The sequence below is a fragment of the Edaphobacter lichenicola genome, assembly GCF_014201315.1.
Lineage (GTDB): Bacteria > Acidobacteriota > Terriglobia > Terriglobales > Acidobacteriaceae > Edaphobacter > Edaphobacter lichenicola_B.
Genome location: NZ_JACHDY010000003.1, coordinates 1 through 57,671 on the forward strand (window position 1 = coordinate 1; position 57,671 = coordinate 57,671).

The window sequence follows — 57,671 nt, forward strand, 5'->3', positions numbered from 1 at the left end:
AGAGAGTTTGCGCGGCTACAGTTACGTGTGGGATTCCCGATGGACGTACAGGGATTTTGCACTTTGCTCCTAACCAGAATTTAGACTGATTATTCCGTGCTCCTTTGCGATCGATTGCTTTACTCATGCGCAGGAATCGAACGTGACGCGAACGTCCACAGTTCGGGAGACAGTCTTGCGCTCAGAGGTTCAGTTGATCAACGAATTCCAAACTCGATTCGAGGCTTATCGTATGCATGAATACCGAAATTGTCTAAGCCGTGGGGAACGTCGCGACAAGTAGAACAATGGGGCTAAAAGCGTTATTTCGATCTCAAAAATCTGATTCAATAAAAGATCAGAGAGAAAAGAGGTGTCTGCCTGCTGCAATTTCTAAAGACTAGCGCCCGAACTCTGCTGTCGAGATCGTTGGTCAGTCTTATCAGTAGGGTCGCTGATGTGCTACGGTTTTGGGCAACTCCTCGGCGGACAAAGACAACGGTATCTTCGGCGAGTCTCCAGAGTACCGTCTGAGGTGTCAAAGGATTGCACGCTACCCACATGCGGACATCGGGATCAGAATCCTGTGAAAGCTTTTCAAGTAAATCTCGATTATTGGTATTTGCAGCCATCCACCGCAGCCAGTCGATTTCCTCGGCCCGCAACTCGCCGATTGTCCGAGGCTTTTGCCGCAGCCAGATGACAGCGTCCTCGGTGCAATAATGACCTTCATATTCGGCAATCAAATCCTCGCCAATCACATCGTTCAGCCAATCCGACATACGGTCTCCTTGCACTCTTCAGTCAACCTCTCACTACTGTTTCAGGTAAGCGATCAAGTTCCGCCGCTCTTCTGCCTTGGGAACGCTGAAGCTTATATTGTTGTCTGGCACCATCAAATCGGGATCGCTCAGCCACTTTTCCAGGGTCGCATCGTTCCAGGTCACATCAGAATTCTTCAAGCCCGCGGAGTAGGTAAATCCCGGGATGTTTCCGGCCCTTCTGCCATACACTCCGGCCAACCTCGGTCCCTCACGATCAACAGCCATCGCGTGACAGCCTGTGCAACGCTTCTCGAACACAGCCTTGCCTTGCACAGCATCGCCATGCCCAGCCAGAGCCGCCTCACTCCCACTCGCACTCTTGCCCAGCATCGATAGTGCCTGCACATCGGCCTTGGAAAGCTTCGCAGTCCAGTGCAGCAACTGATACTGCAGCGGAGGCATGTCCCCGCTCTTTGCCTTTTCGAAGATCTTCGCAGTCAAAACCTGCTGTTTATCCGCCGGCATCTGCTCCCAGTGTGAGAGGTCCATCTTTTTGCGCGCCTCAACGATGTCGCGCTCAATCAGCCACGATCCTGGAGCGATCCGCGCATACACTGGCCAGCGAGTCTCGCTCGAATGGCAGTCCGCACACTTCTTCATCAGTACCGTCTTCGCGTCTGTGGGCATAGTCGCGCCCTCCAGCAGCGTGCCGAGTCCTTTCGCCGGCTGGACACGCGGATTCCCAAACGGATGAACATAACCCAACGCCACTGCTGCGGCTACGATCAATGCCGCAGCAATCCACGGGCGCATTAGACAGTCTCCGCCAGTGTCGAATCGACGACAGCCAAATGACTACGTCCTCGAACCACCTTGATCTTGGTCACTCCAAGCACACTCTTCAACTTGCCCGCTGGAACCATCGTCGGCCCTGGATTCGGCGCCGCTCCCGGTGCAGGATGCGGAAACGCCGTGGCGAGCGCCTGCTCTCCATCCTTCGTGCCCCATCCCCACTTCTCATAGACCATCCACAAAGGAATATGGGCAAAGACCACGATCGGAGTCGAGTGACTCAACCCGGCCAGGTCAGACTTCAGCCACTTCAATTGATCCTCTCCCATATTCCCCATCGCATCTACTTGTACGCAGTTGTTCAGGCCTACAAAGTGGACGCCCTTGTGGTTGTAGCTGTACCAGCCATTGCCCACCGTGCCCTTGCCAAAACGGTCCTTGTACTGCGTACCATCGTCGATATAGTCGTGCTCCCCCGGTACATAGAACACCTCATTCTTGAAGTCTTTAATAACCTGCGACGCCGTATCAAACTCCGCTGCCTTCGAGTTCTGCGTGATGTCGCCGGTGTGAAGCATGAAATCCGGTGCCTTCATGCTCTCGGGCACAATATTGGCCCTGTCAATCGCCTTCTTCAGCGTTCCTGTCACGTCGGGGTTTGCGCCTTTATTGAATCCGATGTGGCAGTCACTAATCTGCACGAACGAAAAATCCTCTACCTTCACAACCCCAGTGCCACTCCCCTTCGTCGCCTGCGCCAGTAGCTTCGAAGTCGGCACTCCCCCAGCCATCGACCACAACAACCCCGTGCCAGCCCAGGCCATGCACCCAAGAAAATTGCGCCGGTCGATGCCGTCGCTCACCGGTTTCGCAGCGCCCTCGTTCTCCTGCACTACTTCGTCTTCCTTTGAACCGATTCATATCAATCTCCATCTGATTTTCAGTTGCCTGCACCGACCAAAAACTGGCGAGACGCGCTTTTATTCCGTCCTGCTAAAAAAATTGGCGAAGAATAATCCGGCGGAAATTTGGCTAACAAAGATGCTTATTCGCCTGTTTCGCCGAGGGACGGAGAATCTCGCACTCATTTCCAGAACGCTGTAAATGCATGGAATAAATTCGCATCATCTTAGTTTGAGGAGTGATACCAGACTTCTCTTCAGCCTGAGGTTCCGACATGCGTTTCGCTACCATTCTTGATGTTCCCCTCATGCTGATCCTCACACCATGATCACTGAAACCGTACACACCACCCGCTCCTCCATTCCCCAGCCATCCTGCGCGCCTGACTTTGCTATGATCCTCAAAGCTGCTGAGCCTGGTCGTCGTTGGGATCAATCCTGGTCTGGTTCCACCTGGACCGCAGTCCGTAACTCCAGTCAGGTTGAGGCATACCGCACCATGCTCTCTGAAACCAATCGTAGCGACACCTTTGAGCAACTTGCGCTCCCGCTCTTTCCGTCGCTCTACAACCACGCCTGCTGGCTCACTCATGATCAAGCCGAGGCCGAAGATCTCGTGCAAGAGACCTTCTCAAAGGCCCTCCGTGCCTTCGATTCATTCCAGCCAGGCACAAACTTCAAGGCCTGGGCCTTCCGCATCCTCCGCAACACCTTTCTCACCACGCGCACCGGCATCGCCGCCTCCCGCACTGTTTTCCTCGAAGACCATCCCGAAGCACTCAACACCCCCAACGCTGGCACCACTCCAGAAGACAATCTCATCCGTCTCGACAACCAGGCCGCCCTCCACATCGCACTCGAGCAGCTTCCGCCACAACTCCGCGAAGTTTTACTGCTCTGTGACGTTGAAGAGATTAAGTACAAAGACATCGCCCTCATCCTCGACGTCCCCATCGGCACGGTTATGTCACGCGTTTCGCGCGCCCGCAGCACACTCCGTCAACTCTTGCAGCGGCAATTTGGGGAATCCCTATGAATCAGACGCCTCAAATCACCGAACATCTCAACTCGTACACGCTCAACGCCTTCATCGACGGCGAACTGCCGCCCACCGAACGTCAAGGAATGGAGCAGCACCTAACCACTTGCCACGCTTGCACTCTGCGTGTCCTCTCCGCCACGCAACTCAAAGCCGCTACCGCACGTGCTGGCCACCGCTTCGCTCCACCGCCCGAAGCGCTCGGCCGCCTCGCCGCACAACTCCGTTCCCAATCGCGGTTGCAGACAAAGCCTCAGACACAAACAAACCCGCAGCCGCAAACGCCCGCTCGCCTCTACTCCATCCGTTCCGCAGCTTGGGCAGCCCTCGCCGCAGCCATCCTGCTGACGATCTCACTCCTTAGTTGGCGTCAGTTTCATCAAACCAATATCCTTGCGGCTGAACTCCTCGACCAGCACCTCGCCACCCTTTCCACCGCAGCCACCCCACAGGTCATCTCCACGGACCGTCACACCGTCAAACCCTGGTTCCAGGGCCGTCTCCCCTTCAGCTTCAATCTTCCCGATGTCGCAGCTCTTCCACCCGACACCAGCCTCAAAGGCGCAGACCTTACCTACCTTAACGGCCAGCCCGCGGCTCTGCTTCTCTTCACCATCCACAAACACGAGGTCTCCATCTTCCTTACGCAACGATCTACCAACCCAACCCTCTCCACTCTGTCGGGCGCCCGCGCAGGCTTCACCATCCACACCGCCGCCACACCAGATCTCCGCATCATCGCCGTCAGCGACGTCAACCCAGCCGACCTCGATAACCTCGTAACATCTCTCGTCCAGGCCCAGGCGTCCCTTCAGATATCGAAGTGACAAGCCACGGGACGGATAGGGTCTCATCACGAATCTCAAAGGGATCCGCTCTCGTGGGCACCAGCACCCTGCCATGGTCGGTAAACGGCCAGCACTAGGGACTGTAAGCCCTCCCCACAGTTGGAATAAAGTCTCTCTTTCTCAGTTATCCGTGATGGGAGAGCAGACCTGCCACGCCTCTGTGGTCCGGCCGCGCTCTGGCATTCTCACGCGAATCCAACTGGAGAGGTAAATTCAATGCTGAAAAGAGTCTTCACGCTCGCATTTCTATGTGGTGGGTTATGCAGTTCCGTCACCGGCTTCGCCAGCGAAGCCATAACAAATCATGACGATCGTCCGGCCTCTGCCCCATTGTCGGTGAACCCGGTTATCGAATGGAACAGGACGCTGCTGGTGATCGTGCGAACCGCCGGCGCCCAGTCGCCCACGATACACTCAACTCGCAGCTTCGCCATGCTGCATGCTGCCATCTTCGACGCCGTCAACAACATCGACAGAAACTTCGAGCCGTATGCGGTTCGTCACCCGCATGTCTCGCGAAGGGCTTCCGCCGAGGCAGCAGCCGACCAGGCAGCCCACGATGTTCTGATCTCGCTCTACCCCGCTTTTGCAACGACGCTTGATTCTGAGCTTCAGCAGGACCTGGCACAGATTCCGTATGGGCGCGATAAGGCCGACGGCATCGAGGAGGGCCAAGACGATGCCGCTGCAATCCTCGCGTTGCGAAGCAACGACGGATCGGCCGTAGTCCTTCCTCCTTTCGTGCAGAAAGACCAACCTGGAAGCTATCAACTGACGCCCCCCAACTTCGCGCCCGCGGATTTCGTCCAGTGGCCACAAGTCACTCCGTTTGCCCTGGCACGAGCCAACGAATTTCGCCCCGGTCCACCTCCTCAACTAACCAGCGAGGAGTACACCCTGTCCTTTAACGAAGTGAAAAGTCTTGGACTTATCACCAGCGCAACTCGCACCGCGGATCAGACCCAGATTGGGAAGTTCTGGAATGGCAACATTCAAGACTTCTGGAATGAGATCGCACAGACTGCAGCTTTGACGCGTCACCTCGATCTGGCACAGAGCGCGCACTTGTTTGCCCAATTGAATATCAGCCTCGCCGACACCACCATCGCCTTCTTTGACACAAAGTACACCTATGACTTCTGGCGGCCCGTCACTGCCATTCAAATGGCAGCTATCGACAACAATCCTGAGACCGAGCAGGATCCGGCGTGGATTCCGCTTTCGACGAAGACGGCTCCTGATCCCTCCTACCTGGGCGCACATAGCGCAATTAGTTTTGCGGCGGCCGAGGTACTACGGCTCTCCCTTGGCGATCAGATCACCCTTGATGTTACCTCCGTGTCCCTGGCGGGCACGACACGTCACTTCACCAGCTTTTCACAGGCTGCGGAGGAGGCAGGATTGAGTCGAATCTACGCCGGGCAGCACTTCCGCTTCGATCACCTCGCCGGCAAACGTTTAGGTCAGCAGGTGGCAAGGGCTGTTCTGTCCTCCGTCTCACTTCCAAGACGAGACCACGGATTTGATTGATAAATGCGAGTTCCGGTAGCGGAGATCACGATCCTACAAAGCAGAACTGAGTAAGTCGCGAAAGCCTCATCCAATAAGGATGGGGCTTTTGTACGCTGCAAACCCCAACCTCAGCCCGTTTCGACCGGCGTCATCAGATTTGTCCGTTGCAGTAAAAAGCGCCACCTAAAAAGCAGGGCGCTGAGGACCGTCGTCCACTGCGCTCTGGAGACCTGAGAGCTCAGTCTGGAACTCGCGTTCGGCGTGTCATCTGCCCTATTGCGAATACCATCCGCTGTTTCCGGTCACACTTACAGTTGGCGGCGCGCGTCGTCCGCTCCTTCTGCAAGTTGGAGCAATACCCGCACCAGTTCAGGGTTATTCAGTGGCTTTTGGCCGCGGAAGAGCCCGTCGTTGACAAAACTCATCACCGCCGCCTGGGCTCCGCCAAGCTTGGTCGAAGTGGGACGAATGATCGCAACCGGTCCGAACATGCTCAAGTTAGCTTGCAATGTATCTTCATTCAGCGATTCCGGATCTGTCTCCCCCTGGGTGTCCTGAAGGTTAGAGAACGTAACCGAGGAATTGTTCGTCTTATCGAAAACAGTCAACGGAGTGGCGTTGCCGGCTTTGTCCTGCCAGGTCTGGAAGTGCATGGTCTCGCTCGGACCGATGCTCAACAGGATTCGCAGAACTTCCAGATTGGTCACATGCGGAGCGAGCGCGGGATACAGACTGGTGTCGCCCTGCTCGATAAAACGCAAAGTGGAATCCTGCCGTGAAGGCAATCGCCTCGAGCAGATCCGGGAAGGAAGGCCGCCCGCCGCTCATTTGTCCGAACTTGGACTTCGGATCTCAAGGACCGCCATATTCGCTCCAACGTTGTTAGTCCCGGTCCGACCGACACCCCGGTTATCGATGGACAACCTGCGGAGGCTATTGCGCGGATGGTGTCCACCATCCCAATGGGTCGCATCGGGGGAACCCGATGAGATCGCCAAAGCTGCGTTGTTTTTAGCTTCGGATGACTCGAGTTTCGTCACGGGGATCGAACTGTTCGTTGATGGCGGTAGAGGCCAGGTCTGATCGAAAGCCTCTGTGCTGCCTCTCCTACTTGAGCGAACTGCATGAAGAGCTCGTAACAAAAACGTCCAAAGTTGATTCGGAAGAGAGGAAAACAATGAGCAATTCAAATGCGCAGAAGAATAAGGCGATCGTACTGAAAGCATTCGATACGCTATTCAATAAACGAGACTTCACGGCGGCAGAGCGGTTCTGGTCTCCCAATTACATTCAACACAGTGCCCATATCGAGTCGGGACGAGACGGACTCTTCAACCTCATCAAAGCCGCTCCGCCGTCGCTTAAGTATGAGCCCGGAGTCATTCTCGCTGAAGACGACCACGTCATCGTTCATGGCCGATTCTCCAACATCGGACTGCCGGTTAACTGGATCGCAGCGGACGTCGTTCGCTTGATGGATGGGATTTTGGTCGAACACTGGGATGTCATTCAGGACGAGGCTACCGAGGAACAGTCCAAAAGCGGGAATCCGATGTTCGGCGACTCATTCCCGAAGTAGACACGGGTGAATCGTCACTCAACAACCCTCCTCTCTGCGCAGCCAAGGCTTCTATGGACAACCTACTCGAATTCGCAATCGAAGCTCATGGAGGGCCCGAACGTTGGCGCCAGTTCAACGAGGTAAGAGCCACCGTCTCGATTACGGGCGCGCTCTGGCACCTCAAGGGCCAGGAGGACGTTCTCAAGAATGTTCAGGTGGTTGCTCAACTCCACCGACAACACTTGGTCACTCACCTCATCGGGAAAGACCGGCGAACGATATTCACCCCCGGCCAGGTCTCTCAATTGAGTCAGAATCAGGGGTTGTCGAAGAAACCCGCGTTGATCGCCGCGATCATCCGTCCGCAATACCTGGTCCCTGTCGAATCCGTTCCAACGGAGGCGTCGTTGCTATTGGCGATGTACGCGGCGGCGCGCACAATTCCTCTGGCTTTGTTCGCATTGGGGGCGATCTACAAGCAGGCGACGCCTGCGTTGCTGATCCTGGGTGCGCTCGCCGGCGCCATGCGATTGCTGGATGCCGAAATCGGTCTGTTTGAGCATGATCTTGGGAGATGCGCTGGGCCGCTCTTTATCGCCGTCCTCCAATTCTCGTGGTGTATCTGCTTCACAGATCCGTGCGGATCACGCCGCAAGCCAAGCGCGGATAAACGCAGGCTACGGCCCGGCACTTCCAAGTTCGCCCCAGTTGCGCGGTGAAGCTGATGCAGCGCATCACTCGGCCGTCATCAGCCATGCCTACGCTCTCATATGGGGTGTTTTCATAGACTTACTGCGATGCGACAAGTAACTGGATGCAGACAGCCACGCTTGGCGGTAGAGTATCGGGGATTTCGTAATTTAACTCAGAGCAGGTCGATTCGCCGTAGGAGCTCTTGAAAACGATGGTCGGAGCGATAGCGATCAAAGATCGGATCGACGGCGAGGTATTCCATCCAGACAGCGTGATCGCGATACGCGGCTTGCAGCCATTTGAATGTGTCTTCATCGCTTTTCAACGCTGCGTAGATCTGAGCCAAGCCGTAGGGCGAAACGTAACGCTTCCTCGAGATTGTCTCCAGTTCGTGAGCGATTCGGAGTGCTTCACGCCTCCGCTCTGCCGCTGCAAGGGCAACCGCGACCTGGGCCGTGTAAAGTGGGCTACCCCTTGACAGACTCGCAGCCCGCTTCAGCTCACTAATGCCCTCGCTGCGCAAGCCTGCCTGAACATAGCCCTCGCCCAGCAGAAGGTGTGCAGCTGCGAAGTTCGAGTCCAGCTCAACAGAGTTTCGACCTTGTTCGATTGCACGGGAATAGTCACGTGCCTGATAGTATCGCAGTGCCACCCATGTGCTGATCATGAGATTAAGTGGATCGAGTTCCAGTGCACGGCTGGCTTCGGCAAGCGCCTCGTCATGGCGGCTCTTAATGGAAAGATAGTCTCCGTACCAGTGGTGCGCATTTGCATATTGAGGATCCAACTCCAGAGCACGCCTGAACTCGGCCTCGGCTCCGGCCCAATTCCAGCCGTGGCTGAACACAAGGCCCAGGGAGGCGTGGGCCTCAGCCGATTGTGGATCGATCTCCACCGCCTTGCGAGCGGCCGCGTAAGCTTTCGGAAGCGCGTCGGCCGGGGATTTGAACCCGTGCCACGCAAGTCCGCTGTTGCAGTCGGCCAGCCCGGAATATGCCGCGGCGTAGGTTGGATCACTGTCAATGGCCTGCTGAAAATAATGCTCCGCCTTTTGCATGCCGTCGGCTGTTCGCTTATTCCAGTGGTAGCGACCTTTCAAATACGCCTCGTATGCTTCAGGCATTATTTGCCGCGGATTTGCTAAACGTGTTTTCTGCTCTTCCGTGAGAGCGATGTGTATTTGGCTCGCGATGCTTTGCACGACGGAGTCCTGCACAGCTAGCAGATCTTTGAGTTCGCGGTCGTAACTCTCGGTCCAGAGGTCTGTTTGATTTTGAGCCTCGACGAGTTGAACGGTGATGCGTACACGGTCCGACGAGCGGCGAACTGTGCCCTGGAGAAGATAGTCCGCGTTCAGTTCTTTACCGATCTCTTTCGCGGCCAGATTAGTGCCTTTGTACTTTGCAACCGAACTGCGGGCTACCACGGTGAGTCGATCCCGATTCAGCTTTCCGGTCTGGGCGATCATTTCTTCAGTCAGACCGTCACTGAAGAACTCCTGGTCGGGATCGCGACTCAAGTTTTCGAATGGCAGAACAGCAAGGACTATCTTGCCCTGGGAATGTGTGGGCGGGTTCGATGCTCGTCGCCAGCCCCAAACTACCAGGAATGAGAGAAGGCACGCGACCAAGAGCAAAGCGGCTGCTCCAACGAAAAGCCACCTGTAGGACTTGCGATTCGCCTGTCCGGTTCCGACATCCGTCGTCTTTTCCGCCGTGCGATCCTGATCTGGCTCGACTAAACGCAGTCTTCGGGCTTGTAACCAACTATCGAGTTCCGACATGAAATCCCGGTCGCTGGTGGGAACACCCGCTGCCTCTGGTTCGGAAGCTGCGCTTGGTTCTTTGGGAGTAATAACCAGCGCGACGAAGCGATACCCCTGCCCGGTCACGGTCTGTATGAACCGTGGGGTCTCGGCGTCATCCTTCAGGACTTGGCGAAGCTTGCGGATCGCGCCCCGGATACTGTTGTCGGTATCCAGGAAAACACCCTGGCCCCAAACCCTGGATACGATTTGATCCCGAGTAACAATCTCGTCGCGGTGTTCAAGCAGGAGGAGAAGGATCTCGAACGGGATACGCTCAAGCTTCAGCACATGACTGCCACGGCGGAGCCTCCGAGGACGCAGGTCAACCTCGTAGCCCTCGCCGAACCGGATCGGTTGCTCCACTCCAGCTAGCTCGGAAGCCATGGCACACCCCATGGAAGCTGAGTGATTCTACACCACATCGGTAGAGGCTGACGCAAGTGCAACCCGCGCTTGTGTTTAGAGCGACACAAAGCATAACGCCGCGACACACTCTCCGATATGGACAATAGCCTCCGTTGCCGCAAATATGCCGATCATTACTAACCGAAAGCCAGTGAAGAATCAGGAGGAAGCACAATGAAAAAGATACATGGCGACACAAAGAACCGGGTTCTCGGGCTATGCATGTTGATCGCGACGTTATTCGGGTCTGCCGTCGCGAAAGCCGATGCCGTATTGGACTGGAACGTGATCGCGGTGAACACAGCGGTCACGAACCGCCAGAACCCATTCGCCCAAGCACGATACGCGGCAATCGTACAACTCGCTGTATTCGAATCCGTGAACGCCATCACGGGCGAGTATCATCCCTATCTCGGAACGATCGTAGCACCGCCAGGTGCAAGCCCCGAGGCTGCAGCCATCCAAGCTGCCTATCGCGTGCTTAGCACCTATTTTCCAGCTAGCGCCTCGACCTCGACCCTAAACGCCGAGCGCGCCAACTCCCTAGCGTCGATACCGGACGGTCAAGCCAAGACCGACGGCATTGCCACGGGTGAAGCCGCAGCTTTGGCCATGATCGCTCTGCGCGCAAACGACGGGTCGTCGCCTCCGCAATTCAAGATACCCGGGCCGCCGGTTCCGGGAGAATGGCAAGCCACACCGAGTTGTCCAATTGTGAATGGAGTCGCCGTCGGAATCGCGTATCAATGGCAAAACATAACTCCGTTCGGCATCTCGAGTGTTAGGGAGTATCTCCTCGACCCACCGCCGGTGCTCACGAGCCGCGAATATGCGAAAACCTACAACGAGGTGATGACGGTGGGAAGCATCGACAGCAGAGAGCGACCACAAGATCGCGCGAATGTCGCGCTCTTCTATGCCGCGTCCTCGCCAACTCAGGTCTTCAATCAGGTCGTCCAGCAGGTTGCGCAGGAACGGTGGCATTCTCTGACCGAAAATGCTCGTGCGCTGGCCGTAATGAACATGGCGATGAATGACAGCTTGGTCGCGGCATTCTTCAACAAGTATCACTACAATTTCTGGCGACCCGAAACAGCGATCCATGCTGGGGACACAGACGACAATCCGAAAACTGATCCTGACCCCAGCTGGGCCCCCTTTGTTACGACTCCATGTTTCCCGAGTTATCCCTCCAACCACGGCAGCGCAGCTAATAGCGCCGCCACGATTCTGAGACGCATATACGGTGAAGGCGGGCATTTCATGACGTTGTCAAATCCCACCGTGCCCGACATCGTCTTGCAATACACGACGTTCGAGCAGATTACCGACGACATCTCCGACGCACGTGTTTACGGTGGGATACATTTCCGAACCGATCAGGTCGCAGGCGAGCGCCTGGGAAACGCTATAGGAAGGGCCGTGTACAGAAACAACTTACGTCGCATGCACGATGACGACTGAGCGCTCAGCTCGAGAGCGATTCGCCATTCGTATCCTGCGGTCCGCTGATTGTGCGCTGCGGTCCACGGATGGCGAACTCGTGAGGGGTCTCTTGCCCGAGGTTCGCCCGACCACCGATCTACACCTCCTGGATTCTGAGCGGATGGGCAACACGAAGTTGGCCTGAAATCTCCCGGTATGTCGGCTAGCCGGAACTTATCCACTTGATCGAATAGTCGGCTTTCCGGACAAGTGACTGTGGGCCGGCATCTTATGGGACCACTTCTCTGGATAGCGGGTTACACAGCAACTTGGATCAATCCAGTTGGCTCGATGCAGTCAAGCTTCCGAACCACAAGGCCCCCGCGAGAGGTTGACAGGGCGTATTCACAAGAAGGTATGTCGAAGGCATGCAATCTAAACCCGAGTCACCGAAAAGTCTGCTTAATTAGCAGGCTTTTTCTTCACCAAGGACGGCATTTTTCGCGAAGCTGCCCAGGACTTAAGCGCCTTGAGCGCCGGACGAAGAGCCGCCCCATCGTTCGTCTCAGGAGATGGCCGAGACCTTTTCTCTGTGGGGTGCCCCCAATTGCGGCATGCTAGGAACTCTGCCTGAACGCGAACTGGATTCTTGGCGGGTGAATTTGCGGCGTCTACGGTCTCAAAATTCGCCAGGCTTCGGCCCGTGGGGGTTCGACCCCCTCCCGGCGCCAAGTTGTTACTATCACAATAGGCACAAAATAAAAGATTTATAGTTTCGTTTCGCCATCTTCATGACGCCGAATCGGGTCCGCCCTTCTGCAATTTTGGCCTTCAGTACGAATGACGGTACAGTCCTGATGCTCTGAACTGTACCGAGGCCCTCCTCATATCGAAAGTGCTTGTCCGGAAGTCGGGCTGGCCCACTACGATTTAAGACGTTTCGCACCAAGAGGGATGCCGAAGACTGGGCTCGTCGCGATGATGCTGGGACGACGACCTATCGCTTCGCGAAGAGGTAAGATCGTTCTGCTGCTAAATGCGCGGACTATGTGTCTTACTCGGATGAAGATACGCCAACTTTTCGTGAATGCCTCCTCGCGCTCGATTTCATCACCAACACTTAGTGTAGGCGGAACAAGGGGTTATGAAATACCTTCGAAAAACGATCCTGCTCGGTCTTCTAATAAGCGAGTCTCTGGTGGGCCCTCTTGTGATGGCACAGGAGACAGGCAAGCTTAGTCCGAGTTCGACTCAGGACCAGCCCGTCCCAACTGCTCCGCGTGGTGGGTCCGCGACAGCAGGTGTGTTCGCTGCGGTGAAAGACTCGGAGCTGCGTCCAATTACCGCTGGAGGGTTTGTTCAGGAAGGTCCCGTGATCTTCAAAGATATTGCAAAGCAAGCTGGTCTGACAGGTTGGCATCACGTGATGGGCACGCCGGAAAAGAAGTACATTCTGGAAACCACCGGATCGGGGGTCGCCTTATTGGACTATGACAATGACGGCTGGCTCGATATCTACCTGGTGAACGGGTCTACCTACGATGCGTTGAAGGGTACTGCGGACCCACCTCACGCAGCCCTGTTTCACAATAACCATGATGGGACATTTACGGATGTATCTGCCAAGGCCGGAGTCACGAACGATCGTTGGGGATATGGTGTTGCAGTTGGAGATTACGACAACGACGGCTGGCCGGATATCTATGTCTCCAACTTTGGCAAGAACCGGCTCTATCACAACAACCACGACGGAACCTTTACAGACGTTGCAGAAAAGGCGGGTGTCACGTTGGGGAACTGGTCTACAGGTGCCACCTTTGGAGACTACGACGGAGACGGCCGACTCGACCTCTTCGTTCCCGGCTATGTTCACTATGATGTAAACCATCCGCCTGATCCCGGTTCTGAAACGGTTGGACTAGTCTACTGCCAATTTCGCGGCGTAAATACCCTGTGCGGTCCCCGCGGACTCCAGGGAGAAGCCGATCATCTCTTTCACAACAACGGGGATGGCACCTTTACCGACGTCAGTGAAAAAGCGGGTGTCGCCGATAAGGCACGCTACTACGGCTTCACCGCGGTGTTCGTCGATATCAACAACGACGGCAAGGTTGACCTGCTGGTTACGAACGATTCGTCGCCGAACTATCTCTACATGAACAACGGCGATGGCACCTTTGAGGATGCCAGCTACTACTCAGGTTTCGCGTTAAATCAGCAGGGACGCGACCAGGCTGGGATGGGGCTGGCGGTGGGCGACTATCTCAATAATGGCTTGGTCGACCTCTATACCGGCACATTCTCCGACGACTATAAACCGCTCTTTAGAAATGGAGGGGATCAGGGGTTTACCGAGATCAGTCCAGAGATGGGCATCGCGGAGGTCACCTATCCTTTTCTTACCTGGGCAACCGAGTTTATTGATTATGACAACGACGGCTGGAAAGATATTTTTCTGGTTAACGGGCATGTCTATCCTCAGGTAGATAAGTATGACTGGGGAACCTCCTATGCTCAGCGTCCGCTGCTATTCCATAACGTAGACAGGGGAAAGAAGTTTGAGGTAATGCCCGCGGTGATTGGAAGTGGCCTGGCGGAGGTGATCCCGGGAAGAGGAGCCGCCTTCGGGGATCTGTTCAACGACGGTAAGACCGATGTCGTCATCAACTCGATGGATCACGTACCTTCGTTGATGCGGGATGTTAGTCCAGACCATCATCATTGGGTTGGGTTGAAGCTAATTGGAGGTCCAAAGAGTCCGCGGGATGCTGTGGGTGCCACGGTCTATCTGATGGCGAATGGACTTCGTCAACGAACGGATGTACTTAGCGGCGGCAGCTATGAGTCATCCAACGATCAGCGGCCGCACTTCGGGATCGGCGACGCAACCACAGTAGATTCCGTTGAGATTCATTGGCCCAGTGGTTCGGTGGAACATATAACGATCCCGACGGTCGACCGGTTTTTTACGATTCAGGAGGGAAAGGGCGTTGTGCCAGGTGTGCTCGATGAACCGGCAAAGGCGAAAGCGAACGCAGAAATCAGCAGACAAAAGATGCATTAGGTGAGTAAAATTCCCATCAACCTCTCGCAGATCTTTGGGCGGTATCGCGAAAGAAAAATTGGGGTCGACGCAGGTGTTTTCCAAGTGGGCCAAAATGCAGGTGACGCGTGTCGTTCGCAATCGACGGAGCCTGGCTGCCGTAAGGGTGGCGTACGTCAGTTTAGTTGGAGTGCTCTTCCTGGGAAGTGTTTTTGCGTTTATTCCTCGTATTCAAGCACACTCAGATCTAAGTCAGACACAACAAAAAGTCACCGACGAAGCTACAGTTCGCAAAGAGTATGCTGACAGGGTTAGCAGAACCTACAATTTTGCCTTTGGAAAAGGAAATATTTCAACGCCTGGAAATGCTGCCGTACAGGGTGACACCTTCCTGGAGCCAGACGCGTTTCCCACGGCCGACTACTGCGGTCACTGTCACAAAGAGGCGTACCACCAATGGCGGCAGTCGCTGCACTCGAACTCATTTCGAACGCCCTTTTATCGCACCAGCGTCAATATCCTCATAAGAACCAAGGGGATTGAGTTCTCACGCCACTGCGACAGCTGTCATAATCCGATCGCTGTGCTGGGCGGAGGACTGACGCAAAACTCGATCGTCGACCGCAAATTTGATCAGGACGGACTGACCTGTACAACGTGCCATTCCGTGCAGAAGCTACAGTCGACGCTTGGCAATGGTGGCTATGTCATGGGAGTACCCGCTGTTCTGGTTGACGAAAAGGGAGTCCGCATTCCGGGACTGGTGCCGGATTCAGAGATATTGGCTCACCTCGACAGGCATTCCAAGGCGGTGATGCAGACCTTCTACCGTACGCCCGAATTTTGCTCCGCCTGTCACAAAGCCAACTTGCCGAACCCGCTGAATGATTACAAATTCATTCGCGCGTTTACCGCATACGATGAGTGGCAAAACTCGAAGTTCTCACAGCGAAATCCTCTAACGTTTTATCAAGCTGATTTCACTACCTGTCAGGGCTGTCACATGAAGCGCGCATCGAATGCTCTGCCCGAGCCCGGAGCGAAAAACGGCACGTTCGCCTCGCACCGCTGGACTGCAGGCAACACCGCCGTTCCTTTCTACTATGGATTTGATGAGCAGTTGGAGAAGACGGTCGAATTCTTGAAGACAGGCAACTATCTAAACGTCGATCTATTTGCAATTCGCAAGGCGAACGACGACAAGCTGATCGCCCCCTTGGGTTCGACCGCGTTCACTCTTGCTCCGGGTGATGCAGTGCAGGTGATGACCGTTATTCAAAATAAAAACATAGGCCATTCCCTGATCCCCGAAGTTCGCGACCTGTATGAGGCGTGGGTGGAGTTTGTAGTCACCGACTCTAACGGGAAGGAGATCTATCACAGCGGCTTCATCAAGCCGGATGGAATGCTCGACGAGCGGGCGCATAGCTTTACCAACCGTCCCGTCAACACGGACGGGGTGTTTGTCGACAACCATAAGGTATGGACCATCCACTCTGTTGCTTATGACAACACCGTTCAGGCAGGCAGATCTTCGCTCATCCGCTACGAGTTCCGCATTCCTCCCGAGGCGAAAGGTGCGGTAACAATAACTGCCAGGGTCAACTATCGACATCTCCGGCAGAGCTATCTCAATAATGTATTCGGGAAGGATCACGTTGCGTATCCAATCGTCGAGCTAGCTTCGCGCACCCGCACACTGAACCTCGGAGAGAATCCTGCAGGCGCACCTGACTCTCACGATAACGCTGATTGGATGCGGTGGAATAACCTCGGCATCGCCTATCTCGATCAGCTGCAGTACAGTGACGCAATCCAGGCCTTCTCCCAAGTGATCAAGTTGCGTCCTGACTATGCGGACGGCTACACCAATATTGGCTTGACGAATATCGAATGGGAAAAATATGCCTCAGCGCGTGGGGGTCTTGAAAAAGCTCTGGAGCTAAGTCCCAACAATGCGCGTGCGCTCTATTATCTTGCACTAGTAGAACGGCGAGCGGGGCATTCCGACGCTGAAGTGGAAGATCTGAAAAAAGTCCTGGCGCAATATCCCCAATCGCGCGATGCTCGTCGCGAGCTCGGGATCTCATACTACCAACAGCGCAGACCTGAGGAAGCGATGGAGCAGTTTGAAGCGTTGCAAGCGATCGATCCTGACGACCTGACTGCGCACTACAACCTTGCACTGCTCTATCGTCGCGCCGGGATGAAGGATAAAGCCAAGGAGCAATCCGCGAAGTTTGTCACGAAGAAGATCGATCCCGGCGCTCCTACCTATTCCCTGGATTTTCTGCGCAAGCATCCAGAGATCTCAATCGAGAGCGTGCCATGGCACGTACATAAGGATGTATCGCATCCCGAAGGTATGAGTGCTGGGGGAGAGCACTAAAGCGCGTGGTGTGTAGCCTTCTCAGTGTTCGGCATACTCGACGACACTCTACGGTGGATACTTCCTCTGCCAGAAAGAATTACGCTAAGGGGAATGGCGTGAACAGAAGATGTTGGATCGCATTTATATTTATGGTGATAGCTGGCACATTCGCGAGCCCCATGCGATGCGGGGCACAAACTCAATGTCCCTGGCTAAATGCAGCGACGGCCGCCGGCGTTCTGGGCGGGGAGGTTCAGGCGAACGCAACCGCTCTCACGCCACAGGGCGATACCACCTGCGACTTCAAGCGCACTCAGCAATCTGTTGTCTTCACGCTAAAGATCGCTGTGCACACAATGGCTCTCCCCTCGAAAGATTTCGCCACGTATCTCGCGCAATGTGCCGGTACTCCAGTCCCTCTGAAGGCAATCGGCAATGAAGCATTTCAGTGTGTCCCGAGTAACAGCTCCGATAACAGTGGAGAGCAGATCATCGGTCGAGTACGGGACCGGGCTTTCGTCATTGACATCAGGAGAGGCTCGACTAGACAGCCAACATCGTCTCAAACCGGCTTGAGTGAAGAAGCGAGGAACGTCGCCGAACAAGTAGCGGGGGCGCTCTTTTAGATATGTCACTTATTGCTCGCTCTCTTCGCAGGAGCCTTGAGTTGATTCCGCTTTGCTTTATTTGCTGCGCGGGATTATCTCTGATCCCTTATGCGGAGGCCCAGCGTGACCTCGGCTCCGGAGCATCTGTTTCAACTGATTCAGCCGAGCATAGTCTGAGTCCAACGGAGGAAGCACAGCGGTTAATCTCCCGTGGACAGTTGAGTGAAGCCGAGGCCCGCTTGAGCTCCTTGGCAACACAGCAGCCGGAGCCAGCGGGAGTAGAGCGTATGCGCGGGATGATTCATTACCAACGCAACGACTTTGCAGGGGCGAATTCAGCCTTCGAAAAAGCCATACTTCAGGATGGCAATGATCTGCTGGCAATACAGATGCGCGGTGTGACGCTATATCGCATGGGGCAATCGGCCGCAGCGATTCCTTTCCTCGAACGAGCGAACAGCCCAATCGCTAGCGTGAACGCCGATGGGACCTATGTTTTGGCGGTATGTTATCTCGAGGTGCGCCGATACGATGATGCGCGCCGCATCTTTGCCCAGCAGTATAAAATTCCGTCTGACTCAGCAGCATCTTATTTATTCCTGGGACGTATGCTGCTCCGCCGCAACTACCCCGCCGAGTCCGAGCAGATGGCACGCAAAGCGCTCCAAATCGAACCAGGACTACCTTTGGCTCATCTGCTCTTGGGGCAGCTTGCCCTGTCACGCTCAAACGCCGCTGGAGCTGTCGTCGAGTTTGAAGCCGAACGGACAATCAACCCAATGGATGGTGAGGTGTATGAGCGTCTGGGCGACGCATACCTGCGAGCTCTGCGATACGAAGATGCGCAGCAGGCGTTGAACTGCGCGCTTCTACTGGAGCCAAATTCAACTGGACCTTATATTCTGCTCGGACAAGTTTTGTTGAAACGTGATGACGCCTTAACGGCGCTTAACTATCTGTTGCGCGCAGAACATATGGATTCCAGCAATCACATCATCCACTTGTTGCTGGGGCAGGCCTTCCATGCCTTAGGCCGCAAGGAAGACGCAACACGTGAATACAAGATCGCTGAGAACATCCAAAACGCTGTCGAAAACCAAAGATAGTGTCAGGCACGTGCAGTAGTCTCTACGTGAATCTCCTCTTGCATGCTGATGTGCCAAGCTCGAATCTCTCCGCAAACAATTGTCTGCGAAGAGTGGGCTTTGGCAGCGTTAGAACACAGTTCGTTATAGGTCGAGCCCTAGGGTGCACTGAAAGTTGGCTATCTGCTTAGTCGAATCGCGAATTGCACTACGCGGGGGTCCGTTGTAGTCGTTGTGATGGTGCCGAACGCAGCGGAACCAAAGCTGCCATTGGGCTGCGAAAACTCCGGCGTGTTCGTGACGTTGAACATCTCGGCGCGGAACTCAAGGTCAGCTTTTTCAACCAGTCGGGTCCGTTTGATGAGAGAGATATCGAGGTCGCGATACGCAGGCCCGCGCACTGGGTTGCGGGATGCCGTGCCAATTTCAAATTGGAGAGCCGTACCGAAGGCCCCCGGATTAGTGGGTGTCGCAGTATTGAAAAATCGAGCTGGCGTTCGTTGGCTGGATGGCAACTTCGGATTCCCAATAATATTGGGGCGCTGAAGAGAAAAGCCAGCGAAAGAGTTGTTATTGGTGGCCTGCGTAACGGTGACCGGCATCCCAGACTGCAGCGACAGGATGGTATTCAAGCTCCAACCTCCGAGCAGTGCATTACCCGCACCAGTCGAGGCGAAGCGGTGGTTGTGACCAGCCGGCAGATCGTAGATGCCGCTGAACGAAGTTACATTGGGCATATCGCCACTCGATGAGTCGCGTTCCAGATAAGGGCGGAAGGTGTCCGCTGCGATAAGAGAGCTTGTGTTGGGTGAGGAGAGAACGGTAGAGGAGAAGACAGAAGACGCATCGTCAATGAGTTTGGAGTGAGTATAGGCGAAGAGGAACGAGATGCCGCCAGAGAAACGCTGTTCGGCCTTGACCTCAATTGCGTTGTAGTTCGTGGTTCCCGAGTTATGGCGATACGTCGCAACGTTTTGGAAGCGAGGATAGGGCTTGATGAGCTGCGCGGCGGCTATGGTCTTCGTATTGAGGGAACTGGATGGGGGGAGTTGGCCGAAGTAAGGATTTGTGACTGGGGTTAACAACGAAGAGCCTTGCGCCAGCTGATCGGCCGTGAGCTGGTTAAGATTCGAATCGGGGATACCGACATGAATAATATTGGATCCGACGTATGCAACTTCAACGGACAAATTGTTGGCCACTGAGCGCTGGACAGCGAGGTTCCACTGTTGGACGTAGCCGGAGCCGGCGGTGCGATCGGCAGTGTACACGCTCTGGCCAAGACCGGCGTTAGGAGTGAGCGGGATGGGGGCAACGGAAGGTCCGTGCGAGAGCGCAAAGGCTGCGTTCACGCTGTCCTGCGTCCTCTGCGATACGCTCTGAATGAAAGGGAACTGGGGAACAGTGAAAGGCGTCGTAATTCCGGACTGGTCAATGAATACGATTCCGAAGCCAGAACGGATGACAGTCTTCTCGGTCGCGAGATAGGTGAATCCCACCCGCGGAGCAACATTACCGTAGTGGAGTTCACGGGCGCTTCGCGAATTGCCATCGACGCCGACATAATCAAGCTGTTGGGTGGCGAGATTGAAGACAGCTCCCTGATTATTCTTTTCGGTAGAAGGATGATGCAGAGTCCAGCGCGCCCCGATGTTGAGAGTCAAGCGGTTGGAAGCTTCCCAGTCGTCTTGTAAAAAATATTCTTCAATATAGTCGCGAGGGCGAATCTTGGCCCGTTGAAGATCAATTTGGAAGGTATCAACTTCGCCAAGCAGAAAGCTGGCAATGGAGTTGCCGCTGTTTGTTACGCCTTGTTGGTTGGTTCCGGTGGTGGTGAAGGCGAAGGAGCCCGTCGGATTGGGCGGCGATACTGTATTGAGCTGATACCAGCGAAAGTCGATGCCGGCTTTGATGGCATGGGCGCCGCGGGTGTAGACAGCCGTGTCGACTATCTGCCAAACCGAGGTCTGGAAGTTCGCAAAGGTGCTCGCTGAAGGACCAAGCTGCTGGAAGCCAGTGAAGGTAAACAGCGGAAGGGCGTTATTGAACGCTGCGTTGGTGGGGATGCCGGGAATGCCGAGCGCGGCAGACGCAGTGTCGCTGAGGTCGGGACCGATGATGTTGTTGCTGCGGCGAGTGTAGCCACCGGCGAGGTTGTTGACCAGCCGAGGCGAAAAGATGTGGGTTTCGTCGGCAACGGCTTGCTGCCCACGCACATTTGAAAGTCCCGGCACACCTCCCGTTCCGAGCGCTGCTCCACTGATCAAACCACTGCCATCGGGCAAAGGGGTAACGGGCTGCTCGACTTCGTTGTAATACGTGTAGCGGCCAAAGGCGTGGTCGCGAGCTCCGTAGGCTCCATCGATGCGGACATCAAACTGGTTCTGATGATCGGCATCATTCGCCGTGCGGCTGTAGTTGTTGGCCGCATTGCCGTTGGTGGGGATTGGGAAGCGTGCAAGGAGGGCTTCGGCAGCGGAGTCGAGCGGTATGTTGATGACGTCTCCGGGAAACTCCTGCCGAACGTTCTTCCCGTTGACGATGGTAGTCGTCGCTGGGTTGTAGATCTTTGAGACGCCAGTGAAGATACCTTTGCGCTCATTGTTGGTAGGAATTGTGGAGGTAAGGGTGCGGCCGATAAGCTGCTTCACTCCCTGGTAATCGCCAAAGAAAAAGAGGCGGTCGTGAAGAATGGGCGCCCCGAGTGTAGCCCCGTAAAGGTTGCGGCGGTACTCAGGCTTGCGCCCTGCCGGTGCGAAATAGTTGCGGGCATTAAGATCCTCGTTGCGAAGATATTCAAAGAGGCTGCCGTGTATGTCGTTGGAGCCCGACCGGGTCGCGACGTTGACCACGCCGCCGTTGAAACGGCCAAACTCCGCAGGCACGTTGTTGGCTTCGATGGTGAACTCCGCAACATCATCGAGGATAGGAAAGAAAGCGACCTGACCCGGCTCGGGTTGCAGCGCGGAGATGCCGTCGTAAATGTATTCATTGGTGCGTGGACGGCCGCCATTAATGCGGGGAAGCAGGGTCCCAGGAGGCAGTTCGACACCCGGAGCCAATGTCGCTAATTGAATGAAATTCCGTGTGTTGAGCGGAATTGCCGCCACAACGGCGCCAGAGATGTTGGTTTGAATATTACTGGTCTCCGCCTGAAGGAGAGGAGCATCGCTGTTGACGGTCACAGTCTGTTGATCGCCTCCAGGACTCAGCGTGAGATCAAGGCTCACGGTCTGTCCGACAATGACGGTGACGCCCTCACGATTCAGACTCTTGAACCCAGGCGCCTTTACCTCCACACGATAAGAGCCCGGATTGAGATGGATGAAAAGATAATCGCCCGAACTGGAGGTGGTCGTAGACTGATGCAGGTTTGTCGAAGACTCGACTAGTTCAATCGGCGCATTTGCGTTTGCGGCGCCAGAGGGATCGAGAACGCGGCCCTTCAGATCCGCTGCGATTTGAGCGGAGGCTACCGCTCCATCTATCAAGACGAGGAGGACGAGGGCGCAAGAAAGGCGATGAAGCTTCATGGAATCCGTTCCTGGAAACGCAGCTTTTGAGGTGCGTCCGGTGTTCATAGGGATTAGCGCGAACAGTCGAGCTGAAGTCTGGCCTCCCCCGCACGTGTTCCACTCGAATATTACGAAGCTAGTCGATTCAAATCGTATAGTCAAACGATTCGTCCAGGCATCGACACGGTGCCCCGTTGGTTTTACGAGGGATCGTCGAGGCGCTCAATCATTACGTCAGTCGACTTAATGAGAGCAGCCGCAAGATCCCCTTTTTTCAACTGAAGCTCGCGAACCGCGCTAGCCGTGATGATTGCAGTCACGTGCGCGTCTCCTATAGAAAGAACAACCTCGGCAAGAAGGCCTTCTATCTGGATGCTCACAACTTTGCCTGCAAGTTGATTTCTACCGCTGACCCGTCGATAGCGCTGACGTGATTCGGCCGCAGGCTTCATCTGGTCTTTAGTCAGAAAAGGCTTCAAAGCCGCCTCTGACAATCGATGGTGCCCACCGGGAGTCTGAACGGTCTTCAACTTCCCGTTCAAGATCCATTGTTTGATCGTCGGGTAGCTGACACCCAGCATGCGAGATGCTTCTCGAGGCGTCAGCAATTGGCGGGTAGTCGGCATGGCCTATAGTTTTAGCATTTTTTCGAAGGCGGAGACACACTAAATGACATTTCACCCAAGCGGTGTCATGGATTGGAGCATCGTAGGAATCAGCTCGGAAACCGTAGGATGAATGTTAACCGCGTGAGAGAGAGTACTGTACGGGGCACCCGCGTACATCGTGCTCAGGATGCAATGAATAGCTTCGTCACCACCAGAGCCCAGGATGGAGGCTCCCAGAATTTTCTTGCTCTCTGCATCCACCAGCACCTTCATGAAACCCTGCGACTCTCCCTTCTCCACGGCACGGCCAACTTTCGTCATTGGGCGAGTTCCAATCAAAGCGGGGCGCCCACTTTCGCGCACCTGCTTTTCGGTAAGACCAACCTGCGCCAGTGGAGGGTCAATGTAAAGGGCACTCACGGGGATGCGGTCACTTACTCGTCGCGAGCCATTCTCGAGAAGATTATCAGCCACGATCTCAAAGTCGTTGTAAGAGGTGTGTGTAAAAGCTCCTCTGCCGTTACAATCTCCGAGCGCCCAGATTCCCGAGACAGAGGTTCGGAGTTCGTCGTCTACCGTGATATAGCCGCGCTCATCGGTCTGCACGCCGGCGGCTGACAGTCCAAGATCGTCCGTGTTTGGCTGCCTTCCAACGGCAAGAAGTATGCGCGTTCCTACGACCTTAGGATGACCCTCGAGGCAGTCAAGCCCAACCGCCACCTCTCCGCCATTGTTTTCAAGTTGGATACAGTTCGCGTCGAGACGAAGCTGAATCCCCTCGGACTGCAGGATCTCCCGAACGCCGGAAGAGATGTCTTCATCCTCGTTGGGCACGAGGCGCGACTTGCGCTCGACTACCGTTACCTCAGCACCGAAGCGGCGATACATCTGCGCAAACTCCAACCCGACGTAGCTACCTCCGATGACGATGAGATGTTGCGGCAGTTCATCAAGATCGAGGATGGTCGTGCTGGTCAGAAAAGGAACATCGCCAACGCCGGGCATATTCGGCACTGCCGGCCTCGCGCCAACGTTCAGAAAAATATTCTTAGCATGAAGCACTTCCTCGCCAACCCGAATCTCATTCGGAGACTCGAAGCGCGCTGTTCCTGTAAAGACGGTGCATCGCTCCATGCCTCGCAGCCAGCTTTCAACGCCAGTCCTGGACTTCATTACGATCGCATTCTTGCGAGCCAGGACTTTTTTCATGTCCACGCTAACCGGCTCATGACGCACAACTCCGAAGTCGTTCCCCCGGCGCGCGATGTGTGCCGCATGGGCACTTGCGACCATAGCCTTCGTGGGAGTGCAACCAACATTAACGCAGGTGCCCCCGAACAACTTACGCTCGACGAAGGCGACCTTCCAGCCGGCCTGCGTGAGTCGACCTGCCAGCGATGGCCCTGCCTGTCCGGCACCGATAATAATTGCGTCGAAGTCTTGTCTCATCCGAGTCTTGTGACAACCACAATAGCAAGTATGATCGCAACGGCGTCCTCAAGCAAAGCAGCAGGGAGATCTTTTCCAAAGACCTCAGCGAGTTTGGTGCGTACAGCGGCACCCCCAAGTGTACCTGCGACCGCACCTACGGCGCCGGCGACAAGGCCGAGCACCAGCGATTGCCGTGCCGCTCCCACTGCCGCTCCAGAGAAAGCTCCGCTGATGACACGGAAGATGAACTGCGGAGGCACCTTACGGCTGGGCGTCTTCGGCAGTTTGTCGTTGATCAACTCACCGATAGCGAGGACCGTGAAGATGTAGGGTGTAGCCGCGTATCCCAAGAAGGCGAGAGGAGTGCCTTGAAGCGGCAGTAAACCAAGACGAGCTGCCCAGCTTACGGCCGCTGGTGCGGTCAGAGCGCGGAGCCCGGAGACGATACCAATCAAAAACGCAAGCACGATGATGAACATGAAAGCTCCTGTCGTGGCCAAGATATCTTACTTGTCGAAGCGATGGCCTTTCGGATGCCGAATGCATCATTGAGCCACGAATGGCTTGTCTGGTTACAGAATGTCGTTGGCCGAGAATATGCCCGGAGCGTGATAAAAGAAAGACCCAAAAGCGTAAATCGCCACGAGCCCCTTTGAGGGGGGCTTCAGTAGCCATACCTGCCGATTAGAGTTCAGCTAATTTTAGAGTCCGAGTTCCGTAAGGCCAGGGTGCTCGTCGGGACGCCGGCCGAGCGGCCAATGAAAGAGTCGCTCGCTCTCATTAATGGGTAGATCGTTGATGCAGGCATAGCGATGATGCATCACCCCGTCTTTGTCGAACTCCCAGTTTTCGTTGCCGTAAGAGCGGTACCACTGTCCAGATGCGTCATGCGACTCGTAGGCAAAGCGGACTGCGATGCGGGAGCCCCCAAAGGCCCATAACTCCTTGATGAGCCGGTAATCCAGTTCTTTTTGCCATTTGCGAGTGAGAAACTGAACGATCTGCTCTCGCCCGTTGACGAACTCGGAGCGATTGCGCCACTTGCTATCGAGCGTATAAGCGAGGCAGACCTTTTCAGGATCGCGCGAGTTCCAGCCGTCCTCGGCCTTGCGAACTTTAAGGATTGCCGTCTCCTGCGTGAACGGCGGGACGAGCGCGACTGTCGATTCACTGCTCATGTTGATGCTCCTTCAGGCCATGCCGATGGTTGGTAATCATAAACTACTTGTGAAACATTACGGTCAGAACAAAGGCAACCAGAGCAACATCCCTGGCCGGCAGGAATGAGACATAGCTGAAACCAGAAAGGAGTTCTCATTGTTCCGTCTTTTGAGCATCGTATTCCTGATCAGCCTAGGCGCAGATCGAGCAATCGCCCAGGCGCCACCAACGCCGCCGGTAGCAAGCCACCCCGTTCGTCCGACTCCACCCACACGCGATCCACACACGTCTGGTTATGTCGCGGCCAGGGAGTTGCCCGACGGTACCAATGCTCCGATGAATGCCGATGGAAACTTTATTCTTGGCCCCACGCATAACCCGGCCCCGGAGATGACTGCGCACGAAGGAGTGCCGCAGGGAACGGTGTATGAGTTCACGATGGATTCCGCTGACAGCAAGATCTATCCCGGCATCGCACGGGAGACGGGTACCTATGGCACTGTCGATCCCACTGACTCCGCCAAACTGGTCGTAAGCACCCACCCCGCTTCCTACACTCGGCGAGTGACGGTTTACGTTCCCAAACAATACGCTCCAGGCAGCGTCGCGCCATTCCTCGTCGGAACAGATGGACCCGACCGTGCGCTGTTCACGGCCCTGGACAATTTGATCGCTGATCGCCGAGTGCCAGTGATGATCGTCATTTCCATAAGCAATGGGGGGAGCGATGCCCAGGGAAGCGAACGCGGCCTGGAATACGACACCATGTCAGGGTTATATGCGGAGTTCGTCGAGAAAGAAGTGCTCCCCCTGGTCGAGAAGAGATTCAACGTGAAATTGACCAAAGACCCCGATGGCCGCGCGACGATGGGCGGTAGCTCCGGCGGTTCGTGCGCACTCATCATGGCCTGGTATCACCCTGAGCTATACCACCGCGTTCTAACCTATTCGGGCACGTACTTGAACCAGCAATGGCCATACGACCCCAAAACTCCTCACGGCGCATGGGAGTTTCATGAACACCTCATTCCGAACTCCCCGGTCAAGCCGCTGCGAATCTGGATGGAGGTGGGTGACAGTGATCTTCTCAATCCAAATGTCATGCGTGACAATATGCACGACTGGGTCGTCGCCAATGAGAACATGGCCAAAGTCTTGGCCGCAAAGGGCTACCATTACCAGTTTGTCTTTGCCCAAAACGCCGGGCACGTCGACCGGGCCGTGAAACAACAGACTCTGCCCGAGGCTCTGGAATATGTATGGCAGGGCTATCCCACCACGATGCAGTGATTCACCTTAGAGTATCCGCCAGTGTTGCGGATAGTTAGCGAATTCCGCGCAACAGGAAAGTCTCGCAAGTGGTCGATTTTATGGAGCACCGAATGGAATTTGAACCCATGAATACTGGTTTTGCAGACCAGCGAAACCAGGTGATACGGGATGAGACGGAGTGATATTGATCATTAAAATCAGTGGTGGTTACCACCAAGGGGCTATGACCAATTAGGTATATGGTTCCCGGCTCGGAAGGGTGCTCTAATTCTGCTGCGAGGAGAGATATGCCGAAGCGGCTGGCTATTACGATTGCGGGTGCGGTGTCGTTGGGGAGTTACGAGGCGGGTGTTCTGTATGAGGTGCTGGATGCAATTCATCAGCATAACTCCGCCGAGGGGGTGACCGATGACGAGAAGATTCTTATCGATGTCATGACGGGTGCTTCGGCCGGTGCGATGACGGCCGTGATTGTGGCGCATAAGATGTTGTACTCGGCCCATGAGTTTCGCGATCCGTACGACAATCCGCTGTACAACGTGTGGGTGAAACGGATCGACCTCGATGGGTTGTTGAAGACGGTAGACGAAACGACCGGCAAAGTGGAGCCGCCGCTGCGTTCGATTTTTTCGTCAAATGTGGTGGAGGGAATAGCAAAGGATACGCTACTGGGACGATATGCGACGGGGGAGTGGCCCGCTCCCATAACGCACATAGCTGCTGCGCGGTCGATCTCCATCGGGATGACGCTGACGAACCTGAACGGCGTGGACTACGGCTATGACATGCAGCCTTGCGGGAAGTTTATCTACACGCGGCATGAAGACCAGATGACACGAGTGGTGAGTGTGGACGGGAGCGATAAACCGGAGGTGTGGCGTGAGTTGGCGGACGCATCGGTGGCAAGCGGGGCATATCCGTTGGCGTTTCGTGCAAAGGAGATGGACCGCCGGCGGGCGGACTACGCAAAAACCGGCTTGGAGCCGTGGACGGATGATCCGTCGAGGTTTACGTATACCGATGGCGGAATCTTGCAGAACGAGCCGCTGGGTATGGCTAAAAACCTGGTGGATGAGATCGACAAGCATTGGTACAACGACAGCCGATTCTATTTGTTTGTGTCGCCGCATGGGAGAACTTCGAGCGCGGATTCGAGCTTTTGTGAGGTGAATGCAGACTACTTTCAGATGATGAAACGGTGGGCGAAGGTACTGCTTGGCCAGTCAGAGTTTCAGGACTGGATTACAGCTGTGGAGATGAATGAGCAGATTGCTCTAATGGACGCTCGTGCCAGCGAACTGGTAGAGAAGCTGCGTTCAGGAGAAATCAAGAGCGGAAGCCTGAAGAGGACCGCGGATGGTTTGCTGAGGGTGTTGTTTTCGCAGCCGACGCGCACGGGGACGAGGCAGGTCGCGAAGATCGGAAGAGAGAGTCTGGCTGAGGCCAGGCGGCGGATTGAACACCAGTACAAGGCGGAGATTGCGAGTCTGGGGGCAGGAAGCTACGCCTCCGATGCGTTTCGCGATACGGTGCTTGCATTTGAAACGGCGGCGAATCTGGGGCAGTGCGACTATATGCGGATCTATGGAATCGCGGTGTCCGAGGAGTTGCTGGCGGGGGCGGACCTAACGGGCTTTCTGGGGTTCTTCGATGAGCGGTATCGCGTGCATGACTATGACCGGGGACGGATGGTGGCGAGGATGGTATTGACCGATCCCGTGATGAGTGAAGCGGGAGAGCTGGGGCCAATACGGTATACGCCGAAGCACACGAACCCTATCGACAGCACCCTGAACGGGCTGCAACTGGCGCAGCTGTCGATCGAGGAGCAAAAAGAATTTCGCGAGGGTGTGAAGAAGCGCGTCAGCGAGATGGTGCGATACCTGATTGGGTTCTGGTCTTATCCGGCGGACGTGGTGGTGATCGAACCGCTGATGAATGCGATTTTGAATCATTTGTTCCGTGAGTAGCGTGGCGTGGGTTACGTGGGGGGTCGCCATTCGAGAGCCACTACAGGCCGCAAGAACTGGGTGTGAGGATGGCTCTCACGATCGCCCGTCCGTTGTTCTTCAAGTCATTGATTTTATGGAGCACCGAATGGGATTTGAACCCATGAATACTGGTTTTGCAGACCAGCGCGTTAGCCACTTCGCCATCGGTGCCCTTGCTCGCTACAAAACAGAAGTGTAGCGGAGACCTTGTCCAACTCTACTCCGGTTGTGCCACCGTGCGGAGGTAAGGCTTCACCGTCTTGTAGCCGGGGAAGATCTTATCGGCATCCTCATTCGACACTGCTCCGGTGATGATGACATCCTCGCCCTGCTTCCAGTTCGCCGGCGTCGCCACCTTATGTTTTGTCGTCAGCTGCATCGAGTCGAGTACGCGAATAATCTCATCGAAGTTGCGGCCCGTCGTCATCGGATAGGCAAGCGTCAGCTTGATCCTTTTGTCGGGTCCAATCACAAACACAGTGCGCACCGGCGCGTTGTTCGCCGGAGTCCGGCCCTCTGAAGTCTCTCCCGCATCTGCAGCAAGCATGTCATAGAGCTTCGCAATCTTCAGCTCCGTGTCGCCGATCAACGGGTAGTTGACCTTCGCGCCTCCGACCTCCTCAATATCCGCGGCCCATCTCTCGTGGTTTACGACTGGGTCCACACTGAGTCCGATCACCTTGGCGCCACGCTTGGCGAAGTCGCCCTCCAGATTCGCCACCGCGCCGAGTTCGGTCGTACACACCGGAGTAAAGTCCTTCGGGTGCGAGAAGAGAACGGCCCAATTGTCACCAATCCATTCATGGAAATGAATCGTGCCCTGGGTAGTTTCGGCAGTGAAATCGGGAGCAATATCGTTGATGCGGAGTGACATGGTCGATTCGCCTTCTTTGGGGTTTACCCAATCCTTCAATTCCTAAATGAACTGCTCGCCAACGTGGTCTGATCTGCTGAGGCTCAACGTAGAAAACCCACCCGGCTTATTCGCTCTGGGGTGGGTCTCTGTGCTCTCGAAGATGATCTGCTTCGATTAGCTCATCCACACACCCACACTGGGCTACAGCAACAGCAGCAGCAGAGTGTGGACATCGTGTTTTGCATCATCTTCATAGCTAAATGTTTTTTGTACCGCAGCCAGCTAAGCTAGCATGAGGCCGGTTCGCCCCATCGCGGTCTTTTCAAAAGATACTTCCGAGGAGCATCCATGTCAAATGACAGCCCCGCTGTTGCGTCGACAGCAGCACACCCTTCGACCTCTCGCACTTACGACTTCTCCCAGGTCGACGTCTTCGCCGAACGCCCTCTCGAGGGCAACGCGCTTGCCATCTTCACCGACGCTCGCGGCCTCACCTCTGGCGAGATGCAGGCCCTGGCCCGCGAGACCAACCTGAATGAAACCACATTCATCCTGCCCCGCGCCCCGGAGATCGAGCACGAACGCGGCATCCAGGTCCGCATCTTCCTCACCACCGAAGAGGTCCCCTTCGCCGGCCACCCAACCCTCGGCACGGCCAGTTGGCTCTATTGGAATCACCCAACCTTTCGCGGCGCAGAGCAGATCACTCTCGATCTAGGAATCGGTCCAATCTCGGTTCGCTTCCAGGCTCCGCAGCCTCAAGAGATCGGAGTCTTCGGTACGATGCGACAGAACGATCCAACCTTTGGCAAAGTTCTCAGCACGCCCGACGACCGCGCAGCCCTGGCCGCTGCACTCAGCCTCTCTTTCGAAGACCTCGATCCGCATCTCCCCGCGCAGGTCATCTCCACCGGCATGGCGTACTGCATCGTACCCTTGCGATCGCTCGAGGTCGCCAGCCGTCTGCACATCTTTGGCTCGCAAAGCGCTCGCCAATTTCTTGACCGCATCGGCGCGAAGTTCTTCCACTGCATTACTCCCGCTAATGAGAACTCAGCAGCACAATGGCACGCGCGCATGCAGTTCGACTCCGGCGAAGATCCTGCGACCGGCTCTGCCTCAGGCTGCACCATCGCCTACATCGTCCGTCATGGCCTCGCCACTAGCGGACAACAAATCATCATCGAGCAGGGAATCGAGATGCTTCGTCCGAGCCGCATTCATGTCAGCGCCGCACTCGAAGACGGCATCGTCACAAAAGTGTTCGTCGGTGGCCGCACCATTCCTGTTGCAACGGGACGCTTTTTCCTGCCGTGATGCACTCGATTTCAACAGGAGCCCATCATGAATCGCCAATGAATACAGACCCTTCCGCGCATCGGTGGATGTGCAAGCTCTAATATTGCGAGTCTTCGCCCAAACTTCGCCGCTTGCCAAGTCACCCACTCATTCGTACTGTTGGAAAGCGTTGACGACGACGTTGCCAGCAAGAGGGAAGCGTCGTTGGAGATGATTTGCTTTCGCCTGTTTTCTGACAATTTGAGTTGAGAGAAGCTCGACTGCCCCGCAGTCGCGACTCCCCAGCGCAATCTTACTGTCTGCACGCGCAGTGAGGTCGATGCCAGCATCTCCGGCATCGACACTCACTGTATCCGCAGCATACGGATCCCTGCGCTCTCGGAGCCGCGTGGCAACCTGCGCCGGCCTACAGCCTCTCTCGCACCCCGCGGTTCGGCAGCTTCGCTCGCTGGACAGATGGCCCTGATCCCTCGTGGAGCAGACAGGAGAGCTTTGCTCATTCTGTCTTCTCTACTTCGGGAGCAGCGGACCCACTACGCGCTGAGAGCCGCATCCGGCCGAACCACGGGGAAGTTTTGAACACCACCAGACCGGCCCGCCTGCAAACCAGCAGACGCGTCAGACTGGCCCATCGGCCGCGAGCCACCAGAAGGTGGTGTCCGGCAGAAGAGAGACTGCATGCGCCCCAAGAAAACGATTCTCTGCGTAGATGACAATGAACAAATTCTCTCCGTCCGCACCTTCCTCCTCGAAACCCGTGGCTATCGCGTCATCGCTGCCCACAGCGCGCAGGAGGCGCTTACCGTTCTCGATCAATATCTCCCCGGCACACTCGACCTCATTCTCTGCGATCTCATCATGCCGCAGATGGATGGCAACGAACTGGTCCGCCGCGCCAAACAACTCCATCCCGGCTTACCCGCGATGATCGTCTCCGGCACAGTCAACGCCTTCGATCGAGCCGTTCACGCCGATGTCTTCCTCCCTAAAGGCGCTTCGTCCCCGGCGGAGATGATCGAACGTATTCGAGTCCTCGTAGCGCGCAAGCGTGGCCCGAAGAAGGCCATCGTTGCATCGACATCGCAATCTCCACAGCTTGGTTCCTTCACTCACGCCACGGCAAGCTAAGGCATCTCGCAACGACGAGCGGTCTCTAATCTGCAGCAGAGGTTCAAAGAAATCAGGCCTCGACCAATCCATACTTCCTCTGCCACTGCATCTTCAACCGCGCCCACACAGCGTCCTTCTCTTCACTCAAAACAGATGGATCAGGTTCCGACGCGAAGCGCGCAGCCTCTGTCTTGGCCAACTCCAGCAGCGCACGGTCGCGTATCAGATTCGCAACCCTGAACTCCGGCATACCAGCCTGACGCGTTCCGAAGAACTCTCCAGGCCCGCGTTGCTGCAGATCAAGCTCAGCTAGTTCAAAACCATTCTGCGTGCGCACCATCGCATCCAGCCTGGCCTCAGCCTGTTCGCTCACCCTTCCGCCTGTCATCAACACGCAGAAGCTCTTCGCCGCTCCACGACCAACCCGTCCGCGCAACTGATGCATCTGCGCCAGCCCAAACCGCTCGGCATGTTCGATCACCATCACCGAAGCGTTCGGAACATCGACGCCCACTTCGATTACAGTCGTCGCAATCAGCACATCGAGGTCCCCCCGCTGAAACCGCCGCATCGTCACGTCCTTGTCATCCGCGCTCAACCGCCCATGCAGCAGCCCAAGCCGAAGTCCACTCAATGGCCCCAGCCGCAGCTCCTCATACATATCTGTCGCTGCTCGAAGCGCCCTCTTCGGCTCAAACAACTTCTCCGTCTTCGCAGGGGCTTTCTTCTTAGTCTTCGTAGTTGTCTTTGCTTTCTGTGCGAGGAAAGACTTGTCATCCCGACCGAACCTTGAGCTTGCCGAAAGGGTAGTGGAGGGACCCGCTGTTTTCTTCCCCGAGGATGCGCTCGCAGGCTCTTCTTCAACGTCCTGCGGAAAATCCAACTCCGGTTGATCATCCTTAGCCCCTTCAATCACCGGATACACGATATAGGCCTGCCGTCCTGCCTCGACCTGCTTGCGCACAAAGGCCCACACGTCCTCTGCACGCTCCTCTGTCGTTCGTCTGGTCACAATCGGAGTTCTTCCGGGCGGCAGCTCATCGATCACACTCGCATCAAGGTCGCCGTACAACGTCAACGCAAGCGTTCGCGGAATCGGCGTCGCCGTCATCACCAGCACATCCGGATCAAGCGCGCCCGGCTTCTTCATCAATCGAAATCGTTGCTGGACGCCGAACCGATGCTGCTCATCGACGATCACGAGACCCAGATTTTCGAAGTCGACTTTATCTTCAATCAGCGCATGAGTTCCAATCGCAAGATCGGTCTCGCCGCGAAAGATTCTCCCGCGCGCCTCCCGTTTCGTCGCCTCATCCAGCGATCCCGTCAGAAGGGTCACCCGATAAGGCTTTCCTGTTCGCGGCGACAGCACATCCCCCAGCAGCTTCCTCGCGGAAAGATAATGCTGCGTCGCCAGAATCTCCGTCGGAGCCATCAAAGCCGTCTGGTAGCCGTTCTCAATCGCGACCAGCGCAGCCTGCATCGCAACAATTGTCTTGCCCGATCCCACATCGCCCTGCAGTAATCGCCGCATCGGCTGCGGCTTGCGCATATCGCTCGCAATCTCGCCCAGCACACGCTTCTGCGCCGCAGTCGGATGGAAGGGAAGCACCTGCTTGATCGCCTCCCGCACCTTCACATTCGTCACAAACGCCGTACCCTCGCGCTCCCTCATGCGCCGTCGCTTCAACTCCAGTCCCAGTTCGAGATAGAAAAACTCTTCGAAGATCAACCGCCGATGTCCCGGCGTAGTCGCCGACATCAACTCCACCATCGGCGTTCCGGCTTCAGGAAAATGTACAGCCTTTAACGCCTTCAGCCGCTCAGGAAACGAGAGCCTTTTCCGCATCGACTCAGGCAGAGTCTCAACCTGACTAGCCGACCCGCTGACTTGCTGACTTGCTGACTCGCTGACCTGCTGCTTCTCCAGTTCTTCGAACAGAGTCCAGATCACCCGTCTGAGCCACTTCGATCCCAGCTTTGCCCCCCACGCCGTAGTCCCTCCCAGCGACTCATACACCGGCACAATCCGCCCAACCTCGAGCATGGACAACTCAGCATCCGCGCCAGCCCCCGAAGGCAGAATCTCAAACTGCGGCTGAATCATCTTGAACTTTCCCGCGCTGCTTCGCGAAGGTTCAAGCTTCCCATACAGCGCAACCATCTGCCCCACATGAAATTTGTCCCTCAAATAGGTCCCGCGAAACCACATGCACTTCACAGTGCTGAGCCCCTGTCCCACCGTCATCTCGAATAACGGCATACTTCGCGTCTGCAGCAATACCGTCCCGCGCACCTCGCCGATCACCGACGCCATGGTCCCCGCCCTCAGCTCACTCATCGGCACCGGGTTCAGGCGATCCTCATAGCGAAAGGGCAGGTGATACAGCAGATCCTCGACCGTCTCGACGCCGCGCTTGGCAAGCTCGACCGCAATCCGCTCCCCCACGAGCTTTACAAACTTGATAGGTGTAGAAAGTTCCAGCACAGACCGATGCTACCAAGAACCAGCCGTGGCCAACTCCCGCACTTCCACAACAGCCTTTCAGTATTGACAGCAGATATGTTGCAATAAAAGAATGCCTGCCTCTGAAGCGAGCTCAGTAACGACCGCCGAGCGCAAAAACATCCTTCTGCACACGCCCCTCATGGCGCTTGCGGTAGCCGCCTTCGGCATCGGCACCTCCGAGTTCATCATCATGGGCCTTCTGCCCAACCTCGCCGACGACTTCCACGTCAGCATCCCCAGGGCCGGCGTCCTCGTCACCGGCTACGCGCTCTCCGTCACCATCGGCGCGCCAATCGTAGCCATCGCCACCGCCCGCCTTGAGCGCAAACTCGCCCTACTTCTCCTCATGGGCGTCTTTACTCTCGGCAACCTGGCCTGCGCCGTAGCCCCCACTTACAATCTCCTCTTCGCCGCCCGCGTCCTCACCGCCCTCTGCCACGGAGCCTTCTTCGGCATCGGCAGTGTAGTCGCTGCAAATCTAGTTCCCCGCAACCAGCGTGCCCAGGCGATTGCGCTCATGTTCTCCGGCCTAACGCTTGCCAACGTCCTGGGCGTCCCAGCCGGAACCGCACTTGGCCAGGCCTACGGCTGGCGATTCGCCTTCTGGGCTATCGTTCCCATAGGCCTCATCGCCGCAATTGCTGTCTTCTTCCTGGTCCCCAAACAAGCAGCAGGCTCCGGCAGCCTACTCCACGAGTTCCGCGTCCTCCGCAAACCTCAAGTCCTGCTAGTCCTCGCCATGAGTATCCTCACCTCCGCCTCGCTCTTCTGCGTCTTCACCTACATTGCCCCAACCCTCGAGGCCGTCACGCTCGTCTCCCCCCACGCCGTCACCCTCACGCTCCTGCTCTTCGGCGTCGGCATCACCGTAGGCAACTTCCTCGGCGGCACTCTCAGCGACTGGCGTCCCATGGCCTTCCTCATCGGCGCCCTCCTCACCCTCCTGGCCTCGCTCCTCGCTCTCTACTACGCCGAACCCCACGTCATCCCAGCAATCGTCATGATCCTCATCTGGGGAGCAATCCAGTTCGCCGCCGGAGCCCCGCTCCAATCCCGCATCGTCGACCAGGCCGCCGCCGCACCCAACCTCGCCTCCACCCTCAACCAGGGAGCCTTCAACTTCGGCAACGCCACCGGAGCCTCTCTCGGCGGCATGATGCTCACCGCCGGCTACACCTACCGCCAGCTCCCTCTAGCCAGCATCATCGTCACCCTCATCACCTTGATCCTCGCGATCCTCTCCGCCCGGCTCGATCGCAAACACCGCGACGCTCGCATCGCCGAGCAGCTATCCGTACTCTGACGCCACGCGAACACCCACGCCACCCCTGATAAACTGGCCCTGACACAACGACACGAGAACCCATGCCCATCGTAGAACTGCAACATGTCCGCAAGGCCTACGACACCAAGATCGCCGTAGCAGACCTCAGCTTCACCATCGAGCCTGGCAGCATGTTCGGCCTTCTCGGCCCCAACGGCTCCGGCAAAACCTCCTCCATCCGCATGATGATCGGCATCACGGTCCCCGACTCCGGTACCGTCAGTCTTTTCGGTAAACCCTTCAACCGCGACCTCCTCAAACGCGTCGGCTATCTCCCCGAAGAGCGCGGCCTCTACAAAAAGATGAAGGTCATGGACCAGCTCATCTTCCTCGGCCAACTCCGCGGCCTCAACGCCACCACTGCATCAAAGCGCGCACACGACTGGTGCGACCGCCTCGGAATCACCCCATCCATCGACAGGAAAACCGAAGAGCTCTCCAAGGGCATGCAGCAAAAGATCCAGTTCATCTCCACGCTCCTCCACGAGCCCGAGCTCATCATCATGGACGAGCCCTTCAGTGGCCTCGACCCCGTCAACGCCGTCCTCCTCATGGACACTCTCGTCGACCTCCGCAAACAAGGCCGCACCATCCTCTTCTCCACCCACCGCATGGATCAGGTCGAAAAGATCTGCGACAACATCTGCCTCATCCACAACAGCCACCTCGTCCTCTCCGGCTCCATGCGCGAAATCAAGTCTCGCTACCCCGTCAACCGCGTCCTCATCAACTTCACCGGCGACGACTCCTTCCTCAACCACCCCACCATCCACTCTGCAAAGAACTACGGCGGCCACGCCGAGATCCGCCTCAACGAAGGAGCCGACGCTCAGGCCCTCCTCGCCGACGCCATCCGCACCGGCGCCCGCATCACCCGCTTCGAAGTCATGGAGCCGACACTCGAAGAGATCTTCATCGAAAAGGTCACCGAAGAATCTACCGGCGTCCCGGCTGGAGAAAAAGTTCATGCATAACGTCTGGCTCATCGCAAAACGCGAGTACCTCGAGCGTATTCGCACCAAGGCCTTCCTCATCGCCACCATTCTTATTCCGCTCTTCATGGGAGCCTTCGTCTTCGGCAGCGGCTATCTCGCCTCTCGCACCAGATCCTCAGCCCATCTCGCCATCCTCTCCTCCGACACCTCCTTCTCCGCCGACCTCAAGCACGAACTCCAGACCGGAAAGAACAGTGGCATGACCGTCGAAGTTCTCGCATCAAACTCGCCATCTAACAGCGACGAGATCCGCGCCAACCTCGACCACAATCTCCAGAGCAAATCAGGAGATCTCACCGGCTATCTCGTCGTTACGCCTGCTGCACAGACGAACGTACGTCCCACCTTTACCTACGTTCCGCGCTCAGCCGGCGACATCAGCACCGAAGACACACTCTCCGCTGCCATCCAAAACGTTCTCACGCGCGAAGGTCTCACGCATCAGGGCATGGGTCCGTCTGACATCGCAGCCCTCATGGCACCAGTCGCCATCGACACCAGCAAAACCGGCGACAGCCGCGCCGCCTTCGGTGCCGCCTATCTCCTCTTCTTCCTCATGTACATGGTCATCATGCTCTACGGCATGAACACCGCACGCTCCATCATTGAAGAAAAAAGCAGCCGCGTCTTCGAGGTCATGCTCTCAACCATCAAGCCCGACGAGATGCTCGCCGGCAAGATCCTTGGCGTCGGCGCCGTCGGCATCACGCAAGTAGGCGTCTGGATGCTGGCCGCCGCTGCCCTCGGTTCGACCTCACTCGCAACCGGCCTCACCGGAAGCGGCCACGCGCTCATCAGTGCCACGCAGATCGTCTTCTTCGTCGCCTACTTCATCTTCGGTTTTCTGGTCTACTCCAGCATCGCCGCCGCTCTCGGCGCCATGACGAACTCTGAGCAGGAGCTCCAGCAACTCAACATGTTCCTCGTCATCCCGCTCGCCTTCTGCTTCCTCATGATCTTCGTCATCGTGCGCGCGCCAAACTCCACCCTCGCGCAGATCGTCTCCCTCATCCCCTTCTGCAGCCCCCTGCTGATGAACTTCCGCATCTCCCTAACCACGGTTCCACCCTGGCAGATCGGTCTCTCTTTCGTGCTAATGAGCCTGACGATCCTCGCCATCCTCTGGGTCGCGAGCCGCATCTATCGCGTCGGCATTCTCATGTACGGCAAAAAACCCAACCTCCCCGAGATCCTACGCTGGCTAAAGTACAGCTAGCCAACCAGCTATCGGCTTGACAAAACAAACTGATTTCCATCGGCATCTGCAAAAATTGCCGACGTGCCCCAGTCTTCTTTTCGCGGAGCCTGTACAAACGTCACACCACGCGACTCCAGGCTCTTGGCCGTTGCGAAGACGTCATCGCACCAGAAGCTGATGGACTGAAACGTCCCGATGCGGTCTTCGTGCCCCTTCGGCGTAAATAACGCAATACCGGTCTCCGTTCCAGGGAAGGCAAGCTCAATCCATCGCTGCCCCGGACCCATCTCCTGGTCCGTCGTAATCTTGCATCCCGCCTTCTCTGTCCAGAACCGTAACGCCTCATCCTGATTGCGAACTGGAACTCCAACAAATTTAATACCTCGAATCATCGTCGTTCTCCTTTCTCCTTGCCCTGCAGACTAAAGCGACCGAAAGTGCCAGTGCAATTGCCTCTGTAAAGCTATAGTATTGGCTGATATAGCTATGATCGAGATCGATCCATACCTCATCGACGTCCTCATGCGCGACCTCGCCGGACACGATCGCCGCCCAGCCAGCTTCCTTGTCTACCTCTGGCTCGCTGCCGAATCTGAAAAGCGAGGCTCCGAGGTACAGATCGGGTATCGAGAGTTGGCGGAAAACATCGGCATCAGCAAAAGTGCGGCACAGAGCGCAGTTCGCTGGCTGATCAAGCGCCGTCTTCTCTCCGCAAAAAAGTCCAACGCAACGGCTCTACCCAGTTACAAGACACTCTCTCCGTGGAAGGGGCGAGCCCAACGCTGATCCGCTATGCGCCGAACGATCGCAGCTACCAGGCCCCCGTCTTCCCCCCAACCCACCAGACCATCCCCACAGTCAGCGTAGGCTGATCCGAAGACAACACCCCAGGCTTGTTCGTCAAAAAGAAGGGAACATTGCTCCAGTCTCTGCGATACTCCACACGAGTCAAAAATCCCTCGCCAAACTTGTACTCATAGGTCCCCGTAAACTCCTTCAGCGCCTGCGTAGTCCCGCTGAAGAGCCCTCCACGATCGGACAAGTACTCGGTCCGTCCCCCCAGCGCCATCTTCGGCGTCAGCTGATACCGTGCATAAGCCGCCCCGCCATCCACATGCGAAGGCGCGGAAGACTCCCCAGGCGCCGCATTGGCCCACTCCCGCGAGATCAAATAATCCCCCTCAAGCGACAACGTTAGCTTCGGCGTCGCGTTCCACGTCACGTAGCTGTCGAAGATATGTTGCTTGCCATCTGGAGCAGGAGTAATCGCCTGCAGGCACAGCCCAGGCTGCACCGGGGCCGTGCAGTTCGTAGCCGGCGCGGCATCCGGATGGTCTTGTCCAAGGTAGTAGTTGAAGTTCCAAACAACACTCTTCGCGGGTTGCGCCGTAAATCCAAACAACTCGTCCTTAAACGAGTTCGTAGGCTCCGACTGATCGGTTCCATTCACTAGCCAGTAGTTCACCGCCAGCTTGTCGTTCACCTTGTAGCTGGTCCGGACACCAGCGTGATAGAACGGCAGATAGTTGAAGAAGAAGGACCGCGAGTAGTTCACCTGGTCCTTCGTATAGTTGCCTTCGATTCCCAGTGAACTAGCCCACTTGCCCACATCCACTGTCAGTCCCTTACCCAGCGGCACGACATACGTTCCATACACCTGAAAGATATTCCGGTAGATATCCGGTCGAGGCTCGTTCTGCGGACTCCCCTGCAGTGTCTCCGTCGCCTGCCCAAACTGCAGATCCAACCGAACTCCGTAGCGTCTACCAGCCGCAACATCTGGGTCGAGCGCAAACACGACGTCAGCCTGGTTGATGCTGAATGCATTGCTCAGCACATCGTAGGCCCGCAGATACTGCACCCGCCCAATCGGATGATTGAAGTCGTAGTCGTAGTACCCGTCAAAGGTATAGTTCAGCGTGGCCCCACCGGGAAGCTGTGTCGGCAAAACTGAAGCCACAGGAGAAGTTGGTGTTGAAGTGGTCTGCTGACTCACTGCTGCTGACGCCGGGACAGACGCGACGCTGCTGCTCGACACACCTTCCACGCTGCTCCGAACATCCGCAGCCGGGCCAACTAGCACCGCCGGCCTCAGTGTTGCCACCTCCGTCGTCACAACAGGACGTTCTTTGTGCAGCTCTGCCTCCAACACGCTTACCCGCAGCGCCAGATCGCGCACCGTCTGTCGTAGCTCCTCAACGTCGGCGTTGGTTGGAGTAGCCGCCGCACTCTGCGCGCTGGCTTCAAACCCTGACGACAAAACAAGAAAAAGAGAAAAAAGGAGGAGTCGATTGAAGCAACGCATAGGCAGCCCTCTCACCAGCGCATTAAGCAAATCACGTTTACGGTAAATTGATCGTAAAGGGCAGAACGTTCTTCTCGAGTCTTTTTCTGAGGATCCGTCCGGCAGGACACATAGGTAAACTGAACGAAGTGGCCTCCACCTACACCCTCAAGCAACGCCTCGCCCTCGCCATCGTCCCCCGCCTCGCGAGTGCGACCATCCGCCTCCTCGGCATGACCCTTCGCTTCGAAGACGTCCGCGACCCCGGAGCCTCGCTGGCCTTCGACTCCCCACCCCCAGCCGTCTACGCCTTCTGGCACCGCTCCCTGCTCCTCAGCGCCTGGCACTTCCGCAACCACGACATTGCCATCCTCATCAGCGCCAGCTTCGACGGCGAACTCATCGCCCGCACCGTCGAGCGTCTGGGCTTCCTGGCCATAAGAGGCTCCAGCTCACGCTCAGGCACCCTCGGCCTGCGCAACATGTACCGAGCCTATCGGGACGGCCACTACTGCGCCATCACCGCCGACGGCCCCCGCGGCCCCGCCATGGTCGCCAAACCCGGCGTCACCCAGCTCGCCCAACTCGCCGGCAGCTCCGTCGGAACCTTCTACGTCCTCCCCGAACGAGCCTGGCAGCTTCGCTCCTGGGACCGCTTCCTCATCCCCAAGCCCTTCTCAAGAGTCTTCATAGGCTGGCCCCTCCTGACCGCCGCCAACGAGGAAGCAGTTCAGGCCGCCCTCGATCGCGCCGTCGAACTGGCCGAATCCCGAATCAGCAATCTCCGAAAATAAAGTTGAAAAAGTTGGCGTATTTTTCGTCGTCAAAATCAACCACGCAAAACACCACGTTGTCACCACGTTTCACCACACAACTCACCACGATTTCACCACTAAAATTGACATAGATTGCTCGTATCCGACTTCAATTTCGACCTCCCCGAAGAGCTGATAGCCCAGTCCCCACCGGCGATTCGCGGCTCCAGCCGCATGCTCCTCTTCGACCGCGCCACCGGCCAGTACCGTGACAATTTTTTTCGCAACTTACCCCGAATCCTAAAGCCCGGCGACCTCCTTATCCTCAATGACAGCCGTGTTTTACCCGCGCGCCTCTACGCCACTCGTGCCCGCAGCCCCCAAACCCAACACAGCTCACCCGACCCCACCGGCCGCATAGAAGTCCTGCTCACACAACAGCTTGCCCCAAATGATTGGACAGCACTCGTCCGCCCTAGCCGCAAGATTCAGCCAGGAGAACGCCTCCTCTTCCACGCCCCCAACGAAGCAAGACCCTTGCTGGAAGCGGAAATTATCTCCGCCTCCGAGTTCGGCGAACGCACTCTCCGCTTCTCCCCCACACCAGATTTCAACGCCATCCTCAACAAAATAGGCCACATGCCTCTCCCTCCCTACATCCACCGTGAGGATAGCGAAGCCGACCGCGACCGCTACCAGACAGTCTTCTCACAAGAATCCGGCAGCGCCGCCGCCCCCACAGCCGGTCTCCACTTCACTCCCGAGATTCTGACCCAACTCAAGCAAAACGGCATCCAAATCGAAACCATCACCCTCCACGTTGGCCTCGGCACCTTCCAGCCAGTCCGAGCGGAAAAGCTTGAAGATATTCGCCTCCACGCCGAGCACTACACCCTTCCTGCGACGACCGCAGAGGCCATCAACACCGCTCTTCGTGAAGGCGGCCGCATCATCGCGGCTGGCACAACCACGACCCGTACACTTGAACACTGTGCCCAGATATCTGCGGGGAGTTTTCTTGAACCTCACTCTGGCCAGACGACCATCTTCATCAGTCCTGGCTATAAGTTCAAGATCGTGAGCGGCCTCCTGACAAACTTTCATCTTCCACAATCCACGTTGCTTATGATGGTCAGCGCCTTTGCGTGTCCTGAAAATGGAAAAGAATTGGTACTTTCCGCTTACACACACGCCATTCTAAAAAAATACCGATTCTTCAGCTACGGTGACTGCATGCTCCTTCTCTAGAAACCAGAGATCTGCAATCACCACATCCCTCTGACCGAAGTCTTATCACTCGCCACGCGCTACCATCTAACAAGCCATGTCGAACTCAGCAAATCAAGCAAAAGCAGCCGTCGCGCCCGAAAACAAGCCTCCTATCTACTTGCTCGACAGCATGGCGTTCATCTTCCGCGCATACCACGCGATGCAGCGTCAACGCCCGATGTCAACGCGGACCGGCATTCCTACTGCAGCTACCTATGTCTTCGTGAACATGATCAACAAGCTTCGCAAGGACTTTTCCCCTCACTATCTTGCTGCGATCTACGACCTCTCCGGCCCTGTCTTCCGCGACGAGCGTGCTCGCGAAATGAAGTCGGTTAAGAAGTTCAACATTAAGACCCAGCAGTTTGAAGAGATCGATTATCTCGGCTATAAAGCCAACCGAACTGAAATGCCCGCCGACCTTGCCCAACAGCTTCCTTTTATTCGCCGCGCACTTGAAGCCTTTCGTATCCCGATTCTTAGTTACGAGGGATTCGAGGCGGACGACGTAATAGGAACACTCTCTTGGAAGCTCTCCGGTCTAGGCCACAAGGTCTACGTTGTCTCCTCCGATAAGGATATGATGCAGCTCGTCAACGAAGACGTGTTCATTCTCAATCCCACGAAAGACAACCTCATTCTTGACAGTGCTGGTGTTGAGGCTGCGCTTGGTGTCCCGCCCGAACGCGTCATTGATGTAATGGCCCTCCGTGGCGATTCAATCGATAACATTCCCGGTGCCCCAGGCATTGGTGATAAAGGATCCATCGAACTCATTCAACAGTTCGGCAGCGTTGAGGCCGCACTCGATCGCGCGGATGAAGTAAAGCGAAAGACGTATCGCGAATCGCTGCAAAACAATCGCGACAATATTCTTCTTTCAAAAGAGCTCGTCACGATTCACACTGCTGTGCCTATCGACTACGAACTAGACGATATGCTTACCCAGCCCCCTGACAATGCTGCGTGTCGTGAACTTTTCTCGGAGCTCGAATTCACAACTTTGCTAAAGGAGCTTGCTCCTTCCGCGTCCAATACTCCCATCAGATACAATCTGCAACCGACTGCGGAGCAAATAAATGAATTACTGATCGATGCTCGTTCAACTGATCCTTCCGGAAGGGTCAATGGACTAACTCTGGCCGTTTTTGAAGATGCCCGGGCCCTCGCAGAAGAGGTCTCGGCGGATCTATCCACAGAACAGGAGACTGAGCCCGAGCCACTGCCATCCAAATCCATGTCGCTCTTTGAAATCCCGGAGCCGGAGATCCAGGGGCCGAGGGTGCCGACTGTTTTATCAGCTCTCCAGATTGGTCTCACGACATCTGCTAACTCCGCGATGATCGTCTCTCTTCACGCGCCCGGTTTGAGAGAGGCGCTTGAAGACCCAACCCTTCCCAAGCATGCCCATGACCTCAAAGCAGTCCTTAGGGCACTCGAGCCTCACAAGATCAACTTGACCGGGGTTCGCGACGATGTCATGCTCTATAGCTATCTCATCAACCCAACGCATGGCTCTCACACTCTTCCCGATGTTACGGCGCGATTTACTGACCGCGCCCTACCCCACACCTCAAAGACGCCTAGCGAAAGAGAAATTGCTAATCTCCTGCCCGAAGCAGCCAATGCTATCCACCGCCTCTCTGGCACGCTTCGCAGTCAGATTGAATCCGCTCACCTGACGCATATTTACGAGACGATGGATCTTCCGCTGATTCCTGTTCTGTTGCGCATGGAGCAGGCCGGTGTGCGGATTAACTCCGCGGTTCTCGGTGAGATGTCCACTCGGCTTGCTGTTGATATAGATAATCTCGCCGAGCGCATTTATACGGATTCGGGCCAACGTTTCAATATCAACTCGCCCAAGCAGCTCGGCGAAGTTCTCTTCAACAAGATGCTTCTTCCCAAGCCGATGAAGTATGGCAAGGGCAAAGTTGTCTCTACTGCTCAGGATGTTCTGGAGGAGCTTGCAGAACATCATGCCGTTCCAGCGCTCGTGCTCGAATATCGTCAACTCGCGAAGCTTAAATCAACCTATCTCGACTCGCTTCCGCAGCTTACCGATGCGATGGGCCGTGTTCATACAACCTTCAATCAAGTCGGTACGGCGACTGGGCGCCTCTCCAGTACTAATCCGAACCTGCAGAACATTCCTGTTCGTACTGCTCTAGGTCGTGAGATTCGCGCTGCATTTATTCCTGCTCCGGGGAATGTGCTAATGTCGGCAGACTATTCGCAGATCGAACTGCGCCTGATGGCCCACTTCTCGCAAGACCCTTTGTTACTCGATGCCTATCGAACCGGCAAGGATATTCACACTCTGACCGCGAGCGAGGTGTTTGGCGTTGACGCTGCCACTATGGACAAAGAGACACGCGCTCGCGCGAAGGCTGTTAATTTTGGCATCGTATATGGCATTAGTCCGTTTGGACTTGCAGCGCAGCTGAACATTGATCAAAAGACCGCCAAAACCTATATCGAGACCTACTTTGAACGCTACAAAGGGGTCCAGCGTTTCATTGAGGAGACACTCGAGACAGTGCGTCGAGATCAATCCGTGAAAACGTACTTTGGCCGAATTCGACCAATCCCTGATATTCAATCCCGCAACCCCAACATGCGCGGTTTTGCGGAGCGGACTGCGATCAATACGCCGCTCCAGGGTACGGCTGCCGATCTCATCAAACTGGCGATGCTTAGGATCGACCAGCTTATTCGAGATCGAAGGCTGAAGTCGCAGATGACGCTCCAGGTACATGACGAGCTGCTCTTTGACGTAGTGCCTGAAGAGGTTCAAGAACTTCAAGAACTTGTCAAGCACGAGATGGAGCACGTTGCCGAGTTCTCCATTCCGATCGTTGCAGAGGTGGGGGTTGGACCGAACTGGCGAGATATGAAGTAGCACTCTCCTCGATCTTTCGATCTGCTGACGAATCGTTCTACGTGCGCATGATGCTGCGTTGAGCGTGTCGCCTGGGTAAGTGACAGCAGGGCGAGTTTTCCTAGCCAGTTGGCAGTAGCATTGAGACAAGCTATGACTGACGTAAGCGTTCTCTCTCCTCAGATTTTGCTGCATATTGCCCAAACTCTCAACCTCCCGATGCATGGTCTGGTAGCGGTAATTACGCTTCTGGATGAGGGAGGGACGGTGCCTTTTATTGCGAGGTATCGCAAGGAGGCTACTGGCAATCTCGATGAGGTGCAGATTCGCGATATCGAGGAGAAGCTCGCTTACTTTCGAGATCTGGCTGCGCGGCGAGCTACGATTCTGGCTTCGATTGCGGAGCAGGGCAAGCTGAGCGATGAGTTGAAGGCGCGGATCGAAGCGACTCTTGATAAGAGCGAGTTGGAGGATCTGTATCTTCCGTATCGGCCGAAGCGAAGGACGAAGGCGACGATCGCTCGAGAGAAGGGGTTGGAGCCGCTTGCGCTTTATCTGTGGGAGCAGAGGATTGCGGATGAGCCGCTGAGTTTGAAGGCTCCGCGGTTCGTCGATGTGGCTAAGGGCGTTGCTTCGGTCGAGGAGGCCCTTGAGGGCGCGAGACATATCGTTGCTGAGATGATCAGCGAGAGCGCAGATTTGCGAAAGGCTGCTCGCGCGCTGATGTTCGATGAAGGCGTAGTTGTGAGCCGTAAAGCGATGGACGCGGTGGATGAGCAAGAGAAGTTCAAGATGTACTACGAGTATCGCGAGCCGGTGAAGACGATTCCGTCGCATCGGATGCTCGCGATTCGTCGCGGTGAGAGCGAGAACGTTCTTTATTTTTTGATTGAGTTGGAGTCGGCACGGGCGGTGAATGTGTTGCGGCGTGGAGTGCTGCGAGAGCAGGGGGATTGGACGCCTCAGCTGGAGTTGGCGATTGAGGATTGCTGGTCGCGGCTGCTGAACTCGTCGATTCAGGGTGAACTGCGGCTGGAGTTGAAGAAGCGCTCGGATCTGGATGCGATTCAGGTGTTCCGGGAGAACCTGCATCATCTGTTGCTGGCGCCGCCGGCGGGGCCTATCTCGGTGCTGGGGATTGATCCGGGGCAGAGGACCGGGTGCAAGGTTGCGGTGGTGGATGAGACGGGGAAGTTCCTCGCCAATGATGTGTTGTATCTGCATACGTCGAAGGGCGCTGCGGAGGCCGCTGGCAAGACGCTTGAGGCTCTGGTGGTGAAGCACCAGGTGAGGGCGATTGCTATCGGGAATGGGACGGCTTCGCGGGAGACGGATGCGTTTGTGCGGGAGTTTCTGCGCGAGCGCGGGCTGGAGAACATCTTCTCGGTGACGGTGAGCGAGTCGGGGGCGAGTATCTATTCGGCTTCGGATGTGGCGCGGCAGGAGTTTCCGGACCTCGACCTGACGGTGCGTGGGGCGATCTCCATCGCGCGTCGATTGCAGGATCCTCTTTCGGAACTGGTGAAGGTGGAGCCGAAGTCGATTGGCGTTGGGCAGTATCAGCATGATGTGGATCAGAGGCAGTTGCAGCAGTCGCTGGAGACAGTGATTGAGAGCTGCGTGAATCGGGTTGGTGTTGACCTGAATACTTCGTCGTGGACTTTGCTGCGTTATGTTTCGGGCGTGACGGAGCGGACGGCGCTGAACATCGTGAGCTATCGGAACGAGCATGGACGGTTCCGTTCGCGGACGCAGTTGATGAAGGTCCCTGGAATCGGGGCGAAGACGTTCGAGCAGGCTGCGGGATTTCTGCGGATTCGGGATGGAGAGAATCCGCTGGATATGACTGCGGTTCATCCGGAGTCTTATCCGGTTGTGGAGCAGATTGCGGCTTCGTTGAAGGCTCCGGTGGAGGAACTGATCAAGAGTCCGCAGTTGCTGGAGAAGGTGGACAAGAGCGCGGTTTCGGCGGGGAGTTTTACGCTGAATGACATTCTGGAGGAGTTGAAGAAGCCGGGGCGTGATCCGCGGGATAAGTTTGTTGCGCCGAGCTTCAACGAGAGTGTACGGGAGCTGTCAGATGTGATGCCGGATATGGTGCTGGAAGGTGTGGTGACGAATGTGACCAAGTTTGGTGCGTTCGTCGATATCGGGGTGCACCAGGATGGGCTGGTGCATATCAGTGAGCTGTCGGTGAAGTTCATCAAGGATCCCTCTGAGGCGGTGAAGGCTGGGCAGATTGTGAAGGTGAAGGTGCTGTCCGTCGATGCGAAGACGAAGCGGATTGCGCTTTCGATCAAGGCGCTGCATGAGACGGGGCCGAGAGGTGTTCGTCCGGCGGACGGTGGTGCTCGGGGTGGGGCGTCTCCGAAGGAACAGGGGCCGAAAGAGCAGGGAAGGCCGGCGGGGAAGACTCAGGTTCAGGTGAAGGCTCATGCTGTTACTCCGGTGAAGGCTCCGATCTCTTTCGACGACAAGCTGGCGATGCTGTCTTCCAAGTGGAAGGGGCGGTAGTGCCGTTTCCTTATCGGCCTTGAGGGTACCCCCCTCCCCCCCCTCCTATTACACGCGTGTAAGCTGTTTGTAATCAACTATTTGCAGGACATGGGGGTCTGCAAATAAGTCTTAACAAAGGGGTTACTTACAGAATCGTCATTCCAAAAGACTTAGGTTCGTTTGTGGTTACAAAAGGAGATGCCCCGCTTTCGCGGGGCATTTTTCTGCTCATTTATTCAAGTGTACAGGACTGTGTAGAACTAATGCGCAACGTGAATTCCCTTGAATGGCGCTGGTTTTAGAAGCTTGAGGGCTTGACATGTGATTTTGCTGGGAATTTTGAAGTAGAGGTACGGGATTTTTTTGCTTGGATTGGGAGGCAAAGTCGAAGATATGGGCGAAGGACGAGAACAAAGTAAAGGCAAGGCAAAGGCGAAATACGGGGATCCTTCGACTGCGTGACTCACAAAGTGCCGTGAGTCACTTCGCTCAGGATGACGGTGTCTTGGGAGGGTGGTGTTGCGGAAAGGTGAAGACAACTGCAACAGCATATGCAAGATTTCGCGGCGGATCAGGGTTGCGTGGTGATTTGGGCGGTGCGGGTGTGCCAGATGTCGAGCAGGGTGGAGGCGATGGTGAAGATGACGGGGCCGAGGATGATGCCGAGGGGACCGAAGACTGCGATGCCTCCGAGGATGGTGATGAGGATGATGGCGGTGTGGGAGCGCAGGTGTCCGCCGATGAGGATGGGATAGAGGATGTTGTCGATGGTGCTGACGATGAGTCCGCCCCAGATGGCGAGCAGGGCGGCCTTGCCCCAGTGGCCGTTGAGGCCGAGGTAGATGGCGATGGGCCCCCAGACGAGGAAGGCTCCGAAGGCCGGGATCATGGCGAAGGCGGTAAGGGTGATGGACCAGAGGACGACGCCGGGAACGCCGAGAGTCCAGAAGGCGAGGCCGGCGAGGACTCCCTGTACGAGGGCGATGGCGAGGCGGCCTAGGAAGGTGGCGTAGATGGTGTCGTCGATGCGTTCGAGCAGTTCGCTGGTCTCGTCTTCGCGGAGGGGGAGGAGGGAGCGGAGGGCTGCGAGGGCAAGCTGGCGGTCGCGAAAGAGGAAGAAGAGAAGGAAAAGCATGACGACGATCTCGGTGATGAGATGGACGGAGTTGCCGAGGATCATGGCCGCCTTGCTGCCGACGTAGGCTGCGGTGGTGCGGGCTGCGTTGTTGACGTCGATGGAGGCGGAGAAGGCTTCGATGCGGTTGGCGAGTGCGGGATGGTTGGCGATGTAGTCGGTGAGGACGTTCTGGGTGCTGGGGTTGCGGAGGGAGGCGATGGCGCGGAGGGCCTGTTCGCCTAGCTCCTGCGCGAGAAAGAAGCCGGGGACGATGACGGCGAGGATGACGAGGATGAGGGCGATGGTGGCGCAGACGGTGCGGTTGGGGATGCGGGTGGAGAGCCAATTGTAGGGGATCTCGGTGACGACTGCGAGCACGATGGCTCCGACGATGGCGGAGAAGAAGGGCTGGAGGATGAAGGCGCAGAGAATGAGAGTGGCGAAGGTGAGAAGGTAGAGGGTGATCTGTCTCCAGGGTGGGGATTCTCTGCCTTCTTGCATGAGGTAAGCGCTCCAGTGAATGGGTTAGATGCGAATGTAACTGGTATGGGCTGAGATTAGAATACGTGGTCTATTGACGAATCGAGTAATGTTCGAGGAGGTTGGCTGATGGCGCATCTTGAACCCTGGCTTGCGGTGGGTGTGTTGCTGTCGACGGCGGCGACCGACGCTGTGTACGTGATGTTCAACGCGGCGGTTTCGTCGCAGCGACGATTGCCGGCGGCTACGTGGAGCAGCGTGTGGTATTTGTTGTCGGCGTTTGCGGTGATCAGTTATACGAAGAACTGGGTTTATGTCTGCTTTGCGGCGGTGGGGTCGTGGATTGGGGCTTATGTGTCGATGACGGTGTTGCGGCGGGCGAAGGGGCCGCGGGGGCCGGAGGCGGTTTCCTCGTGAGAGTGCAAAGCAGAACGCAGATCCCCTTCGGGGATGACAACAAGAGAGGCAACGGCGAAGACGCTTCCACTGGCTGCGGATCAGCGTTTTTTGAGGGCTTCGAGCTCGTCGAGGGTTCGGGGCCAGTCTTTGCCGAGGAGGCGGGAGAGGCTTCGGTCGGCGAGGACTTTGCCTCCGGTCTGGCATTGGGCGCAGTAGTTGGTCTCGTTGTCGGCGTAGCGGATGCGCTGGATGGGCTGGCCGCAGGTGGGGCAGGGTTGGCCGAAGCGTCCGTGGACGGCCATGTCTTTGCGGAAGGCTGTGACTTTTTCGGGGAAGGCCTGGGCGGCTTCGGTGGTGAGGCGAGCTATCCAGAGCTGCATGGTGTCGCGGGTGGCGTTGTAGAGGCGCTGCCACTGCTCTGGACTTAGCTTCGCGGTTTGGAGGATGGGGGAGAGCTGGGCTGCGTGGAGGATCTCGTCGGAGTAGGCGTTGCCGATGCCGGAGAGGATGCGCGGGTCGGTGAGGGCTCGCTTGAGGGTGCGGTTTTCGGTGGTGAGGGCGGCGCGGAAGTCTTCGAGGTTGGCGATGAAGGTGTTGCGTTCGAAGAGTTCGAGGCCGCCGGGGTCGATCTGTTGGGCGGCGGCTTGGTTGGCGAAGAGGTGGAGGGAGGCTCGGCGCTTGGAGCCGGCTTCGGTGAGGACGAGCGAGCCGTTGGGGAGGTCGAAGGCGGCGAGGTTGTTGCGGCCGCCGAGTTTGGCTCCGAGGGGACGCCAGTGGAGACGGCCGGCGATCATGAGGTGAAGGACTAGCCAGATGCCGTTGTCGAACTCGAAGACGATGCGTTTGCCGATGCGGTGGAGAGCGGTGATGGTGTGGCCTTCGATCTCCTTGAGGGATGGGCGGACGGTGCGGAGGAGGAAGGGGCTGGCCAGGCGGAGGTGGGTGAGGGGCTGGCCGAGAATGCGTGGCTCGAGTGCGGAGAGGTAGGCCGTGATGTCGGGTAGCTCTGGCATGGGCGTCAGCCTCGGATGAATTGTAGCGGAGGAGAGCGGTTGTCCCGTGGACGAGGCCTACAGATCGGAATCGATGTGAGAGGTACTCGGCGTGGCGTGCGGTTTCCCTGTGGTGGTTGTTGAGGGCTAGTCTTTTTCAATGATGGCGTCGGGTTGTTGGGCGTACTCGGCCCAGGAGCCGTCGTAGAGGCTTACCTCCTTTGCGCCGGCGAGTTCGAGGCCGAGGGCGATGACGGCAGCGGTGACTCCGGAGCCGCAGGTGGTGGTGATGGGTTGGTGCAGGTCGATCTTTTTTGCGGCGAAGAGTTCGCGGAGTTTGTCTGTGGGTTTTAGGCGGCCGTCTTCTACGAGTTCGGTGAAGGGGATGCTGGTGGCTCCGGGCATGTGGCCGGAGGAGAGGTTGGGGCGTGGCTCGGGTGCTGTGCCGTTGAAGCGGGCGGCGGAGCGGGCGTCGAGAATTTGTTTTTGGTTGGTGCTGAGTTTGACTTTGAGTTGGGCGAGGTTCTTTACGGCTTCGTGGTTGAGCTTGGCGTGGAAGCTGGCGGGTGCGCGGTGGGCGGGGCCGGATTCTGTTGGGAGGCCGGCTTCGGTCCAGGCGCGGAGGCCGCCGTCGAGGATGTGAACGTTTTCTGCGCCCATGGTGCGGAGCATCCACCAGGCTCGCGGGGCGGAGAAGACGCTTTCTTGCTCGTAGATGACGATGGTGGCGGTGTCGGCGACGCCGAGGGTGGACATGCTGCGGGAGAAGGCTTCGGCTGTGGGTAGCATATGGGGGAGCGGGGTGGAGTGGTCGGAGAGGTCTTCGATGTCGAAGAAGAGGGCGCCGGGGATGTGGTTAGCGAGATAGCGGGCGCGGGTGTCGATGGGGGGCGTCACTCCTACGGGCGGGAGGGTGGCGTCGAGGATGATGGTGTTGGGATCCTGGAGGCGAGTGGACAGCCATTCGGGGGTGACTAGGGGATTCATGAGACTAGATTACTGTGTGGGTGGCTGAGGAAGAGGGTGGAGGACAAGTGTGGTCGTCCTTTGGACGATGTCCACATCTGGAGAATCGAGATGGCACCCGGCGGAGGTCGGACGCCGACGGATAGTAAGCTTGGGTTCAGCGATGTGCGTTTTTGTGCGCCTGATGGGATAGGCCCAGGGGTGCTTCCATGAAGAGATGGGTCATTGCAATCTGTTTCGTTGCGCTGCCTGCGCTGAGCCAGGTAAATAACGGCGAATTGCATGTGGCGATCACGGATCCGTCGGGCCATCCTGTGAAGACATCGTTTGCTGTGACGAGCACGGGGAATCAGTATGCGAATACGCTGAGCACTGACGCTTCGGGGCGGGTGGCGGTGAAGACGCTGCCTTACGGGCTGTATGTGATTCGCGTGCAGGAGCCGGGATTCAACCCGGTGGTGCGGGCAGTTGAAGTGCGGTCGTCGATTCCGGCGGAGTGCGATATTCACCTCGCGATTGCTCAATTGGCAACGATGGTGAATGTGGAGGACTCGGGTACGCTGATCGATCCTCATAGCTCGTCTTCGACTATGCAGATTGGTTCGAAGCAGATTGAGGAGCGATTGATTTCGCTGCCGGGCAGGTCCGTGCAGGATCTGGTGAACTCGCAGCCTGGCTGGCTGTATGAGGGGAATGCGGTGTTGCATCCTCGTGGGTCGGAGTACCAGACACAGTTTGTGATTGATGGAATTCCACTGACGGATAATCGCTCGCCCAGCTTTGGCCCTGAGGTTGAAGCGGATGATGTGAATTCGATGAGTATCTATACGGCGGGTTTTCCGGCGGAGTATGGGCGGAAGATGGGTGGCGTCGTCGAGATCAATACGAAGAGAGAGACAAACGCTGGACTGCATGGGCAATTTGTTCTCTCTGGTGGCAGCTATGACGCGGCGGCTGGGTTTGGTCATGTGCAGGATGTCTGGGGTAAGAACACGTTAGGTGGAACGGCATCGGGTAGTATGACCAGCCGCTACCTGAATCCGGTGGTTCCGGAGAACTTTACGAATAAGGGAACGACGGGGGACTTTTCTGTCAGGTACGAGCGTGATTTTACGGAGAAGGATCGGCTGAGTGCGACTGTGCGGCACGAACTTTCGCGCTTTCTGATTCCGAACGAGTTGCTGCAGCAGGATGCGGGACAGATGCAGAACGGTGATAACTTCGAGACCCTGGGGGCGATGAGTTATCAACATATTTTTTCGCCGGTGGTGCTGGGGACTCTTGCCGGCATGGTGCGGGATAACGCGAATAACCTCTATTCCAATGAGGATTCGACACCGATTCTTGCTTTTCAACATAACTATTTCCGCGAGGGATACTTCAAGGGAACTTTGTCTGTCCACCACGACAATCAGGAGTGGAAGGGTGGGGTAGAGTCGGACGCGACGTTTCTTCACGAACAGTTCAATTACAGGATTACTGATCCTGATCAGTCTGATGACGGGGCGCCGAATCGACTCTCGTTTGCGGAGCAGCGGCCTGACCTGGAGCAATCTGCTTTTGTTGAGGACCTGGTCCGGTTGGGAGAGTGGACTGTCAGTGCGGGCTTGCGGTGGGATCATTATCAATTGTTATTGAATGAGAGTGCCTTCAGTCCGCGGCTGTCGGTAGGGCGGTATCTGCCTAAGGCGAACATGGTTCTTCATGCAGCTTATGACCGTGTCTTTCAGACGCCTTCATTTGAAAATATTCTGCTGTCCAGCTCTCCGCAGGTAGCTTCGCTGAACCCTCGTTTTTTGAGATTGCCGGTGCAGCCTTCGAAAGGGAACTACTACGAGGGCGGTCTTATCAAGGGTTTCTCTGAAAAGCTGCGGGTTAGTGTGAACTTCTATCGCCGCGATGTCAGGAACTTTGCCGATGATGATCAGCTTTTGAATACGGGAGTTAGTTATCCCATCGCGTTTGATAAGGCTGTTATCTATGGCGCCGAGGGGAAGCTGGACGTTGTTCAGTGGGGCAAGCTTACCGGTTTTGTCAGCTATTCCTATATGGTAGCGAACGCGTGGTTTCCGGTTACCGGGGGTCTATTTCTTGGCGACGATGCGGGTAACGCAGAGACTGAGCTGGCGGGGCATTTTCCGGTTTCGCAGGATCAGCGCAATACGTTGCGGATGCGATTCAAGTATGAGTTGATGCCGCGGTTGTGGGTTGCCGGCGGGCTGACCTTCGGATCAGGTTTACCGTTTGAGTATGGAGGGACGGAGGAGATGGCGCTGTCTCAATATGGGCCGCAGGTGGTCGGTCGGCTTAACTTCGAGCGCGGTAGGGTTGATCCGGCGTTGGCTGTCAGTGCTTCGTTGGGTGCGGACCTGATCAAGTCGGAGAAGTGTGTGACGCGGATTCAGGTGGATGGGGACAACTTGAATAGTCGGCTGAATGTGCTTGACTTTGGAGGGCTGTTTTCGGGGAATGCGATTGCGCCGGGGCGTAGTGTCTATGCGCGGCTGTCGGTTAGTTTTTAGTTGGAGAACGGTCGTTCTTTGGACGATGCCCACATCTCAAAATCGAGATATATGGGCACCCGGCGGATGCTGTCGACGAGGGGTAGGTATAAGATTCTCCGTCAAAGGAGAAACTCATGGTGCGTCGACTCTTCCTGTCACGATTTGCGCAATTGGCGGCTCTTCCTTTCGCTTTTGGTGGTCGTTCTCTTGTGGGGCAAGCTCCGCGCAAGACGCTGAAGATCATGATGAAGAGCGCGTGGGGTTCCGACGATCCGACCAAGGCGGCGTTCCCCTTTCTGCATGGGATGGCACTTGCGGAGGCTGGACACGAGGTGCAGATTTTTCTGCTGGGGGAGGCGGTTGGGCTGATGCGAAAGACGCTTGCCAACGCGGTTACTCCGGTTGGATGGCCGCCTGTTGGTGAGACGCTGGATAAGCTCGCTGCGAAGCATATTCAGATCTACGCTTGTGGGGCGTGCTCTCGTGCCAGAGGGGTGACTGAGGTGGATCTGAATAACTATGGGGCGAAGTTTGGGAACCCGACGATATTTGTGTCGCTGGTGGAGTGGGCGGATCGGGTGATCACGGAGTAGTGTGTGGAGTTGGAGTGCGGTCGTCCTTCGGACGATGCCCACACATCAAAATCGATGTATGGGGCACCCGGTGGTGTAATCGTCTTGCGGTGACTCTACGCGGGGTGGCCCCGATAGACCTAATTATTTAAGAGTTTGGACGAAGGCCCAGAAATCTTTGTTGTTTTTGAGTTTTAGGATGGAGTCGTCCTTGGTTGGGTCGGGGAGATGCTCACCGGGGATTGTGTTAGCTTTGTGGTCGAAGGCTTGCTGGAGGTGGAGCTTTGCGTCGGCGGCTTTGCCTTCTTCGGCGTCGGCGCAGGCGAGGTTGTAGTAATTAAGGGGATAGTCGGGGTCGGACTTGACAGCTTCCTGAAGGACCTTACGAGCGCCGCCTACATCACCAGAGATGCCTAGAGCCATTCCCATCTCGTCCGTTGCGATGCGGCGCTGTGTTTGGTGGGCCTTATCGTTTGGGATGGACTGCAAATAGTCAGCGTAAATCGGAGCTGAAGCTTTGTACTGCTGATTCCGGTACAGGATTTCTGCGTATATGAATTTATCGCTGCTAGTTGGGACATAGGCCGCGTCGTATTTTTGACGCGTTAGAAAAGAGGATGCCTTGTCCAAATTGAGCTTTGTTTCCGGATCGGAGTACAGCTCAATAGAAAGGCATTGATCGGTACTACCGTAGAAACCGTAGAGGTACTGTCCGTTTTTTCCTGAGACCAGCATTGTGGCAATCGTCCGATCGTCCTTGCCGTCAGGATTCAACTTGACGTCTTTGAAGTTCGGCCCCATGCTCTTCTGAACTTGATCAAGTTCGCCTTGCCGACATGCCGCGGCATTTCCGCGCGGCTCCTTTGGCGCAAGGAAGAGAAACAACAGGGCCACAGTGTTCCCTTTGTCATGAACTCTAAGTCCGAGTTCGGCGCCGCCAGGCTTGGCTGAGCTCTGGATTACTTTGAAACCGTTGAGATCGAGAACCATGGCTCCCGGATGGGAGGGCAATGCAAAGGTCTGTGTTTGAGAGTGAGCTACGAGAGGAAGCAGAACCATACTAGAGAGTGCAGTTCGAAGATGTTTGAGGCTCAAGTGTGGCTCCGAAGATTGTCGTTACAGTTCCATGGCGAATTGGTGGGTGGGGTCGTAGGGGGTGGGTTTGGGTTCGGTGGAGAGGTCGAGGATGAGGCGCTCGAGGACGAGGAGTTTGTTGGCGGGGGAGCTGCGGAGTTCGAGGTCGGCGCGGGCTACTAGGCGAATGGCGCGGGTTAGCTCGCGGCGGGATTTGTAGCGGCGGGCCTGCTTGATGAGGTCTTCGGCGGCGAAGGGGGGCATGCGGAAGCCCTGCCATAAGACCTGCCAGATGGCGCGGGGGTCGCGCACGTTTTTTTCCGAGATGATGAGCATCTGGCGGAAGGTGCGGGCGAGCATGTAGAGATGGCCGATGGCGGCGTCTTCGCCACCGTCGGAGGCGTTGAGGAGGCCGTGGAGGAGGAGGAGTGCGCGGGGGCGGTCCTTGGCGGAGATGGCGTCGGTGAGCTCGTAGAGGGAGCGCTGTTTGGCGGCGAGGACCATGGTTTCGACATCGCCGAGGGTGACGCGGTTTTTGGTGAGGGGGGTTGTGTTTGTTTCCGGTGAGGTTCGTGGCGCTTCGGACGAAATGCGGGGGTCCCTCCACTGCGCGCTGCGCGCTTCGGTCGGGATGACGCCTTCTATTGGCTGGGCGGCGGGGCCGGAGACGTAGAGGAGGAGCTTTTCGAACTCGCTGGCGATGAGCATCATGTCGGCGCCGAGGGAGTCGACCAGCTCGCGGGCGGCGTCGGGGTCGAACTTTATGTTGCGGGATTCGGCGGTGGTGGTGACCCACTTGATGGCGTCGTTCTCGTCGACGCGGGCGAGTTCTACGGTGCCGCACCAGTCGCCGAGGGTCTCGCGGATCTTTTCGAAGCGCTCCTTGTCCTGGTAGTCCATCTTGCGGAGGTCGGTGGGGATGCGGAGGTGGTCGGCGACGAAGAGGAGGAGGGCTTGAGGATTGGGCGCGCGGAAGTAGGCGTCGATGGCTGCGAACTCTTCTTTTTTGCTGCCGCGGCCGTAGAGGGTTTTGAGGTTGCGGACGAAGAGGACCTGGAAGGGCGCCATGAGGGAGGGGGTCTGGGCGCGGTCGAGGACCTCGAAGATGCTGGTCTCGGCGAGGTCGAGGTCGTGGAGGCAGAAGTCGCGGGTGTCTTCGGGGGCGAGCGTGGCGAGGACGGCTTTGCGGCAGCGGTCGTAGAGGAAGACCTCGTCGCCGAGGAGGATGTAGGCGGGGCGGAGGGTAGCTGGGGAGGCGATCTCTGTGACGAAGCGATCGACGCTGGCGAAGGACTTGAGAGAAGCCATTGCTAGGCAGTCTCCGTTCTACGAATCCGTTTTAGGGTAAACAGGAGTACAGGAAAGAGGAGCAGGGTATAGACGGCGACGTTTAACCAAATGACGGTCGTGATCATATCGCCCTCTATGTCGCCCGTGAATTGGCTTCCAAAAAATCTGCGACACAGAAGCGAGCCCGGCTCCATGATGTGTATAAGGGGGCTAAAAGAACCAAGGACGCCTGCCGCAGTGAGCAGACACGCCAGCAAGAGCGCAAGCACAACGGAAAGAGTGATCCTCTTGATCATCAGAACGACTCCAGCATATCGCTTACGACGGCCTGGGCGAAGTCTTTTGCGACACGGTTGACGGCGTGGTTATCTTCCTGGATGAAGCCGGAGAGGTCCTGGGTGGATTGGTACTGCTCGCGGTAGACGAAGGCGTCGTTGCGGTAGAGGGTGTGGCCGTCGTGGGCAGTGAGGAGGACTTTGGCGGTGATGG

The 57,671-nt window shown here is 56.6% G+C and carries 44 protein-coding genes, 1 tRNA gene and 1 pseudogene (1 of these 46 running past the window's edge); 25 read left to right on the forward strand and 21 right to left on the reverse strand.

Going from position 1 to position 57,671, the window contains the following annotated elements; genetic code table 11:
* Window positions 1-326 precede the first annotated feature (326 nt).
* Genes HDF09_RS11270 through HDF09_RS11280 form a run of 3 tightly spaced genes read right to left on the reverse strand, consistent with a single transcriptional unit; the run spans window position 327 to window position 2,428 of the window.
* Entirely contained in the window at window positions 327-761 is a 435-nt protein-coding gene (locus HDF09_RS11270) for a hypothetical protein (RefSeq protein ID WP_183766263.1), read from the reverse strand.
* A 33-nt stretch (window positions 762-794) separates the two neighbouring features.
* Entirely contained in the window at window positions 795-1,556 is a 762-nt protein-coding gene (locus HDF09_RS11275) for a heme-binding domain-containing protein (protein WP_183766265.1), read from the reverse strand.
* Window positions 1,556-2,428, reverse strand: a complete 873-nt coding sequence (locus tag HDF09_RS11280; protein ID WP_311719311.1) for a metallophosphoesterase family protein — start codon at window positions 2,426-2,428, stop codon at window positions 1,556-1,558. Before HDF09_RS11280 ends, HDF09_RS11275 begins: the two co-directional genes overlap by 1 nt.
* Window positions 2,429-2,762: 334 nt before the next feature.
* On the opposite strand from HDF09_RS11280, the gene HDF09_RS11285 reads away from it, so the two are divergent.
* The 3 genes from HDF09_RS11285 to HDF09_RS11295 all read left to right on the forward strand — a co-directional run bounded on the left by HDF09_RS11285 (window position 2,763) and on the right by HDF09_RS11295 (window position 5,854).
* Window positions 2,763-3,473 carry an RNA polymerase sigma factor gene (locus tag HDF09_RS11285; RefSeq protein WP_260181226.1) on the forward strand — a complete coding sequence of 237 codons (711 nt, stop codon included), beginning with the start codon at window positions 2,763-2,765 and terminating at the stop codon, window positions 3,471-3,473.
* The gene (locus HDF09_RS11290) at window positions 3,470-4,303 is read left to right on the forward strand and encodes an anti-sigma factor family protein (RefSeq protein ID WP_183766267.1); all 834 of its coding nucleotides are present in this window, start codon (window positions 3,470-3,472) and stop codon (window positions 4,301-4,303) included. Before HDF09_RS11285 ends, HDF09_RS11290 begins: the two co-directional genes overlap by 4 nt.
* 237 nt (window positions 4,304-4,540) lie before the next feature.
* Window positions 4,541-5,854, forward strand: a complete 1,314-nt coding sequence (locus HDF09_RS11295) for a vanadium-dependent haloperoxidase (protein WP_183766269.1) — start codon at window positions 4,541-4,543, stop codon at window positions 5,852-5,854.
* Between the two features lie 290 nt (window positions 5,855-6,144).
* On the opposite strand, the gene HDF09_RS11300 is transcribed toward HDF09_RS11295, so the two are convergent.
* On the reverse strand, window positions 6,145-6,597 hold the full coding sequence (locus HDF09_RS11300) for a hypothetical protein (protein WP_183766271.1): 453 nt from the start codon (window positions 6,595-6,597) through the stop codon (window positions 6,145-6,147).
* Between the two features lie 48 nt (window positions 6,598-6,645).
* On the opposite strand from HDF09_RS11300, the pseudogene HDF09_RS21355 reads away from it, so the two are divergent.
* The 3 genes and pseudogenes from HDF09_RS21355 to HDF09_RS11315 all read left to right on the forward strand — a co-directional run.
* Window positions 6,646-6,919 (forward strand): annotated as a pseudogene (locus tag HDF09_RS21355) (SDR family oxidoreductase); the annotation flags it as partial.
* Window positions 6,920-7,013: 94 nt separating this feature from the next.
* Window positions 7,014-7,415 (forward strand): nuclear transport factor 2 family protein, encoded by a 402-nt coding sequence (locus HDF09_RS11310; RefSeq protein WP_183766273.1) that lies wholly within the window; start codon window positions 7,014-7,016, stop codon window positions 7,413-7,415.
* Between the two features lie 53 nt (window positions 7,416-7,468).
* Window positions 7,469-8,116: a hypothetical protein gene (locus HDF09_RS11315; RefSeq protein WP_183766275.1), complete on the forward strand. Its 648-nt coding sequence runs from the start codon at window positions 7,469-7,471 to the stop codon at window positions 8,114-8,116.
* A gap of 146 nt (window positions 8,117-8,262) precedes the next feature.
* Here HDF09_RS11315 and HDF09_RS11320 read toward each other — a convergent pair whose 3' ends face one another.
* A complete protein-coding gene (locus tag HDF09_RS11320; protein WP_183766277.1) occupies window positions 8,263-10,281 on the reverse strand; it encodes a winged helix-turn-helix domain-containing tetratricopeptide repeat protein in 2,019 nt (672 codons plus the stop codon).
* A 195-nt stretch (window positions 10,282-10,476) separates the two neighbouring features.
* On the opposite strand from HDF09_RS11320, the gene HDF09_RS11325 reads away from it, so the two are divergent.
* The 4 genes from HDF09_RS11325 to HDF09_RS11340 all read left to right on the forward strand — a co-directional run bounded on the left by HDF09_RS11325 (window position 10,477) and on the right by HDF09_RS11340 (window position 18,855).
* Window positions 10,477-11,766 carry a vanadium-dependent haloperoxidase gene (locus HDF09_RS11325; protein ID WP_183766279.1) on the forward strand — a complete coding sequence of 430 codons (1,290 nt, stop codon included), beginning with the start codon at window positions 10,477-10,479 and terminating at the stop codon, window positions 11,764-11,766.
* Window positions 11,767-12,871: 1,105 nt separating this feature from the next.
* Complete coding sequence (locus HDF09_RS11330) at window positions 12,872-14,791, forward strand: CRTAC1 family protein (protein ID WP_260181227.1); 1,920 nt, start codon at window positions 12,872-12,874, stop codon at window positions 14,789-14,791.
* A 34-nt stretch (window positions 14,792-14,825) separates the two neighbouring features.
* Entirely contained in the window at window positions 14,826-17,159 is a 2,334-nt protein-coding gene (locus tag HDF09_RS11335; RefSeq protein ID WP_260181228.1) for a tetratricopeptide repeat protein, read from the forward strand.
* Between the two features lie 649 nt (window positions 17,160-17,808).
* Window positions 17,809-18,855 carry a tetratricopeptide repeat protein gene (locus HDF09_RS11340; RefSeq protein WP_183766281.1) on the forward strand — a complete coding sequence of 349 codons (1,047 nt, stop codon included), beginning with the start codon at window positions 17,809-17,811 and terminating at the stop codon, window positions 18,853-18,855.
* 158 nt (window positions 18,856-19,013) lie between these two features.
* Here HDF09_RS11340 and HDF09_RS11345 read toward each other — a convergent pair whose 3' ends face one another.
* The 5 genes from HDF09_RS11345 to HDF09_RS11365 form a co-directional block, all read right to left on the reverse strand.
* Window positions 19,014-22,367, reverse strand: coding sequence for a TonB-dependent receptor (locus HDF09_RS11345; protein WP_183766283.1), 3,354 nt, complete (start codon window positions 22,365-22,367; stop codon window positions 19,014-19,016).
* Window positions 22,368-22,549: 182 nt separating this feature from the next.
* Window positions 22,550-22,975 (reverse strand): TOBE domain-containing protein, encoded by a 426-nt coding sequence (locus HDF09_RS11350; RefSeq protein ID WP_183766285.1) that lies wholly within the window; start codon window positions 22,973-22,975, stop codon window positions 22,550-22,552.
* 51 nt (window positions 22,976-23,026) lie between these two features.
* On the reverse strand, window positions 23,027-24,406 hold the full coding sequence (locus HDF09_RS11355; RefSeq protein ID WP_183766287.1) for an FAD-containing oxidoreductase: 1,380 nt from the start codon (window positions 24,404-24,406) through the stop codon (window positions 23,027-23,029).
* Entirely contained in the window at window positions 24,403-24,867 is a 465-nt protein-coding gene (locus HDF09_RS11360) for a DUF4126 family protein (RefSeq protein WP_183766289.1), read from the reverse strand. Before HDF09_RS11360 ends, HDF09_RS11355 begins: the two co-directional genes overlap by 4 nt.
* Before the next feature lie 222 nt (window positions 24,868-25,089).
* Window positions 25,090-25,566, reverse strand: coding sequence for a nuclear transport factor 2 family protein (locus HDF09_RS11365; protein ID WP_183766291.1), 477 nt, complete (start codon window positions 25,564-25,566; stop codon window positions 25,090-25,092).
* Between the two features lie 139 nt (window positions 25,567-25,705).
* Between HDF09_RS11365 and HDF09_RS11370 the strand changes: the two genes are divergently transcribed.
* Together HDF09_RS11370 and HDF09_RS11375 are read left to right on the forward strand one after the other, a co-directional pair.
* Window positions 25,706-26,839, forward strand: coding sequence for an alpha/beta hydrolase (locus HDF09_RS11370; protein ID WP_183766293.1), 1,134 nt, complete (start codon window positions 25,706-25,708; stop codon window positions 26,837-26,839).
* Window positions 26,840-27,108: 269 nt separating this feature from the next.
* Window positions 27,109-28,791, forward strand: a complete 1,683-nt coding sequence (locus tag HDF09_RS11375) for a patatin-like phospholipase family protein (RefSeq protein ID WP_183766295.1) — start codon at window positions 27,109-27,111, stop codon at window positions 28,789-28,791.
* Between the two features lie 116 nt (window positions 28,792-28,907).
* Here HDF09_RS11375 and HDF09_RS11380 read toward each other — a convergent pair.
* Window positions 28,908-28,983: transfer RNA gene (locus tag HDF09_RS11380), tRNA-Cys, on the reverse strand.
* A gap of 46 nt (window positions 28,984-29,029) precedes the next feature.
* Window positions 29,030-29,686: a peroxiredoxin gene (locus tag HDF09_RS11385; protein WP_183766296.1), complete on the reverse strand. Its 657-nt coding sequence runs from the start codon at window positions 29,684-29,686 to the stop codon at window positions 29,030-29,032.
* A gap of 330 nt (window positions 29,687-30,016) precedes the next feature.
* Here HDF09_RS11385 and HDF09_RS11390 point away from each other — a divergent pair, with 330 nt between their 5' ends.
* Together HDF09_RS11390 and HDF09_RS11395 are read left to right on the forward strand one after the other, a co-directional pair.
* Window positions 30,017-30,985 (forward strand): PhzF family phenazine biosynthesis protein, encoded by a 969-nt coding sequence (locus tag HDF09_RS11390; RefSeq protein ID WP_183766298.1) that lies wholly within the window; start codon window positions 30,017-30,019, stop codon window positions 30,983-30,985.
* A gap of 660 nt (window positions 30,986-31,645) precedes the next feature.
* Window positions 31,646-32,095, forward strand: coding sequence for a response regulator (locus tag HDF09_RS11395; protein ID WP_183766300.1), 450 nt, complete (start codon window positions 31,646-31,648; stop codon window positions 32,093-32,095).
* A 52-nt stretch (window positions 32,096-32,147) separates the two neighbouring features.
* Here HDF09_RS11395 and recG read toward each other — a convergent pair whose 3' ends face one another.
* Complete coding sequence (recG, locus tag HDF09_RS11400; protein ID WP_183766302.1) at window positions 32,148-34,565, reverse strand: ATP-dependent DNA helicase RecG; 2,418 nt, start codon at window positions 34,563-34,565, stop codon at window positions 32,148-32,150.
* Between the two features lie 91 nt (window positions 34,566-34,656).
* On the opposite strand from recG, the gene HDF09_RS11405 reads away from it, so the two are divergent.
* The 3 genes from HDF09_RS11405 (at window position 34,657) to HDF09_RS11415 (ending at window position 38,121) form a co-directional block, all read left to right on the forward strand.
* Window positions 34,657-35,889 (forward strand): MFS transporter, encoded by a 1,233-nt coding sequence (locus HDF09_RS11405; RefSeq protein ID WP_260181231.1) that lies wholly within the window; start codon window positions 34,657-34,659, stop codon window positions 35,887-35,889.
* A 62-nt stretch (window positions 35,890-35,951) separates the two neighbouring features.
* Window positions 35,952-36,884 carry an ABC transporter ATP-binding protein gene (locus HDF09_RS11410; RefSeq protein ID WP_183766313.1) on the forward strand — a complete coding sequence of 311 codons (933 nt, stop codon included), beginning with the start codon at window positions 35,952-35,954 and terminating at the stop codon, window positions 36,882-36,884.
* A complete protein-coding gene (locus tag HDF09_RS11415) occupies window positions 36,877-38,121 on the forward strand; it encodes an ABC transporter permease (protein ID WP_183766315.1) in 1,245 nt (414 codons plus the stop codon). Before HDF09_RS11410 ends, HDF09_RS11415 begins: the two co-directional genes overlap by 8 nt.
* An 8-nt stretch (window positions 38,122-38,129) precedes the next feature.
* Here the strand turns inward: HDF09_RS11415 and HDF09_RS11420 are convergent, their stop codons facing one another.
* Window positions 38,130-38,495 carry a VOC family protein gene (locus tag HDF09_RS11420; protein ID WP_183766317.1) on the reverse strand — a complete coding sequence of 122 codons (366 nt, stop codon included), beginning with the start codon at window positions 38,493-38,495 and terminating at the stop codon, window positions 38,130-38,132.
* Between the two features lie 94 nt (window positions 38,496-38,589).
* Between HDF09_RS11420 and HDF09_RS11425 the strand changes: the two genes are divergently transcribed.
* Window positions 38,590-38,889, forward strand: a complete 300-nt coding sequence (locus tag HDF09_RS11425) for a helix-turn-helix domain-containing protein (protein ID WP_183766319.1) — start codon at window positions 38,590-38,592, stop codon at window positions 38,887-38,889.
* Window positions 38,890-38,914: 25 nt separating this feature from the next.
* Here HDF09_RS11425 and HDF09_RS11430 read toward each other — a convergent pair whose 3' ends face one another.
* Window positions 38,915-40,408, reverse strand: coding sequence for an outer membrane beta-barrel protein (locus HDF09_RS11430; protein WP_183766321.1), 1,494 nt, complete (start codon window positions 40,406-40,408; stop codon window positions 38,915-38,917).
* 128 nt (window positions 40,409-40,536) lie between these two features.
* Between HDF09_RS11430 and HDF09_RS11435 the strand changes: the two genes are divergently transcribed.
* The 4 genes from HDF09_RS11435 to HDF09_RS11450 all read left to right on the forward strand — a co-directional run bounded on the left by HDF09_RS11435 (window position 40,537) and on the right by HDF09_RS11450 (window position 47,806).
* Entirely contained in the window at window positions 40,537-41,181 is a 645-nt protein-coding gene (locus HDF09_RS11435; protein ID WP_311719321.1) for a lysophospholipid acyltransferase family protein, read from the forward strand.
* Between the two features lie 114 nt (window positions 41,182-41,295).
* Complete coding sequence (gene queA, locus HDF09_RS11440) at window positions 41,296-42,390, forward strand: tRNA preQ1(34) S-adenosylmethionine ribosyltransferase-isomerase QueA (protein ID WP_183766323.1); 1,095 nt, start codon at window positions 41,296-41,298, stop codon at window positions 42,388-42,390.
* A 76-nt stretch (window positions 42,391-42,466) separates the two neighbouring features.
* On the forward strand, window positions 42,467-45,313 hold the full coding sequence (gene polA, locus HDF09_RS11445) for a DNA polymerase I (protein WP_183766325.1): 2,847 nt from the start codon (window positions 42,467-42,469) through the stop codon (window positions 45,311-45,313).
* Window positions 45,314-45,445: 132 nt separating this feature from the next.
* Complete coding sequence (locus HDF09_RS11450) at window positions 45,446-47,806, forward strand: Tex family protein (RefSeq protein WP_183766327.1); 2,361 nt, start codon at window positions 45,446-45,448, stop codon at window positions 47,804-47,806.
* A gap of 553 nt (window positions 47,807-48,359) precedes the next feature.
* Here HDF09_RS11450 and HDF09_RS11455 read toward each other — a convergent pair.
* Complete coding sequence (locus tag HDF09_RS11455; protein WP_183766330.1) at window positions 48,360-49,406, reverse strand: AI-2E family transporter; 1,047 nt, start codon at window positions 49,404-49,406, stop codon at window positions 48,360-48,362.
* 108 nt (window positions 49,407-49,514) lie between these two features.
* On the opposite strand from HDF09_RS11455, the gene HDF09_RS11460 reads away from it, so the two are divergent.
* Complete coding sequence (locus HDF09_RS11460) at window positions 49,515-49,802, forward strand: hypothetical protein (RefSeq protein ID WP_183766332.1); 288 nt, start codon at window positions 49,515-49,517, stop codon at window positions 49,800-49,802.
* Window positions 49,803-49,882: 80 nt separating this feature from the next.
* Here the strand turns inward: HDF09_RS11460 and HDF09_RS11465 are convergent, their stop codons facing one another.
* Together HDF09_RS11465 and sseA are read right to left on the reverse strand one after the other, a co-directional pair.
* Window positions 49,883-50,797 (reverse strand): Fpg/Nei family DNA glycosylase, encoded by a 915-nt coding sequence (locus HDF09_RS11465; protein ID WP_183766334.1) that lies wholly within the window; start codon window positions 50,795-50,797, stop codon window positions 49,883-49,885.
* A gap of 126 nt (window positions 50,798-50,923) precedes the next feature.
* The gene (sseA, locus tag HDF09_RS11470) at window positions 50,924-51,763 is read right to left on the reverse strand and encodes a 3-mercaptopyruvate sulfurtransferase (protein ID WP_183766336.1); all 840 of its coding nucleotides are present in this window, start codon (window positions 51,761-51,763) and stop codon (window positions 50,924-50,926) included.
* A 188-nt stretch (window positions 51,764-51,951) separates the two neighbouring features.
* Here sseA and HDF09_RS11475 point away from each other — a divergent pair, with 188 nt between their 5' ends.
* Window positions 51,952-54,264 (forward strand): TonB-dependent receptor, encoded by a 2,313-nt coding sequence (locus HDF09_RS11475; protein ID WP_183766338.1) that lies wholly within the window; start codon window positions 51,952-51,954, stop codon window positions 54,262-54,264.
* 116 nt (window positions 54,265-54,380) lie between these two features.
* Window positions 54,381-54,839, forward strand: a complete 459-nt coding sequence (locus HDF09_RS11480; RefSeq protein WP_183766340.1) for a DsrE family protein — start codon at window positions 54,381-54,383, stop codon at window positions 54,837-54,839.
* Window positions 54,840-54,962: 123 nt separating this feature from the next.
* On the opposite strand, the gene HDF09_RS11485 is transcribed toward HDF09_RS11480, so the two are convergent.
* The 3 genes from HDF09_RS11485 to lptE all read right to left on the reverse strand — a co-directional run.
* The gene (locus HDF09_RS11485; protein ID WP_183766342.1) at window positions 54,963-55,808 is read right to left on the reverse strand and encodes a hypothetical protein; all 846 of its coding nucleotides are present in this window, start codon (window positions 55,806-55,808) and stop codon (window positions 54,963-54,965) included.
* A 126-nt stretch (window positions 55,809-55,934) separates the two neighbouring features.
* Window positions 55,935-57,200, reverse strand: coding sequence for a DNA polymerase III subunit delta (gene holA / locus HDF09_RS11490; protein ID WP_183766344.1), 1,266 nt, complete (start codon window positions 57,198-57,200; stop codon window positions 55,935-55,937).
* 277 nt (window positions 57,201-57,477) lie between these two features.
* Window positions 57,478-57,671, reverse strand: partial view of an LPS assembly lipoprotein LptE gene (lptE, locus tag HDF09_RS11495; RefSeq protein WP_183766345.1) — the final stretch only. 316 nt of this gene lie beyond the right edge of the window; only the last 194 of its 510 coding nucleotides appear in the window; the start codon falls outside the window, past its right edge; it ends in the stop codon at window positions 57,478-57,480.

Excerpts from the sequence above, each read along its gene's own strand:
- HDF09_RS11475 (WP_183766338.1), top strand. The coding sequence starts at position 51,952 with ATGAAGAGATGGGTCATTGCAATCTGTTTCGTTGCGCTGCCTGCGCTG.
- HDF09_RS11375 (WP_183766295.1), top strand. The coding sequence starts at position 27,109 with ATGCCGAAGCGGCTGGCTATTACGATTGCGGGTGCGGTGTCGTTGGGG.
- HDF09_RS11365 (WP_183766291.1), bottom strand. The coding sequence starts at position 25,566 with ATGAGCAGTGAATCGACAGTCGCGCTCGTCCCGCCGTTCACGCAGGAG.
- HDF09_RS11270 (WP_183766263.1), bottom strand. The coding sequence starts at position 761 with ATGTCGGATTGGCTGAACGATGTGATTGGCGAGGATTTGATTGCCGAA.
- HDF09_RS11310 (WP_183766273.1), top strand. The coding sequence starts at position 7,014 with ATGAGCAATTCAAATGCGCAGAAGAATAAGGCGATCGTACTGAAAGCA.
- HDF09_RS11430 (WP_183766321.1), bottom strand. The coding sequence starts at position 40,408 with ATGCGTTGCTTCAATCGACTCCTCCTTTTTTCTCTTTTTCTTGTTTTG.
- HDF09_RS11315 (WP_183766275.1), top strand. The coding sequence starts at position 7,469 with ATGGACAACCTACTCGAATTCGCAATCGAAGCTCATGGAGGGCCCGAA.
- HDF09_RS11345 (WP_183766283.1), bottom strand. The coding sequence starts at position 22,367 with ATGAAGCTTCATCGCCTTTCTTGCGCCCTCGTCCTCCTCGTCTTGATA.
- HDF09_RS11325 (WP_183766279.1), top strand. The coding sequence starts at position 10,477 with ATGAAAAAGATACATGGCGACACAAAGAACCGGGTTCTCGGGCTATGC.
- HDF09_RS11385 (WP_183766296.1), bottom strand. The coding sequence starts at position 29,686 with ATGTCACTCCGCATCAACGATATTGCTCCCGATTTCACTGCCGAAACT.
- HDF09_RS11295 (WP_183766269.1), top strand. The coding sequence starts at position 4,541 with ATGCTGAAAAGAGTCTTCACGCTCGCATTTCTATGTGGTGGGTTATGC.
- polA (WP_183766325.1), top strand. The coding sequence starts at position 42,467 with ATGTCGAACTCAGCAAATCAAGCAAAAGCAGCCGTCGCGCCCGAAAAC.
- HDF09_RS11355 (WP_183766287.1), bottom strand. The coding sequence starts at position 24,406 with ATGAGACAAGACTTCGACGCAATTATTATCGGTGCCGGACAGGCAGGG.
- holA (WP_183766344.1), bottom strand. The coding sequence starts at position 57,200 with ATGGCTTCTCTCAAGTCCTTCGCCAGCGTCGATCGCTTCGTCACAGAG.
- HDF09_RS11425 (WP_183766319.1), top strand. The coding sequence starts at position 38,590 with ATGATCGAGATCGATCCATACCTCATCGACGTCCTCATGCGCGACCTC.
- HDF09_RS11390 (WP_183766298.1), top strand. The coding sequence starts at position 30,017 with ATGTCAAATGACAGCCCCGCTGTTGCGTCGACAGCAGCACACCCTTCG.
- HDF09_RS11450 (WP_183766327.1), top strand. The coding sequence starts at position 45,446 with ATGACTGACGTAAGCGTTCTCTCTCCTCAGATTTTGCTGCATATTGCC.
- HDF09_RS11420 (WP_183766317.1), bottom strand. The coding sequence starts at position 38,495 with ATGATTCGAGGTATTAAATTTGTTGGAGTTCCAGTTCGCAATCAGGAT.
- HDF09_RS11350 (WP_183766285.1), bottom strand. The coding sequence starts at position 22,975 with ATGCCGACTACCCGCCAATTGCTGACGCCTCGAGAAGCATCTCGCATG.
- HDF09_RS11285 (WP_260181226.1), top strand. The coding sequence starts at position 2,763 with ATGATCACTGAAACCGTACACACCACCCGCTCCTCCATTCCCCAGCCA.
- HDF09_RS11465 (WP_183766334.1), bottom strand. The coding sequence starts at position 50,797 with ATGCCAGAGCTACCCGACATCACGGCCTACCTCTCCGCACTCGAGCCA.
- HDF09_RS11330 (WP_260181227.1), top strand. The coding sequence starts at position 12,872 with ATGAAATACCTTCGAAAAACGATCCTGCTCGGTCTTCTAATAAGCGAG.
- sseA (WP_183766336.1), bottom strand. The coding sequence starts at position 51,763 with ATGAATCCCCTAGTCACCCCCGAATGGCTGTCCACTCGCCTCCAGGAT.
- HDF09_RS11405 (WP_260181231.1), top strand. The coding sequence starts at position 34,657 with ATGCCTGCCTCTGAAGCGAGCTCAGTAACGACCGCCGAGCGCAAAAAC.
- HDF09_RS11460 (WP_183766332.1), top strand. The coding sequence starts at position 49,515 with ATGGCGCATCTTGAACCCTGGCTTGCGGTGGGTGTGTTGCTGTCGACG.
- HDF09_RS11455 (WP_183766330.1), bottom strand. The coding sequence starts at position 49,406 with ATGCAAGAAGGCAGAGAATCCCCACCCTGGAGACAGATCACCCTCTAC.
- HDF09_RS11395 (WP_183766300.1), top strand. The coding sequence starts at position 31,646 with ATGCGCCCCAAGAAAACGATTCTCTGCGTAGATGACAATGAACAAATT.
- HDF09_RS11410 (WP_183766313.1), top strand. The coding sequence starts at position 35,952 with ATGCCCATCGTAGAACTGCAACATGTCCGCAAGGCCTACGACACCAAG.
- HDF09_RS11480 (WP_183766340.1), top strand. The coding sequence starts at position 54,381 with ATGGTGCGTCGACTCTTCCTGTCACGATTTGCGCAATTGGCGGCTCTT.
- HDF09_RS11275 (WP_183766265.1), bottom strand. The coding sequence starts at position 1,556 with ATGCGCCCGTGGATTGCTGCGGCATTGATCGTAGCCGCAGCAGTGGCG.
- HDF09_RS11320 (WP_183766277.1), bottom strand. The coding sequence starts at position 10,281 with ATGGCTTCCGAGCTAGCTGGAGTGGAGCAACCGATCCGGTTCGGCGAG.
- HDF09_RS11360 (WP_183766289.1), bottom strand. The coding sequence starts at position 24,867 with ATGTTCATCATCGTGCTTGCGTTTTTGATTGGTATCGTCTCCGGGCTC.
- HDF09_RS11290 (WP_183766267.1), top strand. The coding sequence starts at position 3,470 with ATGAATCAGACGCCTCAAATCACCGAACATCTCAACTCGTACACGCTC.
- HDF09_RS11485 (WP_183766342.1), bottom strand. The coding sequence starts at position 55,808 with ATGGTTCTCGATCTCAACGGTTTCAAAGTAATCCAGAGCTCAGCCAAG.
- HDF09_RS11415 (WP_183766315.1), top strand. The coding sequence starts at position 36,877 with ATGCATAACGTCTGGCTCATCGCAAAACGCGAGTACCTCGAGCGTATT.